This is a genomic window from Gordonia rubripertincta (assembly GCF_038024875.1).
Taxonomy (GTDB): domain Bacteria; phylum Actinomycetota; class Actinomycetes; order Mycobacteriales; family Mycobacteriaceae; genus Gordonia; species Gordonia rubripertincta.
The window spans coordinates 2,070,711-2,128,381 of record NZ_CP136136.1 but is presented as its reverse complement, the minus strand read 5'-3'; the positions used below and the strand labels follow the sequence as shown (position 1 = coordinate 2,128,381).

The window sequence follows — 57,671 nt, the reverse complement described above, 5'->3', positions numbered from 1 at the left end:
GCCCGCGGAGTCGACGACGTAGACGCACTGGCAGCCGGCGTCGGCCATGATGCGGGCCTGCTTGGCGATGACCTCCGGCGGCTGGCTGTGACTCATCATCAGGAAGCCGACCGTCTCGAGTCCGAGATCCCGCGCCAGACCGAAGTGCTGGATGGAGACGTCGGCCTCGGTGCAGTGGGTCGCGATGCGGCAGATCTGGCCGCCGTTGTCCTGCGCGGCGCGGATGTCGTCCTTGGTACCCAGTCCGGGCAGCATCAGGAAGGCGATCTTCGCCCGCTTGGCTGTCTCGGCGGCCGCCTTGATGAGTTGCTGCTCGGGGGTTTTGGAAAACCCGTAGTTGAACGACGAGCCGCCGAGACCGTCGCCGTGGGTAACCTCGATGACCGGCACACCGGCCTCGTCGAGGCCGCCGACGATCGCCCGCACCTCCTCCTCGGTGAACTGGTGACGCTTGTGATGGCTGCCGTCACGCAGAGAGGAATCGGTGATGCGGATGTCGAGGGTGTCGGAGTACTTGCGCGCGTTGGCCATCAGCTTCGGGTCGCGCGGGGTGGTGACCACATTGGTGGTGCTCATGCGGGGACTCCCAACTTCTTCTTCGCGAGTTCTTCGCCGACCTTGGTCGCGGCGGCGGTCATGATGTCCAGATTGCCCGCGTAGGGCGGCAGGAAGTCGCCCGCGCCCTCGACCTCTACGAAAATCGACACACGTGCGTAGCCACCGTTCAGGACGCTCGGCGGGTCGAACTGCGGGTCCTGGAGCAGGCGGTAACCCGGCACGTACTGCTGGATCTCCTTCTCCCGCCGGTGGATCGATTCCGCGATGGCGTCGGTGTCGGCGTCCTCGGGAATGGCACAGAAGATGGTGTCGCGCATGATCATCGGCGGGTCGGCCGGGTTGAGGATGATGGTCGCCTTGCCGCGCTGCGCCCCACCGATCGACTCGACGCCTGCGGAGGTGGTGCGGGTGAACTCGTCGATGTTGGCGCGGGTACCCGGGCCGGCCGAGACCGAGGCGACCGACGCGACGATCTCCGCGTACGGGACCGGGACGACGGACGAGACCGCGTGCACCATCGGGATCGTCGCCTGGCCACCGCAGGTGATCATGTTGGTGTTCGGGGCGTCGAGGTGTTCACGCAGGTTGGCCGGTGGGACCACGGCGGGTCCGACCGCCGCCGGGGTGAGGTCCACCGCGGTGATGCCGGCGGCCTCGTACTTCGGGGCGTACTCACGGTGCACGTAGGCCGAGGTGGCCTCGAAGATGAGATCGGGCTTGTCCTGGGACCCGAGGAGTTCGTCCGCACCACCGCTCATCGTGATGAGCCCGTGGTCGGCGGCGCGCTTCATGCCCTCCGAGTCGGGGTCGATGCCGACCATCCATCGGGGTTCGATGACCTCCGAACGCTCCAGCTTGTACATCAGGTCGGTGCCGATGTTGCCCGATCCGATGATCGCCGCGGTCAGTTTTGCCGCCACGTGGACCCTCCTCTTGCTAGTGAAGTCTGTTGCATGTCAGGTGAAGTCGAGAGTGACCGAACCGAGGCCGGCGAATTCGGCCACGAAGTGATCACCCGAGGAGATGTCGATCGCCCGCGTCGCCGTGCCGGGCAGTATCACGTCCCCCTTGCGGAGCCGGACCCCGAAGCTGTCGACCTTGCGCGCCAGCCACGACACCGCGTTGAGCGGATGACCCAGCACTGCAGAGGAATTGCCCTTCGCCACGATCTCGCCGTTACGATGCAGAACCGCGTCGATGTCCCCGGTGTCGATCTCGCTGATCGGGACACGCTGCTGTCCGAGAATCCAGCCGCACGACGACGCGTTGTCGGCGATGGTGTCGCACAGCGTGATCTTCCAGTCCTTGATGCGGGAGTCGATGAGCTCGATCGAGGGCACCACCCACTCGACGGCCGCGATCACGTCGGAGTTGGTACATCCCTCACCGGGCAGGTCCTCGCCCAGGATGAACCCGACCTCCACCTCCACCCGCGGGAAACACAGCTTCTTCGCGTCGATGGGGGTCTCCTCGAAGTACTGCATCTCATCGAGGAGGTGACCGTAGTCGGGCTCGTCGACGCCCATCATCTTCTGCATCGCCTCGGAGGCGAGCCCGACCTTGTGCCCGGCAACCCGGGCCCCGGCGTCGAGACGCTTGCGGATGTTGATCAGCTGGATCTCGTAGGCGTCGACCACGTCGAGGTCGGGATGCGCGTCCGTGGGACGGTCGATGGCCGTCGCCGACTTCTCCGCCTTCCACAGCTGCGCCGCGATCAGCTCGCGAACTTGCTGGTCAACCGCCATTGCGCCCTCACCTTCCCAATGTGAACGTGTTCTAGTTTAGAACACGTTGCATTTTCGGGGCACCCCTCTGTCCGATCGCCCGGAAATCCCCCGCCGGCGACGCTGTCACCACCTCCGCCGCGTCCGTGGCGACGGTCTTCTCATCCGGCGAGCGGATCGCCGTCAAACACTCAGGTACGCCCTCTCGATCCGGGCGGGGTCCGCACGCAAGGCCTGGGCGGAGTCGTCGATCGCGATGCTCCCGTGGACGAGGATTCCGGCCCGGTCGGCAATGCTCAGGGCGAGCTGGACGTGCTGTTCGACGAGTACGACGGCCATCCCGCGCTCGTCGGCGAGCCTGCGAAGGACATCGAGGATCTCGTCGACGATCACGGGAGCGAGTCCCATGCTCAGCTCGTCGATGAGGAGCACCTTGGGTCGCTGCACGATGGCCCGGCCGATGGCGAGCATCTGCTGTTCACCGCCGGAGAGGCGTCCCGCCTCGACCCCGAGCCGTTTCCGGAGTGAGGGGAAGTAGCCGAGCACCTCCTCGACCGCCGCGGCACGGTTGCCTCGTGCCTTCACCGCGAGACGCAGATTGGCGTCGGTGGGCAGCTGGCGGAACAGAGCGCGATCGTCCGGCACGAGCACCAGTCCCGCCCGCACCGAATCCCGGGGGCGATCGGCCGGCAGCACGCTCCCGTCCACCGCCACCTCACCGGCGAAACGCGGCACCATCCCGGCCAGGGACATCAGTAATGTCGTCTTGCCCGCACCGTTCGGTCCGAGGAGACATGCGATCTGGCCGGCCTCGACGTCGAGGTCGACGTCCCGGACGCACGGGCGTTGCCGGACATAGCCTGCGGACAGTCCGCGGCAGCGGAGAGCGGTCATGACAGGACCTCCTCTGTTTCGACGGGCCGGGTTTCGACGGACTCGACCGGTGCACCGAGATAGGCCCGGACGACCGCGGCGTCGGCGCGGATCTCGTCAGGTGTCCCCGTCGCGATGACCCGACCGAGATCGAGCACGACGATCCGGTCGCAGATGGACAGGACGAGGTCCATGTCGTGATCGACCATCAGGATCGACATCCCGGCATCGCGGGCCTTGCACAGACGCTCGCCCAGCCAGCGGCTCTCGCTCGAGTCGAGTCCGGCGGCCGGCTCGTCGAGCAGCGCGACGATCGGCGACATCGCGAGGACGCGGGCCACCGACACCAGCTGCCGGTGTCCCTGCGAGAGTGTCGAGACCTCGGCGTCGGCCAGGTCGGCGATACCCAGGGTGGCGAGCACCGTGGACACGCGCTTCCCGATCGGTTCGTCGGACCGCGATCGGGTCGCGCCCACTGTCACGTTCTCGGCGACCGACAGGTCGTCGTACAGTTCGACGTCCTGGAAGGACCGGCCCAGACCGCGCCGGCCACGCACGTGAGGACGCTGGGCGCTCACGTCGTCGCCGTCGACCGTGACCGTGCCCGTGGACGGGGCGAAACCGGTGATCGCGTCGATCACGGTCGTCTTCCCCGCACCGTTGGGTCCGATGAGTCCGACGATCTCGCCGGGATACACCTCGAAGGAAACGTCGGCCGCGGCGACCACCGCACCGTAGGACACGCCCACACCGTCGACCGCGAGGGCCGCCCGGCTGCGGTCGACCGCCGGCGTCGGGGATGGAACAGTTTCCTGATCCCCCTCTGACACATCGGAGTTCGTGCGTTCACGACGGAACAGGGCCGGCCACGGGATCTTCGGGAGCCGGCTCGCGATGCCGTCGGGGTTCGCCATGACCGAGACGATCAGCAGGATGCCGCTGATCAGGGTGTAGTACTCGCCGGCGTGCAGGAAACGGTCGACGAGGATGTAGAGCAGGCCGCCGGGCGCCATGAGCCCGGCCAGGATGCCGCCCGTGATCGAGGTGATCCCGGCGATGTACATGACCGCGAACAGGCTGATGCCCAGGAAGACCGTGAACGATTCCGCGGTCGCCAGGGTCTGCTGGTAACCCAGCAGCGCGCCGCCCAGACCGGCGATGAAGGCTCCGATCGCGAACGCCGCCAGCTTGGTTCGGGACACGTCGATGCCGGTCGCGGCGGCCGAGCGTTCGTTCGCGCGGACCGCGAGCATGTCGGTGCCGAGCGGGCTACGGCGTAGCCACGCGACCCCCAGTGCCACGACAGCCAGCGTGCACAGACACAGCAGTCCGAACGCGATCCGCGGATAGCTCTCTCCCGCACCGATTCCGAGATCGATGCCGAAGATGCGCGGCGTGTCGATCGGGGCGCCGTTGACGCCGCCGTTCAGGGAGGGGTTCCGGAACCAGAACGCCTCGAGGAACACCGCGAGGGCGAGGGTCACCACGGTCAGTGGGAGCCCTCGGACCCGGAGCGCGGGTAGGCCGACCACCACACCGATGGCGGTGGCGCCGAGGGCTGCCAGTATCGGTGCGAACGGGAACGGGATGCCGAGATGGGTGTTGAGCGCCGAGAGCGAGTAGGCGCCGACACCCGCAAGGGTCAACTGCGCCAACGAGACCTGGCCGGCGTACCCGGTGACCACGACCTGGGAGAGCGCGACGATGGCGAAGATCATGCTGGTGACGATCGCCGCGCGATAACTGCCGCCGGTCAACAGCAGTGCGATGACCGCGGCCGCCATCGCCACGAGCGCCGGGAGGAGAACGTGGTCGGGCCGGGGTGCCCGGCCGAGTGCCGGCCGGGCGACCGCACCGCGGTCCGGTAGCGGCCGGCCCCGGACAACGAGGAAGGCCATGATCAGAATGAGCGGAATCGCCTCCCCCATTCCGGTTTTCGGCAGCCAGTCGAAGGTGTTCTGGAGGTTGGTGACCTCGGACTGCAGGGCACCGATGGCGATACCGGCAATGACGGTGAGCCAGATCGACGAGAAGTTGCCGACCAGGGTCGCGGCGAGCGCCGGCACGATGAACATCGTGTAGGCCACCGGATTCAGGGTCACCAGCGGTGCGATGAGGATGCCGCCGAGACCCGCCAGCACCGAGGACAGCGCCCAGTTGCTGAACGCGATCCGGTCCGGCGACAACCCGGTCAGGTATGCGCCCTTCTCCGATTCCGCGGCCGCCTCGGTGGCCATGCCGAATCGGGTGTACCGGAAGACCAGTGTGGTGACCACGGCCAGGCCGACGACGCAGCCGGCGAGCCACATCCGGTCCGTCGGGGCCCGGCTGTCGCCGATGGTGATGGTCTCGATCGGGAAGATCGGCTCCACGAGCGGGATCTCGGTACCCACCCGCTGCGCGATGAGCGCCTGGAGCACGATCATCAGGCCGATCGATGCGACCGCCTTGGCGACCACCGAGGCGTTCCGCATCGGACGGAAGATCAAGGCATAGAACACGAGTCCGAGGACGGCGGCGATCACCAGGGCGATCGCCATGGCCGGGACGACCCCAAGAGGCCCACCGAGATGGACCGTCTTGGGGAGTCCCGGGATCGGGACCATCAGCTCCCCTGTCCTCAGCAGGACATAGGTATAGGCGGTGTACAGAGCCACGGCGCCGGTCGCGAAGTTGACGACGCCGGAACTCTTGAAGGTCATGACGAGCGCGAGCCCGATGGCCGCGTACACCGCCCCGTTGCCGAGGCCGAGTACGAGATAGGAGAGATGGTCGGTCATTGATCGTCCTCGTGTGCCGGGCTAGGCGGCCGGCTGCTGGCCGGCCAGCTTCAGATCGACCGGCACGCCTTCGTCGTTGACGGTCCCGTAGAGCATCTGGCTGGAGCACAGCGCAGGCATCTGCGGGAACGCCTTGCCATTGCAGGTCACCGTGATTCCGCCGCCGGCGGGCATCTCCACGTCCTTGGCGGACTTGATCGCCGCACCCAGCGAGGCCGGGGTCACATCACCCTGGACGCCGCCGGCGGTGCGCACGAACCCGAGCAGCACCTGGTAGCCCGACGCACCGGCGCCGGTGATCGACAGATCGGGTGCGTACTGACCCAGGACCGATCGGTACAGCACCGAGTCCGGGTTGTCGGACAGGTAGTCCGTTGCGGTGATACCGACGTTGCCCTTGACCGTGTCCAGTCCGATCACCTTGGTGACGTTGGGATCCAGGCAGGTGGGGATCAGGATCTTCTCCACGTTCGGGTCTGCGGTCTGGACGGCCTTCAGCACGCCCGCGCAGGTCGCCGCGTCGGCGATGATGCTCACACCGTCGGGCTTCTCCGAAAGGCCTGCCGAGACCATCGGGGTCGGATCCGGCACGCCGAGCGGCAGGGGCACGACCTTCAGATCCACACCGTAGGCACCGAAGACGGGCGTTCCCATCTGGGTGATGACGTTGCCCATCCCGCCGCCGTCACTGGCGAACAGGGTGACCGACTTCATCCCCTTGTCCGTGGCCCCACTGGCCATCGCGGTGAGTGTGCCGGGCAACCCGGCCGACAGCGCGGCGACGTCGGGGGAGGTCAGCTCGATCGGCGACACCGCGTTGAGGGTGACGTAGGGGATCTTGGCGCCGGAGATGATCGGCACGATCACCTGTCCCATCGAGGTGCCCGGCGACAGCACCGCGGCAACCTTCTTCTCGACCAGTTCGTTGGCGCACTTGGTGGCCGAGGTGGGTTCCTCCTGCTGCTTGCAGACCACGAGTTCGATCGGCCGGCCGGCGAGGCCGCCGGCATTGTTGTTGACGTACTGCACCGCGGCCTCGGCGCCTTGTCGGTACTCGGGAATCGACACCGCGGCGCCGCCCTCGGGTGAGACGAAACCGATCTTGATCGGTTCGCCGGACGCCGGCTTCGAGGGGGAGTGATGACGTCGAGGCCGACGAGGCGCTGTCGCTGGTGGAATCGTCACTGCCACAGGCGGTGGCGCCGAAGGTGGCGACCAGGGCCAGTGCACCGACGCCGACGACGGTCCGCCGGTGCCGAATCAGTCCGCCGAGTTTCATATCGGGATTCTCCTTCACGAGATGTGCGAGAACCCGCACCGGACGAGACATCCGACACGCACAGTTCCTCGCGTGATGCACATCACCCTCCGGGTGGCGGCAGTGAATTATGTGCGTACCGTCGCGGGCGCGCGATGACGCATTCCCATTGACCGGGAGGTCAGAAAAACCGAGCCGGGAACGCTGCGTCGTTTGGTCAGACGACCCGAAATAGCGTCTGCCGCAGCTACTTCAGCCGGCACCGCGATACCGACCAGATCAGGCGAACGCGCCGGTGCATTATTGACAGTCCTCGCCATAAATGGTGATGTAGCTCTCATGACGCTCGCATCCGGCACACCCCGGCGGCGCGGACGACCGTCTGTCCTCGACACCGACGACGTCGTCGCCAAGGCGTTCCGCCTCTGGTCGACGCACGGTTTCGCGGCAACGAGCTGGCAGGATCTGGCCGCCGCGACGGGAGTGAGCACGCGAACACTGCTGCGCCACTTCCCGTCCAAATCCGACATCGCCTGGCTGGGCGTCGAACCGGCGACCGAACGCCTCACGGCCGCACTGGCCGCGACCGCCGACGACGTCCCCCTCGGCGACGCCGTCCGCCACGCGATAGCCGAGTCGGTCTCACACGAACCGCACGTCCAGCGCGTGAGCGCCGACTGGTTGCGGCTGATCTCGTCCGAGCCCGAGCTCGTGGCGATGGCTCCCGCCGCCTACCGGCCGTGGATCGCAGAGCTCGCCGGTTTCATCGGCCGACGCCTCCCCGAGGCCCCCACCTCCGTGTGCCGCGCGATCGCCACGGCATACCAGGCTGCCACCTTCGACGCCCTGCTCAGCTGGGCCGAGATCGCCCCGGACATCGACTCGGCCGATGCCGTCGAAGAGGCACTCCGCTGGCTCACGATCACCGTCCCGGCCCCGTGACGTACCGGGAACCGACCCCACCCCCACCCCCACTCCGGCCACAGCCCGATCCGAAAGGAAACCCCATGACCGTCGAGAACGATTCGCCGACCACTCCCTCACCGACCTCCGAGTCCACTCCACCCGCACCCACCCATCCCGACCCGCTGGCCCCGGCGCGCATCGGACCCGTGGAGCTCCGAAACCGGGTCATCAAGTCGGCGACCTTCGAAGGCGTCACCACGAATGCACTGGTCACCGATGCCCTCATCGACTTCCACGTCGCCGTCGGCGAAGGCGGTGTGGGCATGACCACGGTCGCCTACCTCGCGGTGGCACCCGAGGGACGGACCGAACGCGACCAGATCTACTGGCGGCCAGAGGCGCTCCCCGGCCTGCGCCGGCTCACCGAGGCCGTCCACGCCACCGGAGCCAAGATCTCGGCGCAGATCGGACATGCCGGCCCGGTGGCCAACTCCCGGTCGACCGGGCTGCCGTCGATCGGACCGTCGACCCGGCCCAATCCCCTTGCCATGGCGCTCGATCGTGCAGCGACACCGGCCGACATCAAGCGCGTCGTCGAGGCGCACGCCCAGGCCACTCGATACGCCAAGGAGGTCGGCTTCGACGCGGTCGAGGTCCATCTCGGCCACAACTACCTGGCGAGTTCGTTCCTGAGCCCGAAACTCAATCGCCGCAGGGACTCCTGGGGCGGGTCGCTGACGAATCGCGCCGAGTTCGCGCGCCGCATCCTGGCGGCGGTCCGCGAGGCCGCCGGTGACGACATCGCGGTTCTGGCGAAGATGAACATGGCCGACGGCGTCCCCGGCGGATTGTGGCTCGACGAATCCCTCCGCGTGGCAACGATGTTCGAGGCCGACGGCCATCTCGACGCGCTGGAACTGACCGGCGGGTCGTCGCTGCTCAATCCGATGTACCTCTTCCGCGGCGACGTGCCCGTGCGTGAGATGGCCGAGACCCAGAAGGGGATCGTCAAACTCGGAATGAAGATGTTCGGCAACATGGTGTTCTCCCACTACCCCTATGAGCCGCTGTACTTCCGCGACTTCGCCCGCCAGTTCCGCGACGCACTCACGATGCCGCTGGTCCTGCTGGGCGGCATCACCGACCTCGACGCAATGAACACCGCGATGTCCGACGGTTTCGAGTACGTCGCCATGGCGCGCGCGCTGCTTCGGGAACCGGACCTGATCAATCGGATCGGCAAGGACCGCGATGCGACCTCGCTGTGCATCCACTGCAATCTGTGCGCGGCCAGTATCTTCACCGGCACCAGGTGTCCGCTGGTGATCGAGCCGGCCGCTGACGGGACGCCGAACCGGGACCACGTTGCGTGACCTGCTTCACAAACACGCTCCACTGTGGCATATTCCTAATAGAAATAGCCATGTCAGAGCGTTAGCTGTGTGAAGGAGTGCCGACATGACGACGCTTGCCGAACCCGCCCCGATCTCATGCGACCGGCCGGGGACGCCCATGAACGACGCGGCCCCGACCGCCGTTCTCGATCGCCTGTCGCTGGTCCTGGAGGCGTTCGCCGGGCGCGAGACGCTCAGCCTCGCGGAGGTCGTCGTCCGCACCGGGGTGCCGAGGTCGTCGGCGCACCGCATGCTGGACCGTCTGGTCGCGATGCGGTGGCTCCGACGACAGGGCCGTGACTACAGCCTGGGCATCCGCCTCGTCGAGCTGGGTTCCCTGGCCGTCCACCAGGATCGCGTGCACTCGGCATCCGCCGATCATCTCCATCACCTGTACCGGATCACCGGCATGGTCGTGCACCTCGCAGTTCTCGACGGCGAGGACATCGTCTACCTGGACAAGATCGGCGGTCGGCTCGCGGCACATGTGCCGACCCGGGTGGGTGGTCGATTGCCGGCCGAGCGGACCGCGCTGGGGAACGCCCTGCTCGCCTTCACCGGCCGAGACCTCCCCGGTGACGCCCTGATCCGGGAGCGCGGGTTCGCCACGCACCGGGACGGGGCACTCCGCGGGTTCGGGTGCATCGCCGCCCCCATCGGCCCCGTCGGTGAGGCGACGACCGCGGTGTCGATCTGTGGACCGTTGCGGGACATGAGGTTCGACCATCGGATGACCAACCCGGTACAGCTCGCGGCCGGCGCGATCTGGCGGAGCCTGTCGGTCGGGGTGCGGGTGACACCGACACTTCAGCGCCGCGATCTCCTGCGTTCGCTACCCACCGCCGCGAGCGTGCTGTCCGAGGGGTAGCCGGGCCTCCCGCAGCCTGTCAGTCCTCGGCGGCCGAACGCCAGGTCCCCGGGTTCCGCGGGACCGGCAAGCCGTTCTCGTCGTGTGCGGCGGACTCCCGGTAGCGGGTCGCCGCCTCGTCGATGTCGTCGAGAAGCTTTCTCGCCAGCCGGATCTCGGACTCGAAGTATCGCTGCGACCACCGCAGGCTCATCTGTGAGAAGGCCCAGGCCGGTTCGTCGTCGGAGTGTTCGGCGTGGACCCCGGCGCGTCGGGCCTGCTCGGTCAGATTGTCGATGTGGGCCTGTACCAGCTTCTTGAGCTGTTCCGGCTCCTGTAGATGCCCCATCCAGACACGAAGCATCACACCATGTTTGAGGACTGGTAGCTCCACGTCGGCGTCGCGGGACCAGCTCCGCAGCGCCGACACCCCCGCGTCCGTGATGCTGTACAGGCGCCTTCCCCGCTCCCCGTCACCGGCGACCATCCTTGAGGTCACGAGCCCACGATCCTCGAGCCTCTTCAGTTCGGTGTACACCTGGCTCACCGAGGGACTCCAGTAGAAGAACCCGATGCTCCAATCGGCCCACTTCTTCAGATCGTTGCCGGTGAGTTCCTCGCCGAACGACAGCATGCCCAGCACCGCCCAGCTGGTCGCCGGGAGATGCGGATGAGCAGCGCGGTCAGGTCCCATGATCGTCCACCTTACAAACTGCACGCCACCCTCAGGGCGGGTCATCTCCCGGCTACCGGGAAGCGTTGTCCGGAGCGGAGTTACGGGCACCTACCGTGGTCCCATGCCCGACGCCACCATCTTCATCGTCGATCAGGTCGTCGTGCGGCCCGGCCGCGCCTCCGAGTTCATCGGCGCATACCTGGCCGAGTACGCGCCGTCCGCGCACGAACGCGGCCTGACGCTAGACCGGGTCCTGGTGAGTCCGCCGGCGTGGATCGACGGGGTGAACAACACGGTGACGGCGACGTGGACCGCGTCCGGGCCCGGCGACTGGTGGGCGGCCGCGGTGCGTGGGCGGCACGATCCCGAGCCGGCCCGCTGGTGGAAATCCGTGGAGCCACTGATCGTCGAGCGCACCCGTTCGATGGCGGCCTCCGTCGACGATGTGGAGAAGCTGAACGATGTATAAGGTGACCGCACTCCTCCACCTCGCCGACCCGCGGGACCACCCCGAGACCGCGGTCATCGTCAAACGGTTCCGTGGTGTTGCCGAAAGCTCTCGGGCACAACGCATCCTGATCGAACCGACCTTGCCCGGCGTTCGCAACGGCGGGGACCTGATTGTGCATCTCCAGTTCGCCACCGCCGCGGACTGGGAGGACACCCGAGCGGCACTCGACGCAGCCGTCGAGGACAGCGCGGTTCGGCACGTCGACGCGGTCGAATACATCGCAGCGGACCGCCCGGGCACCTTCGGACGACGCGACGACGGCCCCTCGCCCACCGTCTATCGGACCCTGCTCCTGCGGGTCGACGAGACCGCGCCGGCCGTCGAGGTCGACCGCTTCGAGAGCGCCACGCTGGCGATGCCCGATCACATGTCGGGGATCAGGGCGTGGCAGCTGAGCCCGGTGATCCGCGCACGCGGTGCGTCGACATGGACCCACGTCTGGGAGCAGGAGTTCGTCGACGTCGATGCCCTTACCGGCCAGTACATGATGCACCCGGTGCACTGGGGTCTCGTCGACCGCTGGTTCGACCCGGAGTGCCCGGACCGGATCATCTCCGATCGTGTCTGCCACAGCTACTGCCGGTTGCCGGCCCCGGTCATCTGATCCGCCGATCGGACGACCGGGCCGGCGCTCTCTAGCGGTCCAGGAAGGCCAGGACCACCGACTCCCAGGCTTCCTTCTGCTCGATCATCACCCAGTGGCCGCAGTTCGGGAAGATGTGAATCTCGCCGTGGGGGATCATCCGCATCGGCAGGATGGACATGTCGAGCGGGCTGACCCGGTCGTCACGTCCCCATGTGATCAGAGTCGGAACGGCCAGCTTGCGCAGGTTCGCCCATCCGGGTGTCGCCTCCGACGACCGCATCGCCTGCGCCATCCGGTCCAGTGCGGCCCGCCCGTACATGGCCCTCGAACTGGCCAACGTCTCCGGATCGGTGGCCTGCTCCCACCGCTCGTCGATCATCTGCCCGGTGACGAGCGAACGATCGTAGACCATCGAATTCAGCCAGGCCACCAGGGATTCGCGGGACGGGTTGTCGACGAACTCGCCGAGCCGGATGATGCCCTCGCCCGGTTGCGGGCCGAACAGGCTCGTACCGGCGCCGCCGACCGTCACCAGCTTCTCCACCCGCTGGGGGTCGGAGAGCGCGAAGTCGGTGGCCACGAAGCCGCCCATGGAATTGCCGATCAGTCGCACACGGTCGAGGCCGAGACCGTCGAGGAGGGCTCGCACCGCGGTCGGCGCCGAGTGCATCGGGTGGGGCGCGCCGAAACTGTCGCTGACCCCGAAACCGGGAAACTCCAGGACGATCGTCCGGTAGTGCCGGGCGAGGACCGGCACGTTGCCGCTGAAGTTCCGCCAGCCGGTCACGCCGGGACCGGAGCCGTGCAGCAACAGCAGAGGCGGTCCGTCGCCGGCCTCCCGATATCGCAATGTGCCGTGTTCGGTGACGAGTTCACGGAGTTCGGGAACGCCCGGCTCTCCGCCCGACGTCTCCGTCTTCTCGCCTGCTCCGGTTGTCTCGATTGCGCTGTCGGTCACCATACTCGCAGAGTCCCACCTCCGCGATCGGCGTGACGGCGCCCTTCCCATTCAGCGGGCGTCGTTCAGTGCAGACGCGGAACGTTCTGTCCCACAGGGAGTTCGATACCACTCTCGGTGAGGGATTGCTCCGCGAACGCCTGATCGATGGTGCGCAGGAGCTGCTCGCACCCGTGGGTGTTCGCGCCGAAACCGGCAGCGGTTCCGGCGGCGTCACGTGCCGCGATGAAAGGGCACTCGCGCGCATCGAACGGCCACTGGATCGAGGTGTGCGCCGCGCTGAACTTCTCGACCAGCACCTCACGGCCGCACCCCTGGCACGAGATGGGTTGCATCGTCATACGACGCCTCCGGCCGGATCGACTGCCGGCCCGTCGGTCATCTGGCTCACCGTGTCACCCCTCGAGCCTGCCGGCCGCGCTCAGTGCGGCGATGTACCCGTAGACGAGGCCCTGTCCGATGGTCGCGCCCGCGCCGGGGTAGGTCGCACCGAACGCATTCGCCGCGGTGTTGCCGGTGGCGTACAGACCGTCGATCACCGATCCGTCCTCGCGCAGCACGCGCGCCCGGTCGTCCGCCTCCAGGCCGCCGCACGTCCCGAGATCACTCAACTCCAGGCGTACGGCGAACAGTCCGCCGCCGAGCGCGCGGAGCGTGGGGTTCGGACTGATCGTCGGATCGCCGTAGTACTGCTCATAGGCGTTGGTGCCGCGTCCGAACTCGTGGTCGACGCCGACGGCGGCCGCCGCGTTGAACGCGTCGAAGGTGTTCCGGAACGTGGTCTCGTCGACACCCATGTGGATGGCCAGGTCACCCGGATCATCGGCGCGGACCGCGATGCCGTGCTCGTACCACGCCCGGGGCAGCGGCTGCCCGGGAAAGAGACTGCCCGCCATGAGGTAGCTGTTGCGGTACCGCTGGTCGAACACCAGCCACATGGTCCCGACCGGATCGCCCGCCTGCTCCCGGGCGAGTACCCGCTGTCCGAAGGTCATGTAGTCGAGTGCCTCGTTGATGAAGCGGCGTCCGGACGCGTCGACGATGAACGATCCGGGCAACGACCGCTCGGCCAGGAGCACCGACGGCGACCCGCCGGGCACGGCGGCGACCGCGGGGAACCACCACGCCTGATCCATCGACGCCACCCCCGCACCGAGGTCCTGACCGACCTTGATCGCGTCTCCGGTGTTCGCGGTACAACCCAGACTGCTGTTCGCCGACAACGACTCCGATTGGAATTTGTGTCGCATCTCCATGTCGTGGTCGAAGCCGCCGGCCGCCAGCACGACGCCCCGGCGCACCCGCACGGTGACATCGACGCCGTTCCGGTTCACCACGGCCCCCACCACCCGGTCGTCCTCGACGACGAGATCGACCATCGGGGTGTCGGTCCAGATCGGGATGTCCGCGGCCAGCGCGCCCGCGAACAGTCCGGCGGCGATCGCCTGTCCGCCGGCGGCGTATCGCCGCTTGACGACGAGCCCGCCGAGCCCGATACCCAGTGCCCTCACGATGCGCCGGAGCGAACGACTCGGCGTGCTCCGCAACAGGTTCAGCCATTTGTAGTCGGCACCGGTGATGGGCATCGGCAGAGACGATTCCATCAGGCCCGGCCGGAGGCGTGCCTGTTCGGGACCGAGCGTGGCGACGTCGAAGGGCTTGCACTCGCAGGTGCGGCCGACGGCGGATCCCCCCGGTTCGTCGGGGTGGTAGTCGGAGTAGCCGCGCGCCCACATGAACGTCATCGGCGTCGTCCGCTCGAGCATCGCGATGGCCTCGGGACCGTGTTCGAGGAAGGCCGCACCCCTCTCGGCGGGCGCGCTGTCGCCCACCACCGCACGGACGTAGTCGGCCGCGGCCGCCGGGGCGTCGTCGGGCTGATCACGGCGCAGAACCGGATTGCCCGGGACCCAGAACGCCCCGCCGGAGCGCGCCGTCGACCCCCCCACGTACTCCGACTTCTCCACCACCAGTGTCGACAGTCCGAGTTCGTGGCCGGCCAGGGCGGCCGCCAGTCCGGTACCCGAGCCGACGATTAGGAGGTCGACGGTCGCAACGGTGTGCCCGACGTTCGCGCTCATGATCGGACCGCTTCGGTGTCGGCGCTACGCCCGACGGCGTCGACGAACGTCAGGTCCTCGGGGTGCGGTTCGCGCAGCATCGTCCAGTAGTCGACGAGACGCCACGGGCACGGCACCACGGCCCGGCCGGCACTGTTCCGGTAGTAGCTGTTGACCTCACCGCCCGGATGCATCCACACCGTCTCGTCGAGCGCTTCGTCCACCCGCGCGTTGTACTCCGCGAGCGCCTCGGGTCGCACGTCCATGGACTGGTGGTCGTTCTCGATCAGATACTGCAGGCACTCGACGATGTAGTGGACCTGCTCCTCGCTCGTGATATTGTGCCCGGCACCGTGATTCGGTCCCGAGTTGGGGCCGGAGGTGACGAACAGGTTCGGGAAGCCCGAGACCTGCACGCCCAGGTATGCACGCGGATCCTCGCCTCCGTCCCACACCTGCGCCAGACTCCTGCCGTCGCGACCGACGATGTCGATCGCGGTGGTGAACTGCAGCTTGAACCCGGTGGCCAGGATGATGACGTCGGCCTCGAGGAACTCGCTCTCGGTAGTGCGCACCCCGTCGGCGGTCACCTCGGCGAACGACGCGCGATGCAAGGAGACGTGATCGCGTTTGAGGGCCGCGTAGAAACCGGGGTCCTTGACGATCCGCTTGGCGTACGGCCGGAAGTCGGGGGTCAGCTTCGCCATGAGTTCCGGATCGTCGGCGAAGTTGTCCTGCAGATACTTCTGCGCGTTACGGAGCACCATGTCGTTCTCGGCCGAGGCCGAGAAGTGCGTCGCCGCCCATTCCGGGTCCACCCGCGGCAGACGGTACAGGTTGTCCGACGCGAACCAGTAGGAACGCAACCGGAACCACTCGTGGTAGAAGGGCAGGTGAGCGAGGGCCCACCGTTGTTCTGCGGCAACGTCGTTGACGACTGCTCGCTCCGGCACGATCCAGTGCGGGGATCGTGCGACGACGTCGAGAGAGGCGACCTGGTCGACGATGCTCGCCACCACCTGCACCGAGGTGCACCCGGTGCCGAGAACGATCACCTTCTTGTCGGTCAGATCCAGCGCCGGATCCCATTGCGCGGTGTGCACGACCGTCCCGGCGAAGGTGTCGAGGCCCGGGACGTCGGGAATGTTGGGGTGCGTTCAGCATGCCCAGTGCACTGACCACCGCCCGTGCGGAACGCGTAGAGGTCGTGCCGTCCGCGTCGCGGGTGACGACCTGCCACCGCTGATCACTCTCGGACCAGGTCGCGGACACCACCTCGGTGTTCAGCCGGATGTGTTCGCGCAGACCGTATTTGTCCACGACGGACAGCAGGTATCGCTGGTACTCGGGTCCGGTCGGGTAGTACCGGGTCCACTCCGGGTTGAGCTCGAACGAATAGGAGTAGTAGTGACTCGGCGTGTCGACCGCTGCACCGGGGTAGAGGTTGCGGTGCCAGGTCCCGCCGACGTCGCTGTTCGCCTCGAACACCGTGTAGGAGAACCCGGCCTCTCCCAGCTTGATAGCTGCGTTGATACCCGTGATCCCGGCGCCGATGACGATGACGTCGAAGTCGGCGGGAGGAGTCATCGTCACCGGGACGTTCCGCCGGCTTTTCTCGAACCCGGCCTGCTCCAGGAGAAGCGGGACGAACTCCTCGTGGACCACCTGCGACGTCGCCACGCGAGCCATGTCGGCGAAGACCTCTTCCGACGGCACCCCCATCGCGGCGGTCAGGTCGGACCCCACGAGTAGTTCGACGGCGCGCTCGCGAATGTCGGCGACCACGTCCGCGGGGTACACGCCGGCGGGCAGGGTGTTGTTGTTCGCCGTCTGGTAATGCGTTCCCGGTACGGAGATCTCGAGCCTGGTCCCGAATTCATCGAGCAGACCGAGATCGCCGGTCACGTGGATCAGCGACATCAGCAGTGGCGCCGGATCGCAGTTCGCGATCGCGGCTCGCAGAGCTGTCTCGTCGACGGATGCCGAATCGGCGGCGTCTGAGTAGGTGGTCGCAGAGACTGCGTTGGTCATGATGCACCTTCCGGTACTGGCACACCCATGCGGGTGAGCATGTCTCGTGGGTCGGCGGGCGGGGCGAGGTCGAGCAGTTGGCGGCCCCGCCGGTGTACAGCGGTGGTGCACATCTCGTCGTCGGAGTGAATCCAGAACTCACCGGCCGCGATCTGGTCGACCATGTGCGCGGCGGCGGCGAGGGGATCGAGTCCGCGTTCGACGTTGTCGCGCTGCATGGCGGCGAACACCGCGTTGGCCGTGGGATTGTCGGTCGGGGCCTCGCGCAGCGCCGACCGGAAGATGTCACTGCGGATCGAATGCGGTATCACCGCGCTCACCTGGATGGGTGCGCCCACGATCGACAGGTCTTGGTGGAGACATTCGGTCATCGCCAGCACGGCATGCTTGCTGACGATGTACGGGGCCTGCACCGCAACGGCATTCAACCCGCCGACCGAGGAGAGGTTGGCGATGCACGACGGGGTCCCGGCGGCGATCATCCGCGGCACGAACGACTTGATGCAGTAGAAGACACCGTCGACGTTGATCTGCATGAGCCGACGCCAGCGGGCGTCGTCGATCTCCCAGAGCAACCCGGCGGATTCGATCCCGGCGTTGTTGATCAGCAACTCGACGCTGCCGTGACCGTCGAACACCGCGGCCGCGAACTCCTCGACCCCGCATGGGTCGGCGACGTCGACGGCGTACGAGCACGCGCTCCCGCCGGCAGCGCCGATGTCGGCGGCGACGGCCGCGGCGCGTTCGCGGTCGATGTCGGCGACCACCACGTGCATCCCGAGATTGCCGAGGTGACGGGCGAATCCCTCACCGATACCGGCCGCGGCGCCGGTGACGACCGCGGTCCCCGACGAAAACCTCTGTGCTGTTTCGTTGGTCATGATTCCTGTCTCGATCGATGCCGGTCGGCCTGTCGCGCCTGTTCGGCGTTCACACGCCGGCCGGCACGATGTGGGGGTTGGCCCAGGCCGGCGGTTCGAGGGGCGGGAGCTCGGTGCGGCCGTCCACCGAGAACACCGGGGTCCCGGTGGCCCACGGATAGTGAAGGCTGAAGGCGACGAGGCCGGTGCGCTCGGCGGCCGGGAGCGTGCACATCTCCAGGACGGTCTGTGCGAGATAGTCCACCGGCTCGGTCTCGTAACCGGCCGGCAGCAGCGCCTCGGCGCCAGGGGTCATGATCGCCGTCGACGGCCCCACCGCGTTGACCGCGATGTTTGCGTCGACCAACTCGGCCGCGAGGCCCTGGGTGAACCGATGCTGTGCCGCCTTCGCGGAGGCATAGATCACGTCGCCGGAGGTCTTGTTGTAGTCCCGGAACGGTCGGATGGGGCTCAGCCCGGTCGAGGAGCCGATGTTCACGATCCACCCCGCACCATTGCGCCGCATGTGCGGAATCGCGCGCTGGGACAGGAGGAACGGCACCTTGAGATAGTGCTCGATCGTCCGGTCGAAGGTGGCCGTGCTCATGTCCTCGACAGCCGAGTAGTCGGCGAACCCGGCGTTGTTGACCAGGATGTCGATGGTGCCCGCGGCCTCCACCACGTCGTCGACGAGGCGGTCGCGCCGCTCGGGATCCTCGAGGTCGGCGGTGATCGCGAGAGCGGTGCCACCGTCCTCCTCGATCAGGCGGACGGTCTCGTCGAGGGTTCCGGAGATCAAGAGCTCCTCGCCGTTGCGGATCGACGGCGACGGCGTGGAGGACCGCGCGGTGACCACGACGGTCGCCCCCGCACTCGCGAGTCGCCGGGCGATCCCGCGTCCGATCCCGCGGCTGCTGCCGGTCACCAGCGCCACCTTGCCTTTCAACTGCCGGCCGCTCAATTGCTGTGTCCCCGACTGCGATGTCCCCGACTGCGGTGTCATGGTGTGCTCCTGACGCCGTCGTCCGCGGGAGTCGCCGCGAGCACGTCGCGCATCATCTGCCAGACCTTCTCGCGAGCGGGTGGCGTGAGCGAGAGTTGCGGAAATGTGAGGAAGCCGTGGAAGAGTCCGTCGAATCGGTGAGCGATCACCGGGACACCGGCGGCCTCGAGCAACCGGGCGTACTCCTCACCGGCCGAACAGGGCGGGTCGAGTTCGGCGGTGGCCACCACCGCCGGGGGAAGACCGGCCAATGTGTCTGCGTTGGTGGGGATCACCAGGGCGCTGTGCCGCCCCTCCGGTGCGTACTGCTCCCAGTACCACCGCATGGCCTTGGTCGTGTTGTAGTACCCGACTCCGTAGTCGCGGTACGACGCGGTGTCGACGTCGTCGTCGATCACGGGGTACAGCAGGATCTGGGCGCACACCTTCGGCCCGTTGCGGTCGCGGGCGGCCAGACTGGTCGTGGCGGCCAGGTTCCCGCCCGCGCTGTCGCCGGCGAGGGCGATGCGATGCGGGTCCCCACCGAACCCGGATATGTTCTCCGCCGTCCAGCACAGTGCGCGATAGACATCCTCCATCGCCGCCGGGGCCCGGTGTTCGGGCGCGAGGCGGTAGTCGACCGCGACCACGACCGCACCCACTTCCGCCGCCATCGAGCGACAGAACTCGTCGTGGCTGTCCAGATCGCAGAAGACGAACCCGCCGCCGTGCGCGAACACGACGACCGGCAGAACTCCACTGCCGGCGTCGGAATCCCGCTGCGGCACATACACACGCAGTGCCAGATCGCCGCCCGGTCCATCGATCGTGAGATCGCGGGCGATCGCCATGTCCGGCTGCCGGGTGAGCGGAGCACGACGGGACACGATGATCTCCCGCAGCTCACGGGGATCGTGTTCGGTCACGTCCGGGAAGCCGGCCTCGAGAGCGGTGAGCATCGCTTCGACGTCGGGGTGCAGGTCGCTACGGCGGCTCATGTCGTTGTCCTATCCGTCGGTGTTCCAACCGTCTTGGTGCTGTGAGATCGCGTCATCGGGTCACGTGATCTCGAAGCCCTTGTAGCCGGCCTCGGCCACCTCGGCGCACACGTTCGCATAGTTCCCGAATCCGCCGATGTACGGCATGAACACGCGGGGTTTGCCCTCGATGTTGGCGCCCATGTACCACGAGTTCGCCGACGGGAAGAGAGTGCCGGCCGCCTTCGCCGAGCACTCGGCGACCCAGCTGTCGACCGCGTCGCTCTCCGCCTCGATGGTCGCCGAATTGTGTTCGTCGAGATGGTGGATGGCGCCGGCAACCCAGTCCACATGCTGCTCGGCACCGAGGACCATGTTGGCCAGCACACTCGGGCTCCCCGGCCCGGTGAGGATGAACATGTTGGGGAATCCGTGCACCGCGAGGCCGAGATAGGTGCGGGGTCCCGCCGCCCACTCCTCGGTGAGGGTGCGTCCACCGCGTCCGCGGATGTCGATACGCGACAACGATCCGGTCATCGCGTCGAACCCGGTGGCGAAGATCAGCATGTCGAGTTCGAAGTTCTCCTCCGAGGTCTTCACGCCGGTCCGAGTGATCTCCTCGATCGGGGTCTCGCGCAGGTTGACCAGGGTGACGTTGCCGCGGTTGAACGTCTCGAAATATCCACTGTCGGTGACGATCCGCTTGGTGCCGATCGGGTGATCCGTCGGGATGACGATGTCGGCGACGGCCGGGTCGCGGACGATCTCCCGGATGCGCGCCTCCACGTACTCACGCGCGGTGTCGTTGGCCGCGAGGCTGGTCGTCTGGTCGGGGAACGCCTTGGCGAACAGGTAGCCACCGCGTTGCCACCACTCGTCGTAGACGCGGGTACGTTCCGCCTCGTCCACTTCGAGTGCACCCTTGGGATATGGCGCATTCGGCGTCCCTCCCCCACTGATCCGGGAGAGGCGGCGGCGTTCGGCGTAGTTGGCCTTGACCTCGGCGATGGCCTCCTCGGACAGCGGCCGGTTGCCCGCGGGGATGGAGTAGTTGGGACTGCGCTGGAACACCACGAGGTGTTCGGCGCTCTCGGCGATCACCGGGATCGACTGGATGCCCGACGACCCGGTGCCGATGACACCCACGCGTTTGCCGGCGAAATCGACGTCGTGGTGCGGCCATTCGCCGGTGTGGTAGGTCTCGCCGGCGAACAGGTCACGCCCGGGGATGTCGGGTTTGTTGGTCGCGGAGAGCACGCCGGTCGCCATGATCAGGAACCGCGCGGTGACGGTGGAGCCGGTGTCGGTGCTCACCGACCACTGCGCGAGTTCTTCGTCGTAGGTGGCCGCGGTGACCCGCGTGAGGAAGTCGAAGGCGCTACGGAGGTCGAACCGGTCCGCGACGTGACGGAGGTAGGCGAGGATCTCCGCCTGCGTCGCGAAACGCTCGGTCCAGGTCCACTCCTGTTGCAGGTCTTCGTCGAACGAGTACGAGTAGTCGATGCTCTCCACATCGCACCGCGCCCCGGGGTACCGATTGTGGTACCAGGTTCCGCCGACGTCCGCGGCGGACTCGAACCCGTGCACGTCCAGGCCCTCGCCGCGGAGCCGGTGTACGGCGTAGAGACCGGAGATGCCCGCACCGACGACGATCACATCGTGATCGGTCGTCCGCGCCCCCTGCGTGTCTGAGATGGTCACGATGCTGACTCCTTGGCCTGCCGGGCCCACATCCACTCGTGGCCCCAGTAACTGTCGGCGGTGATTTCTTCTGCGGTGTAGTGCGTTTCGTCGACCAGCGCCCCGCCGGTGCCATACTCGATGTCCCAACCACCCGGCACCCGGACGTAGAACGAGACCATCTTGTCGTTGGTGTGCCGGCCGAGGGTCGAGGAGACCGGGAAGTCTCGGGCCATGACCTGGTCGTAGGCCCGGCCGACGGCGTCGAGCTCGTCGACCTCGACCATCACGTGGATGAGTCCGGGATCACGCCCTTCGAGGGCCGGCATGATGGCGAGACTGTGGTGCCGTCGATTGATGCCGAGAAAGCGAATCCTCGACGGTGGTGTCCCGGGCGGCGTGGGCATCCGGAACGCCCCGCGCGGCAGGAATCCCAGTGTCTCGGTGTAGAACACGTAGGACTCGTCGAAGTTGGTCGTCGGCATCACGACGTGCCCCAAGCCCTGGGGGCCGGTGACGAACTTCTGCCCGTATCCGGTGAGGACCGGACTGTGGTCGAGCACCGGGCCGTGGAAGATCTCGAGCGGCGTTCCGCCGGGATCCTTCAGGCTGATGCCGCCCTCGACCCGGCGGTGGTCGCACAACTCCTGGTCCATCTCGGAGTATGCGGTCCCGGCTTCGTCGAGGACCCGCCGTAGTTCGGCGAGGGCGAGGTGGTCGCGCACCTCCCAACCGACTGCCGTGACCCGGTCGGCGTGACCTCGCTCCACGGTGATCCGCGCCGCGCGCTCGTCCATTCGGAAGTGCAGCGCATCTTCCTCGGGTCCGGTCCCCGGCGCGAATCCCAGGACCTCGAAACCCAACTCACGCCACCGATCGATGTCGGTGGCCATCACCCGCACGTAGCCCAGTGCCGCGATCAGACCCATCGTCCCGGTCCCCCGGCTCAGATCATCACCCGCAGGGGACCTGCGGGAACATCGACACCCAGGGACGCCAGCGCGGCGGCGTGGTAGGTGGTGCTGGTGACATGGATCGCGTGATGCAGCCCGGAGTGTGCGTCCCGCCAGAACCGCTGCAACGGGTTGTCCATCCGCAGCGCGTTGCCGCCGGACCGATCGAAGATCTCGTCGGCCGCGCGGACCGCGCGCCAGGCGGCGCGGACCTGGTTACGCCGCGAGGTGGCCCGCATCTCGAAGTCGATCTCGGTGCCGGCGTCGACGAGGTCGTAGATGCGGTCGACGTTGCCCAAGAGCTGTTGCCGTGCGGCGTCGATCTCGGCAGCGGCCTCACCGAGTGCGTGCAGGACGTACGGGTCGTCCTTGATCGCGCCGCCTGTTGCGGCCACCCGATCGCGCTGATAGGCGATCCCCGCTGCCAGCACGCCTTCGCAGATACCGATCGTCGCCGAGGTGATCCCCAGCGGGAACATCGTCGACCACGGCATCTTGTAGAGCGTCTCGGTGACGCCGTACTCCTTGGCCGCGGTGCCGTCGATGACGTCGCCGGAGCGCATCACGCGATGAGCGGGGATGAAGGCGTCCTCGACGATGATGTCCTTGCTGCCGGTCCCCCGGAGCCCCACCACATCCCAGGAGTCCTCGACGATCTGGTAGTCCGACCGCGGCAGGATGACATGCAGACCGACCGGCGGCATCAGCGGCTTGCCGTCCGCATCACCGGTGAAGGCACCGAGGAAGATCCAGTCGCAATGATCGGTGCCGGAGGAGAACTGCCACCGGCCCGTCATCCGGTAGCCGCCCTCGACGGGTGTCGCGACACCACCGGGCATGTAGGGCGACGCCTGCCAGGTGTCCGAATCGCCGCCGAGTACCTCGTCCTGCACCCGGGGGTCGGCGAAGGCCAGCTGCCACGGGTGGACACCGACGATCCCGCCGATCCATCCCGCCGATCCGTAGATGCTCGCCGTTCCCATCACGGTTTCGGCGAATTCCCTCGGGTGCGCCTCGTACCCGTCGTAGGTCTTGCGCTGGAGCAGTCGGATGATGCCGGACTGTTTGAGTCCCTTCGCGACATCGTCGGACAGGCGTCCGAGCTTCTCGGACTCCTCCGCACCCGCGCGTAGTTCGTCGGCCATGTGCATGACCTTGTCGAGCACTTCGTGGCTCATAGGTGTTCTCCTCAGCAGTGAGCGCCGGCGGCGCTCGGTGTTGTCGATGGGGTCAGGACACGGACTGGTCGGCCGCCTCGCGGCTCGGTGTCCCGGCCGGGTTCGGCGCCAGAGCGCTTCGCCCGGCGGCGAGGTTCTCGTCGACCTCGGCCTGCCAACTCTTCAGTGCGCGTTCGGTGTCGATCTGGTACTCGAACCGATTGACCATCTCCGGCGCGATGTCCTCGACGTCGACGTAGAACTGCTCGTACCAGCGTCGGAGCTGGTAGACGGGCCCGTCTTCCTCGCACAGCAGCGGATTGTCGATGCGCGACTTGTTCTTCCAGATCTGCACGTCCTGCTCGAAGCCGATGGCGACTCCCTTGGCAACGGCCTGCGCGATCTGATTCGCCTGCTCGTCCCCCATTCCGGCGGGCTTCTCGACGAGCACGCCGTACTGCAACCGGAACGATGTCGGCGAGATCGGGTAGTGGCAGTTGACCAGGTAGATGTTCGGGTCGCCGTCGTGGTCACGGCCACCGCTCCAGAGCTTGTCGATCATGTACGAGGGTCCGAAATACGATGCGTCGGACTGACTCTCGGTGCTGTAGTTGGTGCTCTGGCTCACGCCGACCGCATCCGCCCGGGGTCGCGACCGCATCACCTGACTGGCGATGTGCCCCTCGAAGACGTTCCGGAAGTAGGTCGGCATGCCGTAGTGCACGTAGAAGAAGTGCGCCATGTCGACGACGTTGTCCACGATCTCGCGGCAGTGCGATCCGGTGACGTCGATCGAGTTCCACACCCAGTCGGTCCAACCCTCGTCGCCGTAGGTCGGGATCTCCGGGATGGCGAGTTCCGGGGGCGGAACCGACCCCTGCGGATCGTGCCAGACGAACAACTGGCCGCTGACCACCGTGGACGTCCAGGAACGCGTCCGCGCAATGGGCGGAACCCTTTTCGCGTAGGGGATGCCGGCACACTTGCCGTCGCCGCGCCACCGCCAGTCGTGGAAGGGGCAGGCGATCGTGTTGCCCTTGACGGTTCCGAGCGCCAGGTTTCCGCCCATGTGCCGGCAGAAGGCGTCGAGCACGTTCAACGTGCCGTCCTCACCGGCGAAGACCACGAGTTCGGTACCGAACGCGGCGACCTGATGGGGAGCGCCGTCGGCGAAGTCGCGAGCCAGCCCGAGGCAATGCCATCCGCGGGCGTAACGCTGCGGCGGCGCTCCGGTGTCGATGTCCCTGACTTCGCCGCCGGTGTCGATGGTCGTACTCACAACGCCTCCTGATCAGATATTGCGACCGTGCCACTCGTCGCGGTGTCCTCAGCTTGGCAACGGGAGAACCCGGTGTGACGTGGGTCTCCCATCGAGTGGGAGGCTCTTCGGTGCCACCGCGAATTGACCCCGGCGGCCGTTCCGCTGGACGGGAAGCCCACCGGCGGAGCCCGCCCGCCGGGACGAAGATGGGCAACCGGATCAGCACCTCGTGGTGAGCGCCATATCGATCGGGGTACTGTGACGAACATCACGAAGGAGGAGCGGTGAGGACGACACAGACGAGCGACGGACCCATCTCGGTAGTGGATCGGATCTCGGCGGTGCTCGAGGCGTTCAACGGATCGGCGCCGATGACGCTGGCGCAGGTGACCGCGCGCACCAAACTACCCCGGTCCTCCGTGCATCGACTGCTCGAGCAACTCGCCAGTGCCGGCTGGCTGGCCCGGTCACCGGAACAGACCTACGAGCTCGGGGTCAAGGCCTACGAGATGGGCCAGGCCGCCCTCAACCAGAATCGACTCCTCCGTGCCGCACGGCCGGTGATGCACGCATTCGCCCAGCGGACGGGATACACGATCCAGTTGGGCGTGGTCGACGCCGGCGACACCGTCTACCTCGCGAAGGTGAACGGGCGGCTCAGCGGCCCGACGCCCACCGCGGTCGGCCAGCGGGTTCCCGCCCATCTGACCGCCCTCGGCAAGGTCATCATCGCGTACGCGGAGATCGCCCCGCGACAATCTCCCCGAGGCCTGCACAAGCTCGACGACGGCACACTCGTCAAGCAGACCGCACTGTCGATCACGAGCCCGGCCCAATTCGATGCCGAGCTCGCCCAGATCCGGGACCGCGGAGCGGCATTCGACCGGGGCGAGGCGTTCCCCGGCGTCGCCTGTGTGGGCGTCTCCATCGGACCGCACGATCACATCTACGGCAATCTGGCCGGCCTGTCGGTCTGCGCTCCGGTGGGGGCGGTCGATCTCCGAAAGCTCATGGGGCCGGCCCGTATCGTGGCCGGTGAGATCTGGGAACGCTGCGTCACAGCAGACCTCACCGGCCACTGAAGGCCCTCTACGTCGTGGTACCCGGGGCGGCGGCCAGGTGGGCCGCCATGTCGGCGACGGCACGGTAGGCGAACACCATCCCCGATCCGAGCGGCGTACCGGGCCCCGGATAGACCTCACCCGAGACCGACGCCGAGGAGTTCCCCGCCGCGTACAGACCACGGATCACGCTGCCGTCTGCTCGACACACCGCACCCTCGGTGGAGATGACCGCACCACCCTTCGTGCCGAGGTCACCCAGCACCAGGCGGACCGCGTGGAAGCGCGAACCGTCGAGGGACGGCAGGCACTGAGCGGCGTTCTGCGCTCCGACGAAGAACCGGCCGTAGGGATCCTCTCCGCGCGCGAAGTCCTCGTCCCGACCCCCCGCGGCGAAACCGTTGAACCGATCGATTGTCGCCGTGAGCTTCTCGGCGTCGAGGCCGGTGGCCGCCGCGAGCTCTCCCACGGTCGACGCGGTGTGCCACAGACCCGCCTCGGTCATCGCGGCGCGCTCGGGCGCGGGCACACAGATCGCCGGGAGTTCGTCGCCGAACCGATTGTCGAAGACGAACCAGAACACCTCGCCGGCCCCGTCGCGCATCCGCCGCAACATCGCCCGACCCATCTGGTCGTAGGGCAACGTCTCATTGGCGAATCGCTGCCCCGTCGAATCGACGATGATCCCCGCCCGGATCCCGAGGGTGAACGCGGCGCGGCTGTTCGGGAACAGGGTGGCGGGGCACCACCAGGACTGGTCGAGCAGGTCCACCTGCGCCCCCACCTCCGACAGCATCCGCAACGCGTCACCGCCGCCGGTGTCCGGATGGGACGCCGACCAGTCCGCGGTCGGCATCTGCTGATGGGTGCGTCGCAATTCGGCGTTCCGCTCGTAACCCCCTGCAGCGACGATGATCCCGGCCCGCGCCCGGATCGTCCGCCGGTTTGCGCCGGCGCTGACCTCGAGCCCGAGGACGTCCCCCGCTGCGTCGGTGATCAGACGCTCCGCCGCCGTGCCGAGATGGAGGTCGGCACGGCCCGACTCATCGAGCGCCAGCACCATCCGGGCGATCCAGGCCTGTCCGCCGTCGAGTTCGGAGCGGTCGACCGCCATGCCGAACTGGTCGGCAGGAACCGGCGGTCGGATGTCACGCAGGCGGCCGCCCACCTCGTCGGCCGAGATGGAGGCGGCGAAGATACTCCGGCCATGGTCCTTGCGACCGGGGGCCGCATAGTAATCCGGAAACGGGCGGTGCTCCAATGGGATTCCCACCTCGTCCTCCAGGAACCGGGCCACCACCGGGCCGGTTTCCAGGAACGTCCGCTGCAGATCCTCGGCGGTGCGGTCGCCCACGAGTGCCCGGAAATAGGTCAACCCGTTTTCGACCGAGTCGTCGACACCTTGCCGTTCCAGCACATGATTGCCCGGAAGCCACACGCTCCCACCGGAGTATGCCGACGTCCCGCCGAAGTACGAGCTCTTCTCCACCACGCACACCGCCAGCCCGTGCTTCACCGCGGCCAGCGCACCGGCGAGCGCGGCGCCACCCGAACCGATCACGACGACGTCAAAACTGCTGTCCCACTGCTGATCATCCACGGCCATCACCGCGCCACACCCCTGCTCGGAATCACCGCCGATCGCGCATCGATCGACGTCACATCCGAGACGCTAGCCGCGGCGGGCGCAACCCATGTGGGGGTCTCCCGCTCAGAGGGAGCCGTTCCGGGAGACCAGCTCAAGGCGGTGGCCGTCGGGGTCGGCGAGGACGCCGATCGTCATCCCGTAGGAGGCGTGCTCGACCACCGGGGACACCTCGGTCCCGCCGCACTCGACCCCGCGTCGCAGGGCGGTCGCCGCGTCGGCGACGTTCAGGACCAGCTTGCTGAACATGTTGCCGTGATCGGAACCCTCCTCCCCCGCAGCACCTTTCGGGCGGATCAGCTCGACCCCCGCCGTGCCGGCCCGCAGGATGACCGCGTCGAACGCGGGAGTGGCGAACTCACGCTCGACGGTGAAACCCAGCCCCCGGCGGTAGAAATCGGTCGATCCCTGCAGGTCGGACACCCGAACCGCGACGAGCGACAGGACGACCTCGGCCGGGCTCATCGGGTTTGGGACCCGCCGTTGAAATCCAGTGTCTGGCCGGTCATCCCGCCGGCCTCGTGCGAGGCGAGGTATGCGCAGAAGGCACCGACCTCGATGGGATCCCCCAGCCTCCCGATCGGGATCTGGGGTGAGGATTCGTTCGATCATCTCCGGGGGCATCTTGTCCTCGAGATTCTTCTGATGACCGAGTGCCACGATGTTCGCGGTGACCCCGTACTGACCGGTCTCGGCTGCCAGGTGCCGGATGAATCCCTCGATCCCGCTCTTGCCCGTGGCGTACATCGTCTGGTTGATGTTCTGCCCGGTACGCGCCGAGCCGGAGGAGATCTGCACGATGCGTCCCCACCCGTTGTCGCACATACCGTCCAAGACCACCTTGATGCAGTTCATGGCGCCGAAGATGTTGAGGTCGATCGGAGCACGCCACTCCTCCGGGGCGAGGTCACGGAAGGGCTTGATGACCCGACCCTCGGCCACGCCGGCATTGTTGACGAGGATGTCGACGTGCCCGCCGAGTTCGGTCTCGGCCGCCCGCACGGCCTCCGCGGTGGCGTCGATGTCGGTCACGTCGAACGCGGCGGCGACGGCGCGATTGCCCTCCTCGGCGATGGCCGCGGCGACCTTCTCGGCCCGGTCGGCGTGCAGGTCGTTCACGATCACCGAAGCGCCCTGGCGCGCCAGCACTTTGGCGATCCCCTCACCGACGCTCTGTCCGGCACCACTGACCAATGCGATATGTCCGGTCAAACTGAACAAGGAAGTCTCCTTCGAAGAATGGGAATCGGCCAGAGCGTCTCGCGGCAGTGCGCGGAGACGACGATCGGCTCGTGCAGCCAGTTCACCGCAGTCGCTCCGGCAAGTCAATGATTTTGGATCGCTTTTTGAATCCAATCGGCTACGCTCGCCTGCATGACGTCCGACACAGCTCCCATCGCGCAGCCTTCCGACGACGAAGCAGCGTCGATCATCACGTCGTTCACCGACGGCGTCGCCCGGCTGACCCTGAACAATCCGCGTCGCAAGAACGCCATCACCCTCGACATGGCCGCCGCCATCGAGCAGTTCTGCGACCAGGTCGCCGCCGACGACAGCATCGGCGCCGTCGTCGTCGACGCCGCGGGCACCTACTTCTGCAGCGGTGCCGACACCCGCATCCTCGCAGCCGCCTCCGCCGATCCCGCCTCGCCGGAGTCGGTCGTGCAGTTGTCCGCGGTCTACAAGGCCTTCATGCGCGTGGGTTCGCTCCCCGTCCCGACCGTCGGCGTGGTGGTCGGCGGCGCGGTGGGCGCCGGCCTCAACCTGGCACTCGCCGTCGACCTGCTCATCGCCACCCCGGATGCCAAGCTGGACAGCGGTTTCCTCGCTCGCGGCATCCACCCGGGAGGCGGACACATCACGCTGCTGAACCGGGCGATGGGACGGGCGAACACCATCGCGCTCGCCGCATGCGGTCAGTCACTCACCGGCGAACAGGCCGTCGAACGCGGTCTGGCCTACGCCGCCGCCCCGATCGAGGACATCCCCGCGATCGTGGAGGGACTCACCGCACCCGCCGCACGCGATCCCGAGTTGACCCGCCGCGTCATGTCCAGCGTCCGACTCGAGCTCGGTCCGCCCGCGGTCACCTGGGACTCGGCGGTCGAGATCGAGCGCGGCACCCAGATGTGGTCGATGGCCCGCAAGGGGCAGAACTGGTCGTCGCGCGGACCCGGTCGGTCATGACCGCACTCCACGAGACCCGCGGCTCGTCGGTCGGGGTCGACGACGCCGCCCTGGAGGCTCTGCGGACCGAGGTCCGCGAGTTCCTCCGCGACGAGATCGCCCGCGGCGCATTCGCTCCCGACGTCGACAGCTGGATGACCGGCTTCGACCCCGCGTTCAGTCGACGACTGGGCGAACGCGGATGGCTCGGCATGACGATGCCGACCGAGTACGGCGGCCGGGGACGCACCCCCGTCGAACGATTCGTCATCACCGAGGAACTCCTCGCCCACGGCGCTCCGGTCGCCGCACACTGGATCGCCGACCGGCAGATGGCCCCGGGCATCCTCGCCAACGGCACCGAAGAGCAGAAGCGCCGCTACCTTCCCGGGATCGCCTCGGGTGAGATCTATTTCGCGATCGGGATGTCCGAACCGGATGCCGGTTCGGATCTCGCGAGCGTCCGCACCCGGGCGAGGGACACCGGCGACACCTGGACCATCAGCGGCACCAAGGTCTGGACCACCGGCGCCCACATCTCCCACGCGATGGTCCTGCTCGCACGCACCGACGGCACCCCGGAGGACCGGCAGCAGGGCCTGTCCCAGATCCTCGTCGACCTGTCCCATCCGGACATCGAGGTACGCCCGCTGCGGAGCATCGACGGCCATGCCCACTTCAACGAGGTGGTCTTCCATGATGCCGTCGTCGACAAGTCGGCGCTGCTCGGCCGCCGGGGCAACGGGTGGCAACAGGTGATGAGCGAGTTGGCCTTCGAACGTTCCGGCCCCGAGCGTTACCTCAGCACACTGCCGCTGTTGCGGGCGTGGGCGGATCATCTCCGCGGGACCGGGGCGACCCCCGAGCAGCGCCGGACCCTCGGCACCCTCACCGCGCAGGCCTGGGCGCTACGACAGATGTCCCTACGCGTGGCGGCCGAACTGTCCGCCGGCGGCAAACCGGATGTGCTGGCCGCCATGGTCAAAGACCTGGGCTCGACGTTCGAGGGCGAACTCGTCGACGCTGTACGCAGCGCGTCGGGCGTCGTCGCACGCCGGAGCGGAGGCACCCCGCTGGAGCGCCTCCTCGGCCAAAGTGTCTTGCACACACCTGCTTTCACCCTCCGGGGCGGAACCAACGAGATCTTGCGCGGCATCGTGGCGCGGGGAATGGGGATTCGATGAGCGACCTGGCCGCCGAACTCGTCGCGGCGACGACCTCGATACTGGACCGGGTTCCCGTGGGCGCCGAGACACCGCCGACGAGCATCGACACGGAACTGTGGACAGCTCTCGCGGACTCAGGTTTCACCGATCTCGATGTTCCCGATGACGCCGACGGGCAGGGGGCCGATCTCGAGGACGCGCTCGCCGTGCTGTCCACGGTGACCGCGGCCGGGGCGATCACCCCGTACGTCGAGCATGCGCTCCTGGCCTCATGGCTCGCCGGCGCAGTGGGCCATCCGCTGGAGGGGATCACCGCGACGATCGCGGTCGCCGATGCCGTGGACTCGCGGCTCGATCGCACTGCCGACGGCGCGGATCGCCTGATACTCAACGGGATCGTCAGCGACGTCGTCCACGCGACGTCCGCCGACTCGGTGGTCGTACTCGTACCCGGCTCCGACGGACCGCTGGTGGCGATCGTCGACCTCCGTGGCCCCGGGGTGAACGTCGCAGACGGCACGGACCTGCTCGGGGTGTCGTTCGGCGACATCCGATTCGACGAGGCGGCGACCGACTTCCACGCAGCCTCCCCGTTCGGGACCGCCGATGTCCGGCTGCGTGGCGCACTGGCGTATTCCACGGCGCTCGCCGCAGCCGCACGGACCGTCCACGATCTGACCGTGCAGTACGCCTCGGAACGTATCCAGTTCGGCCGACCGCTCGCCAAGTTCCAGGCGATCCAGCAGCGACTCGCGGTGATGGCCGCCCGGACCACCATGATGGAGACCGCGACACGTGTCGCCGCCGAGGCGACATCGCACGATCCGGGCGGCGCCCGGGCCGCGGTGGCCGCGGCGAAGGTGGTGACGTCGGCGTACGCCGACGAGGTGGCCGCGGCCGGACACCAGATCCACGGTGCGATCGGCTTCACCGCGGAGCACCGGCTCGGCCGGTCGACGACGGCGCTCTGGACATGGCGCGACCGGCACGGGACCGAAGCCGAATGGGCCGATGTGCTCGCCGAGCAGGTGCTCGACGGCGGCGCCGACCCGTGGGACATCATCACCGGGACCGAAGCGCCGGAAGCCTCGCCGGAGAGTGCCCGATGAGCGCGGATCTCGTGGGTGACGAGAAGACCGGGGTCGATCCCCGGGCAGCGTGGCGTGCCGCCGAGTCGGCCGTAGACCACGGAATCCTCAGCGGCCTGCGGGTTCTCGATCTGAGCCGGGTCCTGGCCGGGCCCTACACGGCGCAGATCCTGGCCGATCACGGTGCCGAGGTGATCAAGGTCGAGGCGCCCGCGGGTGACGAGACCCGAGGGTGGGGACCTCCGTTCGAGGACGAGGGCGCCACGAGCGCCTACTACCAGAGCCTCAACCACAGCAAGGAGAACATCTGCCTCGACCTCCGCACCGACGCGGGACGGGAGGTCCTCGCCGATCTCCTGGCCGGTGCCGACATCGTGATCGAGAACTTCAAGGCCGGCACGATGGCGCGGTGGGGTTTCGACTACGACACCGTTCTCGCCGAGCGACACCCGCGGATGATCTATTGCCGTATCACGGGTTTCGGCGTCGACGGACCGATGGGCGGGCTGCCCGGATACGACGCGGTCCTCCAGTCGTTCGGCGGTCTGATGAGCGTGAACGGTTACCCCGATGGCAATCCGCTGCGCGTGGGCATCCCCATCGTGGACATCGTCGCCGCCAACATGGCGGTGAGCGGCATACTCCTGGCGCTGTACGAGCGGGGCCGGAGCGGCCGCGGGCAACTGGTGGACATGACACTGCTCGATTCGGTGATCTCCATCCTGCATCCGCATGCCGCGAACTGGGTTTCCGGCGGTGCGGTACCGCAGCGCACCGGCGACTTCCACCCGACCGTGGTGCCCTATCAGGTCTTCTCCGCTCGAGACGGCGACTTCTTCGTCAGTGCGGCCAACGACCGTCAGTTCCGTTCGCTCGTCGAGGTTCTCGGGGTGCCCGGACTCGCCGACGACCCGCGGTTCGTGCACAACGGCGAGCGGTCGCAGCATCGCGTCGAGTTGGCCGCCCTCCTGGGCGAACGTATCGCGCAGTGGGACCGCGACGATCTCGCGGGACGGCTCGAGCGCGCGGGAGTCCCGGCGAGCCCGGTCAACAACATCGCGGAGGCTCTGACCTCCCCGCAGGTCCGGCATCGCGGGTTGTTCCTCGACACCGACGAGTATCGCGGCGTCGGTGTCCCGATCTCGTTGAGCAGGTCGACTCACCGCTCGCCCAGCCCGGCGGTACGTCGCGGCGAGCACACCGAGGAAGTCCTCGCCGCCCTGGGCTACGACCCGAGCCGGTTGGCCGAGCTCCGGTCGTCGGGCGTGTTCGGCGACGGGTAGGAGGGACACCATGGGACGCAACACGACCGCGCCATCCGAACCCGCACAGTCACGGTCGGCCAGACGTGTCGTCGCCGAGATCGAGCGCATGATGGCGACCGGTGAGCTGCTGCCGGGGCAGCCGATCCGACAGGAGTGGATGGCCGAGCGTCTGGGGTGTCAGCCGACTCCCCATCCGGGAGGCCCTGCGCGAGTTGACCGCTCAGGGGTTGGTGGCCCACCGCCAGAATGTCGGGTACACCGTCGTGCGGTTGGACCAGGACGAGTTCGACCAGATCTACCTCATGCGTTCGGCTCTGGAGCGCGAGGTCCTCGGTCGGCTCCCCCGGTTCGACGCCGCGGCACTCGACGAGATGCACGTCATCGCCACGCGGATCACCGAGGCCGCAGACCGCGGTGACATCGTCACGATGCGCACCGAGAACCAGATCTTCCACTTCGCGATGTTCGAGCGCTCCGGGCTTCACCTGGTGGTCGCCGAACTGCGCCGGCTCTGGAAACTCGCAATGCCCTATCACGCTGCGTACCTGTACGACCCGGCCGGACGGCAACGTGTGGCGGGGAACACGAAGAGATGATCGACGCCCTGGCCGAGGGTGACAACGCCCGCCTCATCGAGCTGATGGACGAGCACCGGCGCGGCGGCGAGGCCAACACCGGGATGATCCTGGGTGGCCGGCCGTGACATCACCGTGGGATCCCGACCTGGCGGCCATCGTCGACCGGATGGCCGCTGCCGGCGCCAAGTCGGTTCGCCAACAAGGTGTGGCCGGCATCCGGAAGAGTCTGGAATCGATCGTGCGCCCACCCGGCCCGGACATGTTCTCGGTCACCGACGCGGTCGCCGATGGCCACGGCGCCCCGGTCCCGGTCCGGATCTATCGTCCGCATGCCGCTCCGAAGACCGGTGCGGCAGCGCTGGTCTGGTATCACGGCGGCGGGATGATCATGGGGTCGCTGAACTCTTTCGACCGCCTGGCCCGCGACCTGGCCGAGGCCACCGGCGCCGTCATCGTCAACGTCGACTATCGGCTCGCGCCCGAACACACCTATCCCGCAGGAAACGACGACGCGTACGCGGCGCTCGTGTGGACCCACCAGGTCGCGGCCGACCTCGGCGTCGACCCGTCGATGATCGGCGTCGGGGGCGACAGTGCGGGAGGCGGACTCGCCGCCGCAACTGCGCTGCGCGGCCGAAACGAGCAGGGACCGGCCATCGCCCAGCAGGTTCTGTTCTATCCCGGTGTGGAGCGGCGTCGTGATCGGCCGTCGATGCGCGAATTCGGTGACAGCCCGTTCCTCACCGCCGAGGACATCGACTGGATGAAGAATCTCTACCTCGGCAGCGATTCCTCACTCGACGACGAGTACGGGACACCTGCGCTCGCCGCCGACCTCTCCGGACTCCCGCCTGCGATCATCGCGGTCGGACACGGTGATCCGCTGCGCGATGGCATCGAGGAATTCGGAGAGCGTCTCCGCGAGGCCGGTGTGCCCACCGCCCAGTTGCGCTATCCCGGTGTGGGACACGGGTTCGCGATGCAGGCGCCGTCGGTGGCGCGGGGTCGTGCGGCGCTCGCCGAGGTCGGCGCCCTGGTCGCCGCGCGCTTCCGCCATCCCGTGCCCGCGGCGAAGCACTGATCCCCGCGCTCAGGCGCGGGCGGGCGCCAGCAGCTTCTTGATCGGGACGCTCTCGTCCGCGAACAGCTCCGGGGGTGGACGATGACCGCGATTCAGTGCGGTCCGCAACGTCATGAAATCGGCCGGCGAGTTGAGGCACTCCGCGGCGACCAGCCGGCCGCCGGAGAAGTACAACGACACCTGACGGTCGGGCCGCTTCGGGTCGGTCCGGTGCACCACTTCGCTGTGCCCGCCGGACAATCCGACGATCTGGAGCTTCTGCGCCCCCTGGTCGGACCAGAACCACGGCGTGGGTCGGGTCGCCGGTTCGGCGCCGAGAAGGATCGCCGCCGCCGTATTCGCCTGCTCGGTGGCATTGTCGACGGATTCCAGCCGGTAGCGCCGCCCACTCGCGGACACGTGAATCGTGCAGTCCCCGATCGCGAGTGTCCACCCGTCGGAGGCAAGACAGTTGTCGTCGACGACGATCCCACCGTCGCACTCCAGTCCGAGCATCTCCCCGAGCTCGGTCCGTGGTTCGGCACCTATCCCGACGATCACCGTCGCCGCGGGAACGACCACGCCGTCATCGAGGCGCACGCCCCGGATGCGGTCCGGGCCGCCGTCGTCGGTATCCGTGCCGGACCGGACGATCTCGACGGGCCGCCGGCCCAGCAGGACGACGGTTCCCATCGACTCGTGCGCGTTGAGAAGCGCTGCCGCGGTGTGGGTCCCGACCGCACGGGCCAGCAGACGATCGGCCGTCTCGATGACCGTCACGTCGCTACCGGCGGCACGGAGACCCGCGGCGACCTCGAGACCGATGAAACCGCCGCCGATGACCACCGCCGGACCGGCTGTGGCCCGCTCTCGGAGCAGATCGGCGTCGTCGAGGTCGCGGAGGACGAGGACGTCGGGATGGTCGGCACCCGGCAGTGCGAGGCGACGGGCCCGAGCGCCGGTGGCGAGGACGAGTCGATCGAACCGCTCACTGCGGTCGCCGTTCTCGTCGGACAGCGCGAGCACCACACCGTCACCGGTGCGGCGCACTCCCGTCACGCGGGTGCGCCGGTACAGATCGATGCGCTGATCGTCGAAGTACGACTCCGCCCGCAACGACAGCGTCGAGGGATCGATCGCGCCCTTGAGCAACCCCTTCGAAAGCGGCGGCCGATGGTAGGGCACGTGCGGTTCGTCGGTGAACAACGCGATCCGGCCGGCGAAACCGTCCGTGCGCAGCCGGTCCGCGAGATGAACTGCAGCGTGCGACGCACCGACGACCGCGACGCTGTGTGGCGTCACCTCAGACCTGTTCATCGGGGATGGTGACGTGGAGGTCGGTGTCGGCCAGGGTGAGCTGGCACGACAGACGCGAGGTGTCCTCGCGATCCGACGAGGTGCAGTCGAGCATGTCGTCCTCGTCCTCGCTGATCTCGGGGAACAGGTGAGCTTCTTCGGGATCGAGGTAGACGTGGCACGTCGCGCAGGACAGGGTGCCGCCGCACTGGCCGACGATCCCGCTGACCCCGTTCTTGACCGCGGTCGCCATCACCGAGTCGCCCGCCGTGCCGTCGATCACCTTCACCGCCCCGTCGGGCTGTGTGTAGAACACCTTGGGCATGCGGACCTCCTACCAGCTGACCGGGAGGTCGACGATCGGCTGGGTCAGGTTGTCGTTGTTGATGACCGGGTCGCCGGCGAGCTGCAGGCCGGGAAGGCGGCGGAACAGCTCGGCGATGGCGACCTGCATCTCCATCCGGGCCAGCGGAGCACCCAGGCAGTGATGCATACCGTAACTCAGTGTCAGGTGGGGGTTGGACTGCCGGCGGATGTCGAACGTGTCGACGTGGTCGATCGCCGCCCCGTCGTGGTTGGCCGACGCCGGGTCGCCCATGATCGCCTCACCCTTGCGGACGAGCTGGCCGTCGAGTTCGACGTCCTCGGTGGCCACGAAGGGCACCAGCCCGCTGGGTCCGCCGACCTTGCCGTTCAGCTCGAAGCGCCCATGACGCAGGATCTCCTCGACCGCGGTGGGCGTCACCCCGTCGATGTCCTCGAGCAGCACTCGGAGCTGGTCGGTGTTGTGGAGGAGCGACAGGACCCCGGCGCAGATGAAGTTGGCCGTGTTGTCGAAGCCGCCGATGATGAGAACCAGTGCCACGGAGAGGATCTCACCGTCGGTGAGGGTGTCGTCCTTGTCCTGCGCGTTGGTGAGGTCGCTGAGCAGGTCCTCCCGCGGATTCTTCCGGCGCTCCTCGATGAGGGCGAACATGTACATGACCAGTTCGGTCATGTTGGCGGTTGCTTCCTCCTCGGGCATGTTCGCGACCGCGAGCGTCGCCGAGCTCCACTTCTGGAACTTGGGTCGATCCTCCGGCGGCACGCCGATGAGGTTGGCCAGCATCTGGATCGGCAGCGCCACCGCGTAGTCGTCGACCAGGTTGGTCGGCGCACCCTTGGCGAGCATGTCGTCGATCAGCTTGTTGGCGAACTCGACCGCCGAATCCCGCATCGCCTTGACCCGTTTCGGCGAGATCGACTTCTGCACGAGCTTGCGCAGCTTGGTGTGCTGCGGCGGGTCCTCGAATTGCAGTGTGGTCTTGAGGAAGTCGGGGAACTCGACGAAGTAGGGCACCACCCGCTCACCGGTACGGAAGGGCTCGCGGACGAATCGGGGGTCGCCGAGCATCTCGCGTGCCACGGCATTGCGGTGGATGATCCAGGCCTCGCCGCCGTAGGGCATGGTGATCTTGGTCATCGGCCGGTCTTCGGCGATCGCCTTGTAACGCAGGGCCGCCTCGGACGGGGACACCGGCGAGAACGGATAGACCGTGTAGGCCTCGTCCAGCTCGGCTGCGCCGGCGGTGGTTTCGGTACTCATGTCAGGACTCCAGGGCTGTGGGAACGTTCGGTGGCGGTCAGACCGGCATCTGCGCCGGGGCGACGACCTGCGGGATCGCCTCGGGCGTGATCGACATGATCTGGTCCCACTGTTCGGCGACGGTCTCGACGGTGAGGGCGGGGTCGTGGATGCCCGTGGTGTTGACCAGTGCGAGCCGGTTGACGATCCCGCCCGCGACGTTGAAGACCTCGCCGGTGACCTCACAGGACGGGTGGACGAGGAACGCCGCGACGGGAGCGACGTGCTCCGGCAGGAGCTGAGTCCGCATGTACTCCATGATCTCCGGCGACAAGGTGTCCGCGGCGGCCTCGGCCATACGGGTGCCTGCGCCCGGTGCGATCGCGTTGACCTTCACGCCGGCTTCGAGGCCCTCGAGCGCGAGATTTCGGGTCAGGCCGAACAGTGCGCCCTTCGAACCGCCGTAGTGGGCCATTCCCGGGTTGCCGAGCATCGCCTGCGAGATCGTGTTGACCACGCGGGGCGCCGGCGAGTCGAGCAGATGGGGCCACGCGGCACGGAGCAGACGCATCGGTCCGAGGAAGTGCACGTCGAGGTGGCGCTGGTACTCGGCGTCGGGCACCTCGCGGAAGGGTGCCGCCCGCACGATGCCCGCGTTGTTGATGACCGCGTCGATCCGTCCGAAGTTCGAGATCGCCGCGTCCACCAGCGCCTGCGCGCCCTCGTCGGTGGTGATGTCGGAGGCGACCGCCACCGCTTTCCCACCGGCGGCGGTGATCTCCGCGGCGACGTCGGCGGCCGGGTCACCCGCCTCGACGCCGGAGCCGTCGGTGGTCGAGCCCAGGTCGCCGACCACGACCGAGGCGCCGCGCGAGCCTAGGAGAAGGGCGTGTGCACGGCCGATGCCGCGGCCGGCGCCGGTCACGATCACGACGCGATCGGTGAAGTCGAGTTGTGCTGTCATGTTGTCGTCCTCGAATCGGTTCGAAACAGGTGGGTGGTCGGAGCTCAGGGGCGCGTCTGGCCGCCGTGGTTCTTGACGTCGGCGACCCAGATCGCGCCGAGCGCTTCACGTGCGGACTTCTCGAAGTCGAAGACCTCGTAGCCGACCGTCATGTAGAGGGTGCTGCGATCGGATCCACCGAGCAGGCAGGCCGAGGCGATCCCGCCTTCGAGCGGCATCGGCACCGCGTCCGTCAGGCCGTCCTCGGTGAAGCGTGCGACGTATCCGCCGCCGGGCATCGCCGCCCAGACGCCGCCCTCCTCGTCCAGGCCGATGCCGTCGGGCATGAACGGGCAGGTGGCGAAATCCCGTGCGTTCGACAGTGATCCGTCGGCGGCACGATCGATCACGGTGATCTTCTGCGCCATGACCTCGGCGACGTAGACCTTGGAGCCGTCCGCACTGATACCGATTCCGTTGCCGCAGTTCAGCTCCGGGATACCGGCCGGCACGTGCGCGGTACCGTCGGGCTCGACGACGATCAGCGGCGAGGTGATCGGGGTCTCGCCCTGGAAGATGTCGAAACCCAGCTGGGTGATGTAGGCACGACCGTCGGCGTCGACGACCATGTCGTTGACGGCCTTGATCGCGAACTCGCTGACATCGGCGTACACGGTGAGATCGTCGATCCCGTTGCCGCCGTGGACGAGCACCTTCTGCTCGTGCATCGAGTTCACGATCAACCGACCGTCGGGCAGCCAACCGAAACCGCCCAGGGTGATCGGGACATCGGTGTCGGCCGCGCGTCCGTTCGCGTCGATGACCACGGTCGCGTTGCCGTCTGCGTCCAGGGTCTTGAGCGTCCCGGTGTACATGTCCGAGAACCAGAGCGCCCCGTCGTGCCAGCGCGGACATTCCGGCCAGGAGAACCCTGACGCGATCTTGCGGGCCTCGAATGTGGGTGCGTCCGCGGCGGCTACGGCAGCTGCGACGGCATCGACTGGAGTGGTCATCGGTGAACCTTCCGGAACGTGAGGTGCTGAGTTACGTTGTGCGACAACGTGGTGGGCGGCCAGCCAGGCTCGTCGTGAGCTGGATCACAGGGCCGCGTACAGAGGTACGTTAAGTGTTCGACGGCGGGGCGGTCGGGACCTTCCCATTCAGTGGACCACCCCGCCCGAACGGTCAGTCGGGGACGGTCTCCGGGTACACCGCGGCGAACCACGCCCGCTGTTCGTCGTCGAAGGTCCCCAGCTCCATCGCACGACGCCCCCACGCCTTGATGAGGTCCAGGAAGGTCGTCACGTCGTAGACGTCCCGCTGCTGGGAGAACTTCCCGTCACCGGCGTAGTCGAGGACGCTGATGTGCGGGGCCGCGAACCGGCTTCCGTCACCGGGATCGCTCATCACGTTGTCGAGGCGTGCGACGATCGTCCCGTTGGTCTCGTCGATGACATGCCAGTGCTCGGGAAAACTCTCGGTGTGCGAGCCGGGGAACTGCGCCAGGCTGGGTTCGGCCCACGCCCAGATGCCTTCCCTGCCCTTCAGCTCCCCGGCCATCTGCTCGTGATAGACGACGTCCTCGGTGAACAATTCGAGGAAGTCCCGCCAGCTCCCCTCCCCCGACCCCGCGCGGTTGATCGTGGTGAACCACCGCTGATACGCCTCTTCGAGTTCCTGCCTGGACCATGTGTTGTTCGCCATGGGCGGCACGTTAGGCGCGGCCACCGCCGTGGGAGTGGGGCCGTTTCCGCTCAGCGGGAGGTCGGGACCTCGAACCGGACGCGGGCTGTCAGTGTTCGATCATGCCCCGTTCGACCATGCCCAGTTCGACCGTGCCCACCGTGTCCGATCAGATCGACACCGCCGCCCTGGTGTCGCGGTACCTCGCGACCATCTCGACCGGAACCGCAGCCGAGATCGCGGAGCTCTACGCACCCGACGCCCGGCTCGAGGATCCGGTCGGCTCCGAACCGCGGATCGGTCGTCCGGCGATCGAGGAGTTCTATCGCGGCCTGGACGGCACCGACAGCACCGCCGAGCTCCTCGTCGTACGCCCGGTCGGCGGCCAGGCAGCCTTCCACTTCCGGGTGACCACACGCCTGCCGGGGCGCACCATCGTGGTGGAGCCGATCGACGTGATGACCTTCGACGACTCCGGGCTCATCACCTCGATGCGCGCGTTCTGGACACCGGCCGACATGACCGTGCAGGTCAGCGCCTCGACCTGACGGTTTCCGGTGAATGAGGCGACTGACCCTGGCGGCACGTTTCTGTAACGTGTTCTAATTCAGGTAGAACACGTTACAGCTGCGCGCACGAAGGGGACCCAATGGCCGGCTCGTCCGATCCACAACAGACCAGCACCGAACCCGAGACCTACGACGTCATCGTCGTCGGTGCCGGTGGTGCCGGTCTGGCCGCCGCGATCACCGCGGCCCGCAAGGGCCTCAAGACCGTCCTGATCGAGAAGTCGCCCTACTGGGGCGGTTCTACCTCCCGGTCCGGCGGCGGCGTGTGGATCCCCAACAACTCGGTGCTGAAGCGCGACGGCGTGAGCGATACACCGGAGAAGGCCCGTGAGTACGTGCACGCGATCATCGGCGAGCACGCACCGGCCGACCGTATCGACGCCTACATCGATCGCGGGCCCGAGGCCCTCGACTTCCTGCTCGAGCACGCACCCCTCGACCTCGAGTGGGTGAAGAACTACTCGGACTACTACCCCGAGGCACCGGGTGGGCGTCTCGACGGCCGGTCGATCGAACCGCGGCCGTTCGATGCTCGCCGGCTCGGCGACGACCTCGAGACGCTGCACCCGCAGTACACCAAGGCCCCGATGAACATGGTCGTGCTGCAGTCCGACTACCGCTGGCTCAACACCGGCCTCCGCCACTGGCGCGGACCGCTGCGTATGGCGAAGGTCGGCAGCCGCTTCTTCTGGGCCCGCAGCCGCGGCAAGAAGCTGATCGCGATGGGGGCGGCGCTGGCCGCCGAGCTGCTCATCGGCGTGCGCGAGGCCGGGGTCCCGCTCCGCCTCAACACCGGCCTCGTCGACCTCATCACCTCCGACGACCGGGTCGTCGGCGTGATCGCGGAGTCGGACGGCAAGCAGTTCGAGATCCACGCGCGTCAGGGCGTGATCCTCGCCTGCGGTGGCTTCGAGCACAACGAGGAGATGCGCAAGAAGTACCAGCGCGAGCCCATCGGGTCCGACTGGACCACCGGCGCACCGAGCAACACCGGTGACGGCATCAACGCCGGGCTCAAGATCGGCGCCGCGGTCTCCCTCATGGACGACGCCTGGTGGGGTCCGACGATCCCGCTGCCGCGCGGTCCTTGGTTCGCACTGTCGGAGCGGTCGGTCCCCGGCACCTTCATCGTGAACATGCGCGGCAGGCGCTACATGAACGAGTCGCTGCCATATGTCGAAGCGGTGCACCAGATGTACGGCGGCGAGTTCGGCCACGGCGAGGGCCCGGGCGAGAACGTGCCGTCGTGGCTGATCTTCGACCAGCGGTGCCGCAACCGCTACCTCTTCGCCGGGATCACTGCGCGCCAGCCACTCCCGAAGAAGTGGTACGAGTCGGGCGTCGTCGTCAAGGCCGACAGCATCTCCGCCCTCGCGGAGAAGATCGGCGTCCCCGCCGAGTCCCTCGTCGAGACCACCGAACGCTTCAACGGCTTCGCCCGCGCCGGGGTCGACGAGGACTTCGGCCGTGGCGCAAGCGGTTACGACCACTACTACGGAGACATCACGAACAAGCCCAACCCGAGCCTCGGCGAGGTCAGCAAAGGCCCGTTCTACGCGGTCAAGATGGTCCCCGGCGACCTCGGCACCAAGGGCGGGATCAACGCCGACGCCGCGGGTCGCGCACTCCGCCCCGACGGCTCGGTCATCGAGGGCCTGTACGCCGCGGGCAACACCAGCGCCCCGGTGATGGGCCACACCTACGCCGGACCCGGCGCCACCATCGGCCCCGCGATCGTCTTCGGTTACCTCGCCGCCAGCGACATCGCCGCCAAGGCCTCGGCCACCACCCCGACGTCCCAGACAGGAGCCTGAACCATGCCGATCGATCCCGCCGTCGCCGTCGGAGCGGAACTGCCCGAGGTCTCGTTCGAGTGGTCGGCATCCGACGTCGCGCTCTACCACCTCGCGGTGGGGGCCGCGGCCGATCCGATGAACACCGAATCGCTGGCCTACGTTCATGATTCGGCTCCCAAGGTACTGCCGACCTTCGCGACCGTCGCCGCCGGTTTCCACACCACCGAGCCGCCGAAGGTCTCCTTCCCGGGCGTCGACATCGACCTCGCGAAGGTCGTCCACGGAAGTCAGAAGGTCACCGCGCACCGTCCGCTGCCGCCGAGCGGCAAGGCGACCACCCGCACCCGCATCGCCGAGGTCCAGGACAAGGGTTCGGCCGCCGTCATCATCCAGGAGTCGGTGACCACCGACGACGCCGGTCAGACGCTGTGGACCGCGCGGTCGTCGATCTTCGCCAAGGGCGAGGGCGGCTTCGGTGGTGAGCGCGGCACGTCGGAGAAGGTCGAGTACCCCGACCGCGAACCCGATCACCGGCTGCGCATCCCGACACTCCCCAACCAGGCGCTTCTCTACCGGCTGTGCGGCGACCGCAACCCACTGCACTCCGACCCCGAGTTCGCCTCGCGCGCAGGCTTTCCGCGGCCGATCCTGCACGGCCTGTGCACATACGGCACGGTCGCGCGCGCCATCACCGACGAACTGCTCGGCGGCGATGTCGCCGCCGTCGCGGAGTTCTCGGCCTCGTTCGCCGGCGTGGTCTTCCCCGGCGAGACCCTCGAGGTCGCGGTCTGGGACGACGGCACCCGTTTCCTGGCCACCGCGAGTGTCATCGAACGGGAGGGCGCGAAGGCCCTCGCCAATGTGGTGTGCGCGCGTAACTGAGTCGCCGGCCGGTCACCGGCGGCCAGTACGCTCTACACGCGGACCGGGAATCGGTCCGCGTGTACCACGTCGCATATCCACGAGGAGACCGCATGAGCGATTCGCTGACGCCCCTACTTGCCGACAACCGCAGCGCACTGGTGACCGACCTGGTCGGTGTCATCGATGCCGAGGTGGCCGACCAGTCGGGTCTGAGCGGCGCCGCTGTGAAGACCGCCTACTCGGCGGTCCAGAAGGTGAAGCCCGGCGTGGTGCGCAGCGCCACGGATCAGCTGGCCGAGGACTTCCTGACGGCTCTCGCGCCGTTCTGGGATACGAAGCCGGCCGGGGTCGCCTTCGGCGATCATCTCTCGGCCAACGGCGACGCCGCGGCGGAGGCCCTGCTGGCCGTCACCGACGCCCAGGCCGACTCGGCCAAGCCCGGACTGGCCAAGGCCTACAACTCGTTGCGCGGGAAGGCCAAGAACTATGTGGTCGCGGCACTGCCGCGCCTCGGCGCTGCCATCGAGAAGCACGCCGGGTAGTCACCCGGTCACGCGTCGTCGGCGGTCACACCGCCGACGACGCGATGACCACCAGCGTCACGATGACGCCGATGAGTGCCGCCAGCATCGACAGCACGCGCCAGACATGGAGACGCGCAGGCGAGACATCGGTAGTGTCCGAGGGAGCGATGGGGGTCGCGCCGGTAGTGGGTCCTGCAGCGGCGGACGCGACTGTGTTCGACGCAATGTGGGGTGAGGCCATGACCTGTCACCACTTTCGATTGTCCGGGGCCAACTTCGACCGTTACGGCCTCTGGTACTGCAGTGATAAATGTGTCATAAGTTACCCACGTTGCGGTGGTTCCCCTCACGCGTGTCGCGATAACGAAACCGCAACGCGGCGGACGGCAACCCTGCGATCCTACGAGTTCCACATCGAGATCGGGGGCGGAAGATGAGATTGCCGAACGGATTCCGGATGGATGCGCGCTCCGCGTGGCTCGTCCTCGTCGCCTGCCTGTCGGTGAGCATGGTCGTCGCCGCCATGGCGGCGCTCAACACAGCTCTGCCCGACATCGCCGTCGACACCGGCGCCGACGCCGGTCAGATGACATGGATCGTCGACGGTTACACCCTGGCCCTCGCCGCGCTCCTGTTGCCCGCCGGGGCGATCGGTGACCGCTTCGGACGACGCGAGATCCTCATCATCGGTCTGGTGCTGTTCAGCATTGCGTCACTGGCCGCGATCTGGGTCGACGGCCCGGAGCAGCTGATCATCACACGCTGCCTCGCCGGCGCCGCCGCCGCGCTCATCATGCCGACGACGTTGTCGCTCATCACCTCCGGGATGCCCGACGGCCAGCGCGCGGTCGGCATCAGCATCTGGTCGGCCATCGCCGGTGGCGGCGCGATCGCCGGCTTCCTCGTCACCGGCCTGCTGCTCGAATTCTTCTCCTGGCATTCGATCTTCATCACCTTCGCCGCGTCGTCGGCCGTCTCGGCGCTGCTGTGTTTCACCATCGGCACGTCGAAGGACACCGACCCCGGACGCTTCGACATCCCCGGCACCCTGTGTTCGGTGCTGGCGATCGCGGGTGTGGTCTTCGGTCTTCTGGAGGCGCCGCACCGCGGTTGGGACGATCTGCTCGTCCTGGGCTGTCTGGTCGGCGGCATCCTCCTCGCCGCGTTGTTCGTGGTCGTCGAACTGCGTTCGGCCTCTCCGTTGTTCGACGTGCGGCTGCTCCGCAACCGGGCATTCGGTTCGGGATCGCTGTCGGTGGCGGTGCAGTTCCTCGCCTCCTTCGGCATGTTCTACCTCGTCCTGCAGTTGCTGCAGCTGGTGTTCGGCTACTCCCCGCTGCAGTCCGCCGTGGCACTCATGCCGTTCGTCGCCGGCGTCGGGATCTTCTCACTGCTCTCCAACTGGCTGGCAGTGCGGCTGGACTCGCTCAAGTTCGTGATCGCCGGCGGCGCCCTGCTGTCGGGGATCGGCCTGACCCTCATGGGCCTGATCCGGGTGGGCGACTACTGGACGCTGGCCGCGATCCTCGCGGTCGTCGCGATCGGCATCGGCCTCGCCTCCGCCCCGGCGACCACCGCGATCATGTCCAACACCCCGCTCGACAACCAGGGCGTCGGTTCGGCGATCAACGACACCGCCCGCGAGATCGGTGCGGCCATCGGTATCGCGATCGCCGGTTCCATGGTCGCCGCCGGCTACAAAGCCCGGATCGGACCAACCGCGGATCTTGCCCGCGAGCAGCTCACCGCCGCCGGACAGCAGCAGATCGCGGCGGGTGACCCGTCCGGCGGCCAGGCCACCATCGCCCAGGCCGAACAGGCCGGAACCCTCATCGAGCGCTCCCTCGCGGAGGCGAGGGTCGTCGTCGACAATCTGTCCGCGCAGTCCTCCGACCTCGCCGAGAAGATCGAACAGGGCAGCCAGGCCGCCTTCGACGTACCGTTCGAGCACGCCACGCTGATCCTGGGCGGCATCATGCTCGCCAGTGCAGTGGTTCTGCTGTGGATCACTCCGCGTCGAGTCGTCGAGGGGCCGGTCATCACGAGCCGGTCCGGTGACTTCGAACCCGATCCCGACCTCGACGACACCTACGCCCGCGACTGACACATAACCTGTCTGCGCGTACCCTTTCTGCGGTGCTCACCGTGGACAGTGTCGCCGGCTGCCTCGTCAGCATCGCCGGCCTCGTCGTGGTGATCATCGCAACCCTTGCCGCGCAGCGCGTTCCGGCCGCCGCGGTGGCGGCTCCGGTCGCCGCGCTGCTCATCCTGCTCGGTCTGACCGACCTCGACGCCGCGGCCGACGAGGTCATGTCGATGGCCCCGACCATCGGCTTCCTCGCCGCGATGCTGGTTGTCGCCGACGTCTGCGCCCGCGAAGGCGTCTTCACCTGGGTCGGCACGGTGCTCGCCGGTTGGAGCCGATCGTCCCCGCGTCGGTTGCTGCGCATCGTCTTCGTCGCCGCGGCGGTGACCACCGCCATCCTCAGCCTCGACACCACGATCGTGTTGCTGACGCCGGTAGCCGTCGCCACGGCGCGGCACATCGGCGCACGGGTGACCCCGATCGCGTTCTCGAGCGCCCATCTGGCGAACACCGCGTCGACGCTGCTGCCGGTCTCCAACCTCACCAACCTGCTGGCCTTCTCCGCCACCGGCTTCGGATTCCTCGGTTTCACCGGGGTGATGCTGGCGCCGTGGATCGCGGCGATCCTCGTCGAGTACCTGATCTTCCGGTGGTATTTCGCCGGTGCCCTCAGCAGTCCCGATCCCGCGCCCCGCCCCCCGGACTCGCAGCTCTCCGCCGACCAGCCCCGGCCGGACGCGCCTCGTCCGACCCTTCTGCTGGTCGGCCTGGCCCTGTTGCTCGTCGCGTTCGTGGTCGCCGAACCGTTCGGGGTACCGCTCGCCGTGGTCGCCGGGGTGGGTGCGGCGTTGTTCACGCTGCCCGAACTGCTCCGTTCCCCGGTGGCCACGCTGCGCAGCACGATCACCGCGGTGAACGTTCCGTTCCTGGGGTTCGTGGCCACGCTCGGTGTCGTCATCCTGCCGGTCCGCGACGGGCCGCTCGGCGACTGGATCGGCGGGCTCATCCCGTCCTCGTCGACGCTGTTCGGCATCCTGGGAGTCGCGGTGCTCGCCGCGGTCCTGGCGAACCTCGTCAACAACCTCCCGGCGACGCTCTTGCTGATCCCGCTGGTGGCGCACGACCCAGGACTGGTCATGGCGATGCTGCTCGGCGTCAACATCGGCCCCAACCTGGCCTACTTCGGGTCGCTCGCCAACCTGCTCTGGCGGGAGATCATGCATCGCGACGTCTCCGCCCCGACCTCGCGGGAGTACCTGCGGCTCGGCGCGCTCACCGTTCCCGCGACACTGGGCGTCGCGGTGCTGGCGCTGTGGGCGAGCCTGCAGCTCACCTGAGCGCCCCCTCTGCCTCCGGTCAGACGGGAGTGCTCTCCTTGGCCGCTTCCGCCTTGGCCCAGCGGTAGTCGGCCTTGCCGGCCGGCGTGCGCTTGACCTCGTCGACGAACACGACGGTGCGCGGGACCTTGTAGCGGGCGAGGGTCTCGCGGCAGTGCTCCTGGATCTCCTCGAGCGACGGCTCCTCGGCACCCTCGGCGAGTGAGATCACCGCGGCGACCCGCTGGCCGTACTTCTCGTCGGGGACCGGGACGACCAGCGCGTCGGCGACCGCCGGATGCGCGTGCAGGGTGGCCTCGACCTCTTCGGCGTAGACCTTCTCGCCGCCGGTGTTGATGCACTGCGAGCCGCGGCCGAGGAAGACGATCGAACCGTCGGCCTCGACGGTGCCCATGTCACCCAGGATCGAGATGCGGGTGCCGTCCGGCAGCGTCGGGAAGGTCTTGGCGGTCTTCTCCTCGTCCTTGTAGTAGCCGAGGGGAACGTTGCCGATGCGCGCGATGTACCCGACGTCGCCCGAGCCCGGCTCGATCTTGTTGAGACTCTCGTCGACGACCATCATGCGGTCGGTCGGCGGCACCTTCAGGTTGCCGTTGTCGTCCATCATGATCTCGCCGTCGTTGCCCGACTCGGACGCGCCGAAGTTGTCGCGCAACACCAGATCCGGCTTCACCGCGAGCATGCGGTCACGCACATGCTGCGACCAGATCGCACCACCGGAGGTGATGGAGAACATCGACGACAGGTCGACGGAGTCCTTCCGCTTCTCCAGCTCCTCGACCAGCGGCATGCCCATGGCGTCGCCGACGATGAGGACGATGTTGACCTTCTCCTTCTCGACCTCGGTGACGATGGCCTCCGGGTCGAAGTCGCGCTGGATCACCAGGCGACCGCCGAGGGTGAAGAAGGTGAACAGCGAATACGACGCCGCGCCGTGCATGAGCGGGGCCGCCAGCAGGAACGCGATCGACGGGAAATCCTTGACCGCCGTGCCGATCTCCTCGAGATCCTTGCGGGGATCCCCGTAGGGGTTGCCACCCGACAGCGGCTTGCGGAAGAAGTCGTCGTGCTGCCACATGACGCCCTTGGGATAACCCGTGGTGCCACCGGTGTAGAGCAGGTACAGCTCTTCGCCGTTGCGCGGCTCGAAGTCGCGGTTGTCCGGCTTGGACTCGGCGTCGGCGAAGGACACGATCTCGACGGTGCGTCCGTCGGGCAGGTCTGCGACGGCCGCAGTGAGTTCCTCGACGACGTCTCCGATGACGAACACCGTTCGGACGGTGGGCGTCTCGGCGAGCAGCGCGGCGACGCTGCGCTGGTGCTCGGGGAGTTCGACGATGATCGCGCGCGAATCGGAGTTGTCGAAGATGTACTGCAGTTCGGCGTTGGTGTACCGGTAGTTGATGTTGACCGGTACCGCGCGGACCTTCAGGAGGCCGAGGAGGCTGGTGACGTGTTCGACGCTGTTCTTGAGGAACAGTGCGACGTTGTCGAAGGCGCCGATTCCCGAACCCGCGAGCAGGTGTGCCACCTGGTTGGACAGCCGGTCGAGTTCGGCGTAGCTGATCTGGCGGCCCTGGTAGCTGAGCGCGATCCGCTCGGGCACCGCATCGGCGACCGTCTCGAAGACATCGGCGAGGTTGAACTTCATTCTGCGCGCTCCTCGTTCTCAAGAGAGTTGTTGCACTGGACTGGCTGGTCTGGACTGATGTGGGTGATGGCTGTGGTTCCGGTCATGCGGTGAGCACCAACCCGCTTGTGGGGACGCCGGTTCCGGCGGTGACGACGACCTTCGCGGCGTCGTCGACCTGGTTGACGGAGGTACCCCGGATCTGACGGACGGCTTCGGCGATGCCGTTCATGCCGTGGATGTAGGCCTCGCCGAGCTGGCCGCCGTGGGTGTTGAGCGGCAGGCGGCCGCCCACCTCCAGCGCACCGGGCTCACGGACGAAGTCCTTGGCCTCCCCGCGTCCGCAGAAACCCAGCTCCTCGAGCTGGAGGAGCGTGTACGGGGTGAAGTGGTCGTACAGGACGGCCATGTCCATGTCCGCGGGACCGAGGCCGGACTGCGACCACAGCTGCCGTCCGACGAGACCCATCTCGGGCAGCGATGCCAATTCGTCGCGGTAGTAGCTGGTCATGATGAACTGGTCGGCCGCCGACCCTGCTGCGGCCGCGGCGATCACGGCCGGCGTGTGCGGCAGATCCTTGGCGCGCTCGGCCGACACGATCACCAGCGCGACACCGCCGTCGGACTCCTGGCAGCAATCGAGCAGATGCAACGGCTCGGCGATGTACCGGGAGTTCTGGTGGTCTTCCAGCGTGATCGGCTTCTCGTAGAAGAAGGCATCGGGATTGACTGCGGCGTGCTTGCGGTCGACGACCGCGATACGGCCGAAATCCTCACTGGTGGCGCCGTAGTCGTGCATGTACCGCTGGGCGATCATCGCGACGAACGCCGCCGGCGTCGACAACCCGTGCGGATAGCTAAAGGCGTTCTCGGTACCCGAGGAGTTCTCCTGGTTGGCGACCGCCGAATTCACCTGTCCGAACCGCAGTCCCGACCGTTCGTTGAACGCACGGTAGGCGACGACGACGTCGGCGACCCCGGTCGCCACCGCCATCGCGGCCTGCTGCACGGTCGCGCAGGCTGCGCCGCCGCCGTAGTGGATCCGCGAGAAGTAGGTGAGCTCGGGGATTCCGACGGCCCGGGCGACCGAGATCTCGCTGTTGGTGTCCATGGTGAACGTGACGAGTCCATCGACGTCGGCCGGGGTCAGACCCGCATCGGCGATCGCCGCCGACACCGCCTCCGCCGCGAGCCGCAGCTCGCTGCGCCCGGAGTCCTTGGAGAACTCGGTGGCCCCGATGCCGGCGATCGCCGCCTGTCCGGACAGCCCGCCCATCAGTGGCCCTCCCCCTGTGTCGTATCCGAGGCACCCTCGCCGATGGTGAGGGTGACGGTCGAGATGACGTGCTTACCCAGCGAATTGGTTCCGGTGACGGCGACCGTCAGCAGGCCGTCGTCGGCGATCTCGGTGACCTCACCGGTGAAGGTGACCGAATCGTAGGCGTACCACGGCACGCCCAGTTTCAGTGCGATCGAACGGATTCGGGCGGTGGGACCCGCCCAGTCGGTGACGAACCGTTCCACCAGACCGGTGTCGGTCAGGATGTTGACGAAGATGTCCTTGGACCCCTTGGCCTGCGCGAGGTCGCGGTCGTGGTGCACATCCTGGAAGTCGCGGGTGGCGAGTGCCGTCGCGACGACGAAGGTCGGGGTCGCATCGACGACCAAGGGCGGCAGGGCGGTTCCGACGCTCACCGCCGGAGTGGCGACACTGGTCATGCTTCTCCCCCTTCGCTCGCCGGCTCCCAGGCGTACAGCGTCCACGCCGGCGTCCCCGCGTCGTCGCGGGCCGGGAAGTCCAGGAAGGTCACCCGCACCCGCATGCCGATCTCGACGTCCTCCGGTTCGGCGCCCCGCAGTTCTCCCAGCATCCGCACACCTTCGTCGAGCTCGACGAGGGCGACGACGAACGGCAGCTGCCGGCCGGGGACCTTGGGGGCACGATGGACCACATAGCTGTAGACGGTTCCGGTTCCCGATGCGACGACGTAGTCGGTCTCCGGCACCGATCCGTCGGCCACGCGGGGCTTCCAGGTCGCCGGGACCGGCGGGTGTCGCAGCGCGCCCTCGCCGTCGCGCTGGATGCGCAGCTCGTGTGCCGCCACGCCCTCCCAGAAGAAAGCGGTGTCGCGTGAGACGCTCGGCTTGAGCAGCCGCGCCGGGTCGAGATCGCCGGGTACCGACGAAACCGTCTCGGGTGCAGCGTCCTTCGCGGCCGGCCGGAACTTGAGGATGCGGAACCGCATCTCCGCAACGACCTCGTCTGCACCGTTCTCGTCAGGCACCGACCACACGTTGCGAGTCGTGAAGAACCAGCCCTCGCCGAGCGCGGTGTTCTTGGGGCCGACGACCTCGAGGAGTTCGGCTGACAGGGACACCTCTTCCCCCGGCCGCGTGTAGCGGTGGTAGACAGTGTCGCAGTTGGTGGCGACAACCGAGGTGAACCCTGCCTCGTCGAACAGTTGCGACGCACGACCGAGCGGATCGTCGGCCGTGCGTACACCGTTGAGCCCGCGCATCGTCCACACCTGGGCCATCGCCGGCGGTGCCACCACACCCGGATGCCCCGCAGCACGCGCCGCGGCGTCGTCGACGTAGATGGGGTTCTCGTCGCCCATCGCCTCGACCCAATTGTTGATCATCGGCTGATTGATCGGGTCGCGCCCACGAACCGGTGCGCTCGCACCGTCGTCCATGATCGCCTGCGCCGCAGCGCGGATCGCCTCGTCTCCGGTCAGCTCGGTACCGGTCAGCTCGGGGGCGCTCAACGCTTCGACCTCGGGAGTCCGAGACCGGCGGTGGCGATCATGTCGCGCATGACCTCGTTGACCCCGCCGCCGAAGGTGATGACGACGTGACGCTTCTGCTGGACGTCGAGCCAGTCCACCAGAGCGGCGGTCTCGGGGTCGGTGAAATCGCCGTAGCGGCCGATGATCTCGTTGGCCATCCGGCACACCGACTGGATGCGTTCGGTGGAGAACACCTTCGTCGCGGCGGCGTCGGCCATGGAGATCGCCTCACCGGTGGAGGCGACCTGCCAGTTGAGCAGTTCGTTGATCCGGCCGTAGGCGTCGATGGTGGCCAGGGCACGCCGCACGTCGGGATGCTTCGCGATCACGGTGCCGTCGGGACCCGGACGCTGAGTCCAGGCGCGGAGTCGAGCCGCCAGACCGTCGATGCGTCCGGCCGGTCCGAGCATGACGCGTTCGTGGTTGAGCTGGGTGGTGATCAGCTTCCAACCGTCACCCTCCTCGCCCACGCGCATCGACACCGGGACCTTCACGTCCTGGTAGTAGGTGGCATTCACGTGGTGGGCGCCGTCGGCGGTGATGATCGGCGTCCAGCTGAACCCGGGATCCGTGGTGTCCACGATGAGGATCGAGATGCCCTTGTGCTTGGGCGCGTCCTTGTCGGTGCGCACGGCCAGCCAGATGTAGTCGGCGTCGTGGCCACCGGTGGTGAAGATCTTCTGGCCGTTGACCACATAGTGGTCGCCGTCGAGCACGGCGGTGGTGCTCAGCGACGCCAGGTCGGTACCTGCCTCGGGTTCGGTGTAGCCGATGGCGAAGTGCACGTCGCCGGCCAGGATCGCGGGCAGGAACTTGCGCTTCTGCTCCTCGGTGCCGTGGACCTGCAGGGTCGGGCCGACGGTCTGCAGGGTGACCGACGGCAGCGGGACGTCGGCGCGGACGGCCTCATTGGTGAAGATCTGCTGTTCGATCTCCCCGAAGCCCTTGCCGCCGAACTCCTTCGGCCAACCCACACCGAGCCAGCCGTCGTCGCCCATCCGCTTGATGACCTTGCGGTACGTGGGTCCGTGCCGCTCGGTCAGCATGACCTTCGCTTCGTCCGGGGTCACCAGGTCGGCGAAATACTCCCGGAGTTCCTCGCGCAGCGCGCGCTGCTCGGGCGTCAGATCGATGAACATGCTCACCCCTGTGCTCGGTCGGCCGGGGCAGCGCCCTCGGTGATGTCGGCGAGTTCGTCGAGCCGCACCGCGGCCCCACCCACCAGGCGGGCGAGGTCCTTGGCGACGGAGAAGTACCGGTGCAGCGGATAGGTGATGTCCACGCCGATACCGCCGTGCAGATGGGTCATCGTCCGCAGGGTCGGCGGGATCTCCTCGGCGAGCCAGTAGGCGGCGACGCCGAGATCGGTTGCGGCGTCCAGGCCTTCGGAGAGACGCCAGGCAGCGGCGGTGGTCGACAGCTCCATCGACCGACCGACGACGTAGATGTCGGCGAGCTGCTGACCGACGGCCTGGAACAGCGCGATCGGCTTGCCGAACTGTTCGCGCGTCGAGACGTGGTCGGCGGTGAGCCGGGTGGCCCCGGCGACCAGACCGTCGGCGTAGGCGCACAGCGCGAGCCGATAGCGATCGCGCAGGACCGCCAACTCACGACTGATGACATCGGCATCGTCGACGGCGACGTCGTCGAAGCTGATCGTGTACTCGCCCCACCCGCTAGATGACGGGGTACGGGTGAGAGTGACACCGTCGGCCGTCGGGGGCACGGCCACGACGCCGGCGTCGGACGTGACGAGGAGGACCGAGGCACCCTCGGCGTGCAGGACCCCGACCTTGGTGCCGTTGAGTCGCCCGCCCCGGACGCTCGTCTGGGGCGTCGGTGTCAGCGGGTCGCCGTGTTCGCCGATCGCGATGGCGGCCCAGCGTCCGGCGGTCAGGGACTCGGCCCAGCGCGACCACACGTCCCCACCGTCGCCGGCAGCCCGGGCGAGGACGAGCGCGGCGGTCAGGGTGCCGAGCGCCGGGGTCACCGCGGCGGCGCGCCCCATCCGGCGGAACAGCGGCAGGAGTCCCGCCTCGTCGACGTCGTCACCGTCGTGGTCGGCCGGTAACGGCAACGCGAGCAACCCGGCGTCGACGAGCGCCTGCCAGGTCTCGGCATCGAAGCCGCCGACCCGCTCACCTGCTCCCGACTCGCCGGAATCCCGCCTGCCGAAGGTCGACTCCCAGTCGGGTTGTCGTCGTGCGAACACGTCCTCCGCGACGTCGCGAACCGCGATCGCCGTGCCGTCCAGGGCAAAGTCCACCCTGCGTCTCCTCACCGTGCGCGAACTACAGAACTAGAACTTGTTCTAGTTGTATCAGAGTCGGCGCATCCGGGGGTAGAGATCCGGCTTTATCTGCGGTTTCGCGCAGCCTGGACCGGTCAGCCGCGCGGCAAACCGAGAATGCGTTCCGCCGCCGCGGTCTTGAGGATCTGGGTCGTTCCACCGGCGATCGACAGACAGCGGTTCTGCAGCACCGCGTCGGACGCATCGGTGGCCGCCAGGCCCTGCACGCCGAGGAGCCGCAGGGCGAGATCGGGCACCGACTGGCGGTGCTGCACACCGATCAGTTTGCGGACGCTGGACAGCGCACCCGGGTCGAGTCCGGCGAGCTGCTGAGTGGCGGCACGGGCGTCGAGGACCCGACCGACATGTGCGTCGGCGAACTGGCTGCCGAGTGCCACCCGTTCGGCGTCGGAGAGGTCGCGCGTCATGCCCTGCACCTGACGCAGCAGCGACTCCATCTCCTTGCCGAGCCCGGACCCGCCCATCGCGACGCGTTCGTTCGCGAGGGTCGTGCGGGCCAACCGCCAGCCGTTGTTCACCTCGCCGACCACGCAGTCGTCGGGCACGACGACGTCGTCGAGGAAGACCTCGTTGAAGTTGGCGCGACCGGTCAGCTCGCGGAGCGGCCGGATATCGATGCCCGGCGAGGACATGTCGACGAGGAAGTAGGTGATCCCCTTGTTCTTGGGGGCCTCGGCGTCGGTGCGCGCCAGACAGATGGCCCACTGCGCGTTGTGCGCCTGCGAGGTCCAGATCTTCTGACCGGACAGCTTCCAGCCGCCGTCGACGCGCTCCGCCTTGGTTCGCAGCGCGGCGAGGTCGGAACCGGCCTCCGGTTCGCTGAACAGCTGGCACCAGACGATCTCGCCGGCGAGGGTCGGGGCGACGAAGCGTTCGCGCTGCGCGTCGGTGCCGTGGGACAGGATCGTCGGAATCGCCCAGGCGCCGATGACGAGGTCGGGCCGGACGACGCCGGCCGCGTCGAGTTCGGTGTCGATGAGCAACTGCAGGGCCGCATCGGCACCGAGTCCGTACGGCGCCGGCCAGTGCGGGGTGAGGTAACCGGTCTCGGCGAGGACGCGCCGCTGGTCGTCGGCGTCGGCCGCCGCGATGCGTGCGACCGTCTCGCGGACCTCGTTCCGCTTGTCCTCGACCTGCGACAGGTCGAGGGCGAAGCGCCGGCGTGCACCGGCGAGCCCGCGGTCGGCGAGCGCGGTGGCGGCATCGTGCGCGTGGTCCAGAGCCGCCTGCGCGGCGAGTGCGGACCGCAGGTAGAGATGCGCGTCGTGTTCGAAGGTGAACCCGATCCCGCCGAGCACCTGGATGCAGTCCTTGGCCGTGGCAGCGGGCGCCTGGGCCACCACGACGTCGGCGGCGAGCCGGCTGATCTCGAGTTGTTCTCGCGCAGAGGCGAGTTCGTCGGAGGAGGCGTTGAGCACCTCGTCGACCGCACCGGCCACGTCCCATGCGACGGCCGTGACCTCTTCGCTGCGGCAGAGCATCTCGGCACAGATGTGCTTGATCGCCTGGAACGATCCGATCGGCGCACCGAACTGTGTGCGGACCTTGGCGTAGTCGACCGCGGTGCCGAGGGTCCAGCGGGTGGCGCCGCTCTGATACGCAGCAAGGGTCGCCGACAGCAGTCCCTCGACGAGGGGCGCATCGGGCAGTTCGACGAGATCGTCGGCGGTGACACCGGTCAGCCGCACGCGGGCCACCGAGGTGGTGCCGTCGAGCGGGGCCTCCGGCGCGATGTCGGCGCTGCCGACGTTCGGCGGGAGGATCCACCAGCGACCGTCGCGACCGGGGACGTCGAGCGCCGCGAGGACCGCGACACCCTCGGAGTAGCCGCCGACGAGCCCGAGGTCGAGGGCGTCGGACAGCGGTGCGGCCGCCCCGCCGGCGTGGCTCGCGACCGGCGTCACGACGGGTACCGCACCTTCGAGAACCTGGTCGAGGAGCGCCTGCGCCCGGGCATCGGCGCTGGTGGCGAGCGCTAGAGCAGCGGTCACCGTCGGGACGACGGGCCCCGGGACCAATTCGATGCCACACTGCTCGACCATCGCCGCGACGTCGACGAATCCCGCCCCGAGGCCACCGGACACCTCCGGCACCGCGGCCGCGAACACACCGAACTCCGCGAGCTGACCGAACAGCTGTGTCCACTGGTCGCGCGGCTTGTCGAGGTCGGAACGGACGAGTTCGGTCACCTTCGCGGCGCGCGCCCAGGACTCGATACTGTGGCATACGGCTTGTTGTTCGGGGGACGTGGCGATAGTCACGAGTGATCCTCTGTATGTCGAGTTGTGAGGAATAATTAGAACCTGTTCTAATATGCCATGGGTGGAGGTGATCGGGTAGCCACCCGTGAATCCCCCGCCTCCCCGGTCGCCGATCACGTGAGGATGTCCGTACACACATGGCCCGCTCTGCACCAGGCAACGCCGCGGTCGACGCCCCAGCGGGGGCCGCAACCCCTGCCGCGTCGCCCGAAGCCGGTTCCACCGCGCAGCGCGAACGCCGCCGCCGCATCCTCGACGCGACGCTCGCACTTGCCTCCAAGGGCGGTTACGACGCCGTCCAGATGCGCACCGTCGCCGACAAGGCCGACGTCGCGGTCGGCACGCTCTACCGCTACTTCCCGTCCAAGGTCCACCTGCTGGTCACCGCACTGGCGCGCGAGTTCGAACGCGTCGAATCGAAGGTCGATCGCTCACAGCTGCGGGGCGACACCGCAATCGACCGTCTGCGCCACGTCCTGGACATGATCACCTTCGCGATGCAGCGCGACCCACTGCTCACCGAGGCGATGACCCGCGCCTTCATGTTCGCCGACGCGTCGGCGACCGCCGAGGTCGATCAGGTCGCCGGCATCATCGACCGGCTCCTCGCCGGCGCCATCGTCGGCGTGGGCGAGCCCACGGAAGAGGATCTCGCGATCGCCCGCGTGCTCTCGGATGTGTGGATGTCGAACCTCGTGCAGTGGCTGACCCGCCGCGCGTCGGCCACCGACGTCACCAATCGCCTCGAGCTCACGGTCCGGCTGCTGCTCAAGGACCGCGCCAACTGAGCTGATTCAGTCGTTCCGGTCGGCCGGCAGAGGGGTGCCGGCCGACCGAGCGTGTACGTACGCCTCGACGACGGTCCGCATCACCGGTTTGCCGGCGTCGTTCACCACCTCCGACGTCGACGTGACGAGCGCACGGTTGCGGTCGTCGAACTCGACGGCATCGATGGTC

Annotated in this window: 52 protein-coding genes and 2 pseudogenes (2 of these 54 cut by a window edge); 19 read left to right on the top strand and 35 right to left on the bottom strand. The window is 67.9% G+C overall.

The genetic code is table 11. The features are described from left to right. The 6 genes from dmpG to RVF83_RS09640 form a co-directional block, all read right to left on the bottom strand. Positions 1-576: the 5' portion of a 4-hydroxy-2-oxovalerate aldolase gene (gene dmpG / locus RVF83_RS09665; RefSeq protein ID WP_005194334.1), read on the bottom strand. Its footprint begins 522 nt before the window's first position; 576 of the gene's 1,098 nt are visible here — the first part of the coding sequence; the start codon lies at positions 574-576; its stop codon lies off the left edge, out of view. After that, the gene (locus RVF83_RS09660) at positions 573-1,478 is read right to left on the bottom strand and encodes an acetaldehyde dehydrogenase (acetylating) (RefSeq protein WP_005194335.1); all 906 of its coding nucleotides are present in this window, start codon (positions 1,476-1,478) and stop codon (positions 573-575) included. The genes dmpG and RVF83_RS09660 overlap by 4 nt, the downstream gene beginning before the upstream one ends. Before the next feature lie 36 nt (positions 1,479-1,514). After that, positions 1,515-2,303, bottom strand: a complete 789-nt coding sequence (locus RVF83_RS09655) for a 2-keto-4-pentenoate hydratase (protein ID WP_005194337.1) — start codon at positions 2,301-2,303, stop codon at positions 1,515-1,517. Positions 2,304-2,465: 162 nt separating this feature from the next. After that, positions 2,466-3,176, bottom strand: a complete 711-nt coding sequence (locus tag RVF83_RS09650) for an ABC transporter ATP-binding protein (protein WP_005194338.1) — start codon at positions 3,174-3,176, stop codon at positions 2,466-2,468. Next, complete coding sequence (locus tag RVF83_RS09645) at positions 3,173-5,935, bottom strand: branched-chain amino acid ABC transporter permease/ATP-binding protein (RefSeq protein ID WP_005194340.1); 2,763 nt, start codon at positions 5,933-5,935, stop codon at positions 3,173-3,175. The genes RVF83_RS09650 and RVF83_RS09645 overlap by 4 nt, the downstream gene beginning before the upstream one ends. Before the next feature lie 21 nt (positions 5,936-5,956). Next, complete coding sequence (locus RVF83_RS09640; protein ID WP_341262017.1) at positions 5,957-7,120, bottom strand: ABC transporter substrate-binding protein; 1,164 nt, start codon at positions 7,118-7,120, stop codon at positions 5,957-5,959. A gap of 412 nt (positions 7,121-7,532) precedes the next feature. Here RVF83_RS09640 and RVF83_RS09635 point away from each other — a divergent pair, with 412 nt between their 5' ends. From RVF83_RS09635 to RVF83_RS09625, 3 genes are all read left to right on the top strand, one after another. Then, the gene (locus RVF83_RS09635; protein WP_005194343.1) at positions 7,533-8,135 is read left to right on the top strand and encodes a TetR/AcrR family transcriptional regulator; all 603 of its coding nucleotides are present in this window, start codon (positions 7,533-7,535) and stop codon (positions 8,133-8,135) included. 65 nt (positions 8,136-8,200) lie between these two features. Continuing rightward, a complete protein-coding gene (locus tag RVF83_RS09630) occupies positions 8,201-9,472 on the top strand; it encodes an NADH:flavin oxidoreductase (protein WP_005194345.1) in 1,272 nt (423 codons plus the stop codon). Between the two features lie 85 nt (positions 9,473-9,557). Next, positions 9,558-10,361, top strand: a complete 804-nt coding sequence (locus RVF83_RS09625; RefSeq protein WP_005194346.1) for an IclR family transcriptional regulator — start codon at positions 9,558-9,560, stop codon at positions 10,359-10,361. Between the two features lie 19 nt (positions 10,362-10,380). On the opposite strand, the gene RVF83_RS09620 is transcribed toward RVF83_RS09625, so the two are convergent. Beyond that, complete coding sequence (locus RVF83_RS09620) at positions 10,381-11,034, bottom strand: PadR family transcriptional regulator (RefSeq protein WP_005194348.1); 654 nt, start codon at positions 11,032-11,034, stop codon at positions 10,381-10,383. Between the two features lie 103 nt (positions 11,035-11,137). Between RVF83_RS09620 and RVF83_RS09615 the strand changes: the two genes are divergently transcribed. Further along, on the top strand, positions 11,138-11,485 hold the full coding sequence (locus tag RVF83_RS09615; protein WP_005194349.1) for a hypothetical protein: 348 nt from the start codon (positions 11,138-11,140) through the stop codon (positions 11,483-11,485). Beyond that, positions 11,478-12,131 (top strand): Dabb family protein, encoded by a 654-nt coding sequence (locus RVF83_RS09610; RefSeq protein ID WP_005194350.1) that lies wholly within the window; start codon positions 11,478-11,480, stop codon positions 12,129-12,131. Before RVF83_RS09615 ends, RVF83_RS09610 begins: the two co-directional genes overlap by 8 nt. Positions 12,132-12,162: 31 nt before the next feature. Here the strand turns inward: RVF83_RS09610 and RVF83_RS09605 are convergent, their stop codons facing one another. From RVF83_RS09605 to RVF83_RS09555, 11 genes and pseudogenes are all read right to left on the bottom strand, one after another. Next, the gene (locus RVF83_RS09605) at positions 12,163-13,074 is read right to left on the bottom strand and encodes an alpha/beta fold hydrolase (protein WP_005194351.1); all 912 of its coding nucleotides are present in this window, start codon (positions 13,072-13,074) and stop codon (positions 12,163-12,165) included. 62 nt (positions 13,075-13,136) lie between these two features. Continuing rightward, the gene (locus RVF83_RS09600) at positions 13,137-13,412 is read right to left on the bottom strand and encodes a hypothetical protein (protein ID WP_005194352.1); all 276 of its coding nucleotides are present in this window, start codon (positions 13,410-13,412) and stop codon (positions 13,137-13,139) included. A gap of 54 nt (positions 13,413-13,466) precedes the next feature. Continuing rightward, the gene (locus tag RVF83_RS09595; RefSeq protein WP_005194354.1) at positions 13,467-15,152 is read right to left on the bottom strand and encodes a 3-ketosteroid-delta-1-dehydrogenase; all 1,686 of its coding nucleotides are present in this window, start codon (positions 15,150-15,152) and stop codon (positions 13,467-13,469) included. After that, positions 15,149-17,162, bottom strand: a pseudogene (locus RVF83_RS09590) (FAD-dependent oxidoreductase). The gene RVF83_RS09595 and the pseudogene RVF83_RS09590 overlap by 4 nt, the downstream one beginning before the upstream one ends. Further along, positions 17,159-18,043: an SDR family NAD(P)-dependent oxidoreductase gene (locus tag RVF83_RS09585; RefSeq protein WP_005194357.1), complete on the bottom strand. Its 885-nt coding sequence runs from the start codon at positions 18,041-18,043 to the stop codon at positions 17,159-17,161. The pseudogene RVF83_RS09590 and the gene RVF83_RS09585 overlap by 4 nt, the downstream one beginning before the upstream one ends. 49 nt (positions 18,044-18,092) lie before the next feature. Beyond that, a complete protein-coding gene (locus RVF83_RS09580) occupies positions 18,093-19,025 on the bottom strand; it encodes an SDR family NAD(P)-dependent oxidoreductase (protein ID WP_005194359.1) in 933 nt (310 codons plus the stop codon). Beyond that, positions 19,022-20,002: an alpha/beta hydrolase gene (locus RVF83_RS09575; RefSeq protein ID WP_005194360.1), complete on the bottom strand. Its 981-nt coding sequence runs from the start codon at positions 20,000-20,002 to the stop codon at positions 19,022-19,024. Before RVF83_RS09575 ends, RVF83_RS09580 begins: the two co-directional genes overlap by 4 nt. Before the next feature lie 60 nt (positions 20,003-20,062). Further along, on the bottom strand, positions 20,063-21,682 hold the full coding sequence (locus RVF83_RS09570; RefSeq protein WP_005194363.1) for a flavin-containing monooxygenase: 1,620 nt from the start codon (positions 21,680-21,682) through the stop codon (positions 20,063-20,065). Then, positions 21,679-22,590 (bottom strand): VOC family protein, encoded by a 912-nt coding sequence (locus RVF83_RS09565; RefSeq protein WP_005194365.1) that lies wholly within the window; start codon positions 22,588-22,590, stop codon positions 21,679-21,681. Before RVF83_RS09565 ends, RVF83_RS09570 begins: the two co-directional genes overlap by 4 nt. Before the next feature lie 17 nt (positions 22,591-22,607). Then, the gene (locus RVF83_RS09560; protein WP_005194366.1) at positions 22,608-23,792 is read right to left on the bottom strand and encodes an acyl-CoA dehydrogenase family protein; all 1,185 of its coding nucleotides are present in this window, start codon (positions 23,790-23,792) and stop codon (positions 22,608-22,610) included. Positions 23,793-23,844: 52 nt separating this feature from the next. Next, positions 23,845-25,050 (bottom strand): Rieske 2Fe-2S domain-containing protein, encoded by a 1,206-nt coding sequence (locus tag RVF83_RS09555; RefSeq protein ID WP_005194367.1) that lies wholly within the window; start codon positions 25,048-25,050, stop codon positions 23,845-23,847. Between the two features lie 266 nt (positions 25,051-25,316). On the opposite strand from RVF83_RS09555, the gene RVF83_RS09550 reads away from it, so the two are divergent. Continuing rightward, positions 25,317-26,114, top strand: a complete 798-nt coding sequence (locus RVF83_RS09550; protein WP_039879841.1) for an IclR family transcriptional regulator — start codon at positions 25,317-25,319, stop codon at positions 26,112-26,114. Positions 26,115-26,121: 7 nt separating this feature from the next. On the opposite strand, the gene RVF83_RS09545 is transcribed toward RVF83_RS09550, so the two are convergent. Together RVF83_RS09545 and RVF83_RS23710 are read right to left on the bottom strand one after the other, a co-directional pair. Beyond that, entirely contained in the window at positions 26,122-27,699 is a 1,578-nt protein-coding gene (locus RVF83_RS09545) for an FAD-dependent oxidoreductase (RefSeq protein WP_039879842.1), read from the bottom strand. Between the two features lie 105 nt (positions 27,700-27,804). Further along, positions 27,805-28,959: an SDR family NAD(P)-dependent oxidoreductase gene (locus RVF83_RS23710; RefSeq protein ID WP_423133020.1), complete on the bottom strand. Its 1,155-nt coding sequence runs from the start codon at positions 28,957-28,959 to the stop codon at positions 27,805-27,807. 153 nt (positions 28,960-29,112) lie between these two features. Between RVF83_RS23710 and RVF83_RS09525 the strand changes: the two genes are divergently transcribed. From RVF83_RS09525 to RVF83_RS09500, 6 genes and pseudogenes are all read left to right on the top strand, one after another. Next, positions 29,113-29,925: an enoyl-CoA hydratase-related protein gene (locus RVF83_RS09525; RefSeq protein ID WP_005194372.1), complete on the top strand. Its 813-nt coding sequence runs from the start codon at positions 29,113-29,115 to the stop codon at positions 29,923-29,925. Beyond that, complete coding sequence (locus RVF83_RS09520; RefSeq protein ID WP_005194374.1) at positions 29,922-31,088, top strand: acyl-CoA dehydrogenase family protein; 1,167 nt, start codon at positions 29,922-29,924, stop codon at positions 31,086-31,088. Before RVF83_RS09525 ends, RVF83_RS09520 begins: the two co-directional genes overlap by 4 nt. After that, entirely contained in the window at positions 31,085-32,179 is a 1,095-nt protein-coding gene (locus RVF83_RS09515) for an acyl-CoA dehydrogenase family protein (RefSeq protein WP_005194376.1), read from the top strand. The genes RVF83_RS09520 and RVF83_RS09515 overlap by 4 nt, the downstream gene beginning before the upstream one ends. Beyond that, positions 32,176-33,441, top strand: a complete 1,266-nt coding sequence (locus RVF83_RS09510; RefSeq protein WP_005194377.1) for a CaiB/BaiF CoA transferase family protein — start codon at positions 32,176-32,178, stop codon at positions 33,439-33,441. The genes RVF83_RS09515 and RVF83_RS09510 overlap by 4 nt, the downstream gene beginning before the upstream one ends. A gap of 10 nt (positions 33,442-33,451) precedes the next feature. Next, positions 33,452-34,126: pseudogene (locus tag RVF83_RS09505) on the top strand (GntR family transcriptional regulator). Continuing rightward, on the top strand, positions 34,123-35,082 hold the full coding sequence (locus RVF83_RS09500) for an alpha/beta hydrolase (RefSeq protein WP_005194379.1): 960 nt from the start codon (positions 34,123-34,125) through the stop codon (positions 35,080-35,082). Before RVF83_RS09505 ends, RVF83_RS09500 begins: the two are co-directional and overlap by 4 nt. Before the next feature lie 9 nt (positions 35,083-35,091). Here the strand turns inward: RVF83_RS09500 and RVF83_RS09495 are convergent, their stop codons facing one another. From RVF83_RS09495 to RVF83_RS09470, 6 genes are all read right to left on the bottom strand, one after another. Then, positions 35,092-36,363 carry an NAD(P)/FAD-dependent oxidoreductase gene (locus RVF83_RS09495; protein ID WP_005194382.1) on the bottom strand — a complete coding sequence of 424 codons (1,272 nt, stop codon included), beginning with the start codon at positions 36,361-36,363 and terminating at the stop codon, positions 35,092-35,094. A 1-nt stretch (position 36,364) separates the two neighbouring features. Continuing rightward, on the bottom strand, positions 36,365-36,682 hold the full coding sequence (locus RVF83_RS09490; RefSeq protein WP_005194384.1) for a 2Fe-2S iron-sulfur cluster-binding protein: 318 nt from the start codon (positions 36,680-36,682) through the stop codon (positions 36,365-36,367). Positions 36,683-36,691: 9 nt separating this feature from the next. Further along, a complete protein-coding gene (locus tag RVF83_RS09485) occupies positions 36,692-37,942 on the bottom strand; it encodes a cytochrome P450 (RefSeq protein WP_005194386.1) in 1,251 nt (416 codons plus the stop codon). A gap of 37 nt (positions 37,943-37,979) precedes the next feature. Then, the gene (locus RVF83_RS09480; protein WP_005194388.1) at positions 37,980-38,885 is read right to left on the bottom strand and encodes an SDR family NAD(P)-dependent oxidoreductase; all 906 of its coding nucleotides are present in this window, start codon (positions 38,883-38,885) and stop codon (positions 37,980-37,982) included. A 44-nt stretch (positions 38,886-38,929) separates the two neighbouring features. Next, complete coding sequence (locus tag RVF83_RS09475) at positions 38,930-39,877, bottom strand: SMP-30/gluconolactonase/LRE family protein (protein WP_005194390.1); 948 nt, start codon at positions 39,875-39,877, stop codon at positions 38,930-38,932. A 172-nt stretch (positions 39,878-40,049) separates the two neighbouring features. Next, the gene (locus RVF83_RS09470) at positions 40,050-40,568 is read right to left on the bottom strand and encodes a nuclear transport factor 2 family protein (protein ID WP_039879845.1); all 519 of its coding nucleotides are present in this window, start codon (positions 40,566-40,568) and stop codon (positions 40,050-40,052) included. A gap of 101 nt (positions 40,569-40,669) precedes the next feature. Here RVF83_RS09470 and RVF83_RS09465 point away from each other — a divergent pair, with 101 nt between their 5' ends. From RVF83_RS09465 to RVF83_RS09450, 4 genes are all read left to right on the top strand, one after another. Then, positions 40,670-41,095: a nuclear transport factor 2 family protein gene (locus tag RVF83_RS09465; protein WP_005194393.1), complete on the top strand. Its 426-nt coding sequence runs from the start codon at positions 40,670-40,672 to the stop codon at positions 41,093-41,095. Between the two features lie 101 nt (positions 41,096-41,196). Continuing rightward, a complete protein-coding gene (gene kstD / locus RVF83_RS09460) occupies positions 41,197-42,930 on the top strand; it encodes a 3-oxosteroid 1-dehydrogenase (protein ID WP_005194395.1) in 1,734 nt (577 codons plus the stop codon). A 3-nt stretch (positions 42,931-42,933) separates the two neighbouring features. Then, the gene (locus RVF83_RS09455) at positions 42,934-43,794 is read left to right on the top strand and encodes a MaoC/PaaZ C-terminal domain-containing protein (RefSeq protein ID WP_005194397.1); all 861 of its coding nucleotides are present in this window, start codon (positions 42,934-42,936) and stop codon (positions 43,792-43,794) included. A gap of 92 nt (positions 43,795-43,886) precedes the next feature. Then, positions 43,887-44,318, top strand: a complete 432-nt coding sequence (locus RVF83_RS09450) for a DUF6918 family protein (protein ID WP_005194399.1) — start codon at positions 43,887-43,889, stop codon at positions 44,316-44,318. A 25-nt stretch (positions 44,319-44,343) separates the two neighbouring features. Here the strand turns inward: RVF83_RS09450 and RVF83_RS09445 are convergent, their stop codons facing one another. After that, positions 44,344-44,541: a hypothetical protein gene (locus tag RVF83_RS09445; protein ID WP_005194401.1), complete on the bottom strand. Its 198-nt coding sequence runs from the start codon at positions 44,539-44,541 to the stop codon at positions 44,344-44,346. Positions 44,542-44,733: 192 nt separating this feature from the next. Here RVF83_RS09445 and RVF83_RS09440 point away from each other — a divergent pair, with 192 nt between their 5' ends. Continuing rightward, positions 44,734-46,404, top strand: a complete 1,671-nt coding sequence (locus RVF83_RS09440) for an MFS transporter (protein ID WP_039879847.1) — start codon at positions 44,734-44,736, stop codon at positions 46,402-46,404. Between the two features lie 32 nt (positions 46,405-46,436). Beyond that, positions 46,437-47,723 (top strand): SLC13 family permease, encoded by a 1,287-nt coding sequence (locus RVF83_RS09435; RefSeq protein WP_005194403.1) that lies wholly within the window; start codon positions 46,437-46,439, stop codon positions 47,721-47,723. Positions 47,724-47,742: 19 nt separating this feature from the next. Here RVF83_RS09435 and RVF83_RS09430 read toward each other — a convergent pair whose 3' ends face one another. From RVF83_RS09430 to RVF83_RS09400, 7 genes are all read right to left on the bottom strand, one after another. Beyond that, complete coding sequence (locus RVF83_RS09430) at positions 47,743-49,374, bottom strand: acyl-CoA synthetase (protein ID WP_005194404.1); 1,632 nt, start codon at positions 49,372-49,374, stop codon at positions 47,743-47,745. An 82-nt stretch (positions 49,375-49,456) separates the two neighbouring features. Continuing rightward, a complete protein-coding gene (locus tag RVF83_RS09425; protein ID WP_005194405.1) occupies positions 49,457-50,629 on the bottom strand; it encodes a lipid-transfer protein in 1,173 nt (390 codons plus the stop codon). Continuing rightward, entirely contained in the window at positions 50,629-51,072 is a 444-nt protein-coding gene (locus RVF83_RS09420) for a MaoC family dehydratase (RefSeq protein ID WP_005194406.1), read from the bottom strand. The genes RVF83_RS09425 and RVF83_RS09420 overlap by 1 nt, the downstream gene beginning before the upstream one ends. Then, a complete protein-coding gene (locus RVF83_RS09415; RefSeq protein ID WP_005194407.1) occupies positions 51,069-52,121 on the bottom strand; it encodes a bifunctional MaoC family dehydratase N-terminal/OB-fold nucleic acid binding domain-containing protein in 1,053 nt (350 codons plus the stop codon). The genes RVF83_RS09420 and RVF83_RS09415 overlap by 4 nt, the downstream gene beginning before the upstream one ends. Continuing rightward, the gene (locus RVF83_RS09410; RefSeq protein WP_005194408.1) at positions 52,118-53,281 is read right to left on the bottom strand and encodes an acyl-CoA dehydrogenase family protein; all 1,164 of its coding nucleotides are present in this window, start codon (positions 53,279-53,281) and stop codon (positions 52,118-52,120) included. Before RVF83_RS09410 ends, RVF83_RS09415 begins: the two co-directional genes overlap by 4 nt. 2 nt (positions 53,282-53,283) lie before the next feature. Then, positions 53,284-54,408 carry an acyl-CoA dehydrogenase family protein gene (locus RVF83_RS09405; RefSeq protein WP_005194410.1) on the bottom strand — a complete coding sequence of 375 codons (1,125 nt, stop codon included), beginning with the start codon at positions 54,406-54,408 and terminating at the stop codon, positions 53,284-53,286. Positions 54,409-54,527: 119 nt separating this feature from the next. Continuing rightward, positions 54,528-56,714, bottom strand: a complete 2,187-nt coding sequence (locus RVF83_RS09400) for an acyl-CoA dehydrogenase (RefSeq protein WP_005194413.1) — start codon at positions 56,712-56,714, stop codon at positions 54,528-54,530. Positions 56,715-56,851: 137 nt separating this feature from the next. On the opposite strand from RVF83_RS09400, the gene kstR reads away from it, so the two are divergent. Beyond that, on the top strand, positions 56,852-57,502 hold the full coding sequence (gene kstR / locus RVF83_RS09395; protein WP_005194416.1) for a cholesterol catabolism transcriptional regulator KstR: 651 nt from the start codon (positions 56,852-56,854) through the stop codon (positions 57,500-57,502). A 6-nt stretch (positions 57,503-57,508) separates the two neighbouring features. Here the strand turns inward: kstR and RVF83_RS09390 are convergent, their stop codons facing one another. After that, positions 57,509-57,671, bottom strand: partial view of a MaoC/PaaZ C-terminal domain-containing protein gene (locus RVF83_RS09390; RefSeq protein ID WP_005194418.1) — the 3' end only. Its footprint extends 320 nt past the window's final position; only the last 163 of its 483 coding nucleotides appear in the window; the start codon falls outside the window, past its right edge; the stop codon is at positions 57,509-57,511.

Coding starts and splice junctions, on each gene's coding strand:
- RVF83_RS09410 (WP_005194408.1), bottom strand. CDS start 53,281: ATGTTCATCGATCTGACGCCCGAGCAGCGCGCGCTGCGCGAGGAACTC.
- RVF83_RS09525 (WP_005194372.1), top strand. CDS start 29,113: ATGACGTCCGACACAGCTCCCATCGCGCAGCCTTCCGACGACGAAGCA.
- RVF83_RS09455 (WP_005194397.1), top strand. CDS start 42,934: ATGCCGATCGATCCCGCCGTCGCCGTCGGAGCGGAACTGCCCGAGGTC.
- RVF83_RS09580 (WP_005194359.1), bottom strand. CDS start 19,025: ATGACACCGCAGTCGGGGACATCGCAGTCGGGGACACAGCAATTGAGC.
- RVF83_RS09470 (WP_039879845.1), bottom strand. CDS start 40,568: ATGGCGAACAACACATGGTCCAGGCAGGAACTCGAAGAGGCGTATCAG.
- RVF83_RS09600 (WP_005194352.1), bottom strand. CDS start 13,412: ATGACGATGCAACCCATCTCGTGCCAGGGGTGCGGCCGTGAGGTGCTG.
- RVF83_RS09545 (WP_039879842.1), bottom strand. CDS start 27,699: ATGGCCGTGGATGATCAGCAGTGGGACAGCAGTTTTGACGTCGTCGTG.
- RVF83_RS09420 (WP_005194406.1), bottom strand. CDS start 51,072: ATGACCAGTGTCGCCACTCCGGCGGTGAGCGTCGGAACCGCCCTGCCG.
- RVF83_RS09490 (WP_005194384.1), bottom strand. CDS start 36,682: ATGCCCAAGGTGTTCTACACACAGCCCGACGGGGCGGTGAAGGTGATC.
- RVF83_RS09475 (WP_005194390.1), bottom strand. CDS start 39,877: ATGACCACTCCAGTCGATGCCGTCGCAGCTGCCGTAGCCGCCGCGGAC.
- RVF83_RS09450 (WP_005194399.1), top strand. CDS start 43,887: ATGAGCGATTCGCTGACGCCCCTACTTGCCGACAACCGCAGCGCACTG.
- RVF83_RS09575 (WP_005194360.1), bottom strand. CDS start 20,002: ATGAGCCGCCGTAGCGACCTGCACCCCGACGTCGAAGCGATGCTCACC.
- RVF83_RS09440 (WP_039879847.1), top strand. CDS start 44,734: ATGAGATTGCCGAACGGATTCCGGATGGATGCGCGCTCCGCGTGGCTC.
- RVF83_RS09565 (WP_005194365.1), bottom strand. CDS start 22,590: ATGGGTCTGATCGCGGCACTGGGCTACGTGCGGGTGATGGCCACCGAC.
- RVF83_RS09425 (WP_005194405.1), bottom strand. CDS start 50,629: ATGGGCGGGCTGTCCGGACAGGCGGCGATCGCCGGCATCGGGGCCACC.
- kstR (WP_005194416.1), top strand. CDS start 56,852: ATGGCCCGCTCTGCACCAGGCAACGCCGCGGTCGACGCCCCAGCGGGG.
- RVF83_RS09430 (WP_005194404.1), bottom strand. CDS start 49,374: ATGAAGTTCAACCTCGCCGATGTCTTCGAGACGGTCGCCGATGCGGTG.
- RVF83_RS09625 (WP_005194346.1), top strand. CDS start 9,558: ATGACGACGCTTGCCGAACCCGCCCCGATCTCATGCGACCGGCCGGGG.
- RVF83_RS09465 (WP_005194393.1), top strand. CDS start 40,670: ATGCCCCGTTCGACCATGCCCAGTTCGACCGTGCCCACCGTGTCCGAT.
- RVF83_RS09615 (WP_005194349.1), top strand. CDS start 11,138: ATGCCCGACGCCACCATCTTCATCGTCGATCAGGTCGTCGTGCGGCCC.
- kstD (WP_005194395.1), top strand. CDS start 41,197: ATGGCCGGCTCGTCCGATCCACAACAGACCAGCACCGAACCCGAGACC.
- RVF83_RS09485 (WP_005194386.1), bottom strand. CDS start 37,942: ATGAGTACCGAAACCACCGCCGGCGCAGCCGAGCTGGACGAGGCCTAC.
- RVF83_RS09655 (WP_005194337.1), bottom strand. CDS start 2,303: ATGGCGGTTGACCAGCAAGTTCGCGAGCTGATCGCGGCGCAGCTGTGG.
- RVF83_RS09610 (WP_005194350.1), top strand. CDS start 11,478: ATGTATAAGGTGACCGCACTCCTCCACCTCGCCGACCCGCGGGACCAC.
- RVF83_RS09445 (WP_005194401.1), bottom strand. CDS start 44,541: ATGGCCTCACCCCACATTGCGTCGAACACAGTCGCGTCCGCCGCTGCA.
- RVF83_RS09650 (WP_005194338.1), bottom strand. CDS start 3,176: ATGACCGCTCTCCGCTGCCGCGGACTGTCCGCAGGCTATGTCCGGCAA.
- RVF83_RS09585 (WP_005194357.1), bottom strand. CDS start 18,043: ATGACCAACGAAACAGCACAGAGGTTTTCGTCGGGGACCGCGGTCGTC.
- RVF83_RS09595 (WP_005194354.1), bottom strand. CDS start 15,152: ATGAGCGCGAACGTCGGGCACACCGTTGCGACCGTCGACCTCCTAATC.
- RVF83_RS09480 (WP_005194388.1), bottom strand. CDS start 38,885: ATGACAGCACAACTCGACTTCACCGATCGCGTCGTGATCGTGACCGGC.
- RVF83_RS09515 (WP_005194376.1), top strand. CDS start 31,085: ATGAGCGACCTGGCCGCCGAACTCGTCGCGGCGACGACCTCGATACTG.
- RVF83_RS09560 (WP_005194366.1), bottom strand. CDS start 23,792: ATGAGCCACGAAGTGCTCGACAAGGTCATGCACATGGCCGACGAACTA.
- RVF83_RS09620 (WP_005194348.1), bottom strand. CDS start 11,034: ATGGGACCTGACCGCGCTGCTCATCCGCATCTCCCGGCGACCAGCTGG.
- RVF83_RS09520 (WP_005194374.1), top strand. CDS start 29,922: ATGACCGCACTCCACGAGACCCGCGGCTCGTCGGTCGGGGTCGACGAC.
- RVF83_RS09635 (WP_005194343.1), top strand. CDS start 7,533: ATGACGCTCGCATCCGGCACACCCCGGCGGCGCGGACGACCGTCTGTC.
- RVF83_RS09630 (WP_005194345.1), top strand. CDS start 8,201: ATGACCGTCGAGAACGATTCGCCGACCACTCCCTCACCGACCTCCGAG.
- RVF83_RS09605 (WP_005194351.1), bottom strand. CDS start 13,074: ATGGTGACCGACAGCGCAATCGAGACAACCGGAGCAGGCGAGAAGACG.
- RVF83_RS09510 (WP_005194377.1), top strand. CDS start 32,176: ATGAGCGCGGATCTCGTGGGTGACGAGAAGACCGGGGTCGATCCCCGG.
- RVF83_RS09645 (WP_005194340.1), bottom strand. CDS start 5,935: ATGACCGACCATCTCTCCTATCTCGTACTCGGCCTCGGCAACGGGGCG.